Below are 45,708 nucleotides of genomic sequence, written 5' to 3'. Positions count from 1 at the left end.
AACGACTCGATCCACTCCTGCGTCTCCTGAACATCAGCGTCCTGAAGATTATTCGTCAACCCACTCAAAATGTGGTGATTGCTTGAAGGCTGCATGTGTTGTTCTCCTGCCATGAGAGGCGGGGCAGTTCTGACCGTGCGGTTGTCGGTCCCCGGGTGGGGGTCCGGCCACCGCACGTGAAGGACATGTGCGAACCGTGCCCTTCCGCTCATCGCGTGAGGACACGGTTGGCGGCGGAAAATCAGTGCTCGCCCGCCGTCCCGGACTTCTTGGAGTCCAGGGGCGCCGGGACCACTTCACCGGATGCGATAATGCACGGGATCTCGTTGCCCTCGGAGTCCACGAGCTTACCATCCTTGACGGTGTCACCTTCCCGCAGGTGATCCTGGAGGTGCTCGATGGATGCGATGGGCACGAAGCGCGGCGGGGCCTCGACCCGTACGGGCGCCCGGACACGAGTTCCTCGATCCAGCGCTGGACGTCCAGGGCCGGTCCTACGGCCGCGACGGCGGCTTCACGATCGAGGCTGTTGAACTCGGTCAGATCCACGATCCGTCCTCCTCTGGTATTTCGTGATGTGAAATTTAAATTTCATTTAGGAACAGTGAACTGGATCACACGGGGCAAGTCAAGGGGTGGGACCACGTTTCTTCGGAGTAACCGCCGGACCCGCCCGTGGGTGTCACCGAAGCGTCGGGAAGCGGCCCCGAGCCCGGGTGATTTGCATCCCGAGGCCCCCGTGACATAGGTGTAAGCCATGAAACCGTTCGTGCTGCTGGCCACCCGTGGTGACGACGTCCTCGCGGACGAGGAATACCGGGCCGTGGCCCGCTTCGGGGGCCTCGAGGAGGACCAGCTCGAGCGCATCCGTCTGGAGTCCGGTGAGTGGCCCGCCCTGGACCTGGACAGGTACAGCGGGATCATCGTGGGCGGGTCGCCGTTCAACTCCTCGGACCCGCCGGAGGAGAAGTCCAGGGCGCAGCGCGTCGCGGAGACCTGGATCAGCGCGCTGCTGGACGACGTCGTGGCCCGCGACTTCCCGTTCCTCGGCGCGTGCTACGGCGTGGGCACCCTGGGGATCCACCAGGGAGCCAAGGTGGACCGGTCGTGCCACGAGGACGTGGGTCCCATCACCGTGAGCGTGACCGACGAGGGGGCCCGGGATCCCCTGCTCGCGGACTTGCCCCGTGAGTTCAGCGCGTACGTGGGGCACAAGGAGGGCACCCGCGTGCTGCCGCCCAACGCGGTGCTGCTGGCCACCGGGACCGCGTGCCACGTGCAGATGTACCGGATCAAGAACAACCTCTACGCCACCCAGTTCCACCCCGAACTGGACCCCGAGGGGCTCGTGAGTCGCGTGCGCGCGTACAAGGACCTGGGGTACTTCCGGCCGGAGGACACGGACACCGTGATCGACCGGGTGGTCAACGGTCCCGCCGTGGACCAGGCACCCAGGATCCTGCGGGCGTTCGTGGAGCGTTACCGGCGCTGACCGGACCCGGGCCGGAGTGAGACATCCGGGCGCGGACCCCGCACGTCCATGCCCGCGGGCCGGACCACCCGGGACCACCGGGAGGGACCACCGGGCGGATCCGCCCCAGGCCTGGCTCCGATGCTGCGATCGGAAATCGCCGGACCCACGCCGGCTCCACGTCGGATCCACGTCGGATCCACCCGGGATTCACGGCGAGCGCCCTGCACAGGGGGCCCTGAGCGTCACCCGTGACGGCTACCGTGGAGTCATGAGTCACGCCAGCGCCCCGTGGTCCCGTCCGTCGCCCCCCGTCCAGGAGCCGTCCCGGACCCGCACCCTCTTCTACCACCGCCTGGCGCACGTGGATCCCCGGCACCGCTGGTGGATGCCGCTCGTGGAGGGGCTCATCCTGCTGGCCGTGCTCCTGCTCCTGACCATCGGGTTCTTCCTGATCATGGTCTTCGCGGCCCCGGGGCGGATCGAAGGGGACATCCTGGCCATGGATCAGCTGGATCCGGTGGTGTTCTTCATCCTCTTCGGCTCCGTGGTCCTCATGCTCCCGAGCGCCCTGCTGGCCCGGCTGGTACTGGGTCCGCGTCCCCTGGGGCTGATCTTCTCCGTGACCGGGCGGATCCGGTGGAAGTGGCTGCTCACGTGCTTCGTGGCGGCGGTCGCCATCTACGCTCTGATCAACGCGATCGCCGTGGGTCTGGAACTCGCCGCGGGTGGTAGGCCCGTGTCCTTCCAACCGGCGCCCGGTTTCTGGTGGCTCATGGCCTCGGTGATCTTCGTGGTGCCCCTGCAGTGCGCGGCGGAGGAAGTCGTATTCCGGGGTTACCTGGCCCAGACCATCGGCCGGTGGCTCAAGCACCCCGCGTGGGCCATCCTGCTCCCGGTGCCGCTGTTCGTGCTCGGTCACGCGTACGACATCTGGGGTCAGGCCTCGGTGGGGATCATGGCCGTGGCCATGGGCATCATCACGTGGCGCACCGGTGGTCTGGAAGCGGCGATCGCACTGCACGCCGTGAACAACATGACGGTGTCCCTCATGGCCATGGTGGGGCTCACGGACATGAACGACACCTCCGGGGCGCCCACGGACCTGATCGCGGTGGCGCTGATCAACGGTGGTTACGTGGCGCTCGTGTTCTGGCTCGTGCGCCGCAACCGGTCCGTGGCCGTGACCCGCACGATCGTCCTGCCGCCACCCCCGCAACCGGCCCGGCTGCCCGAGCTCGGCCACCGGCCCCCTCGGTTGGCCGCGGACGCCTCGGGCCTGGCGGCCTACGTCCTGGACCCGGCCACGCAGCGCTACCTGGTCCTGCCGCCGCAGTACGGTCCGTACTCCGTGCGGGACGGGCAGGGCCGCTACGTGGGTCTGCTGGACACTCGTACCGCCCACGGCGCGCACGCGGGGCACGACGACGCCCCCGTGGCGCTGCCCGGTGGGCCCTCGGGCGATACCTCGAGCGAGAGCACTCCCCGGGCCAACGGCCCCGACCCGCACGGTACGACGACGCCGGCTCCGCCCGCGGGCCCGCACGGTACGACGACGCCGCCCTCGCCCGGTACGACGCCCCCGCCCGCCGGCCCCGGCGAGCGCGACAACACCCCCACCTACACTGGGCGTCATGACGGATAGCTCGCACGAATCCACCACCCCGGCCGACCCCGCGAACGGAACGTCGGAGCCCGGCCCCGGAACACCCGAGGCCGGCTTCGCGCGTGCACTGGGCGAGTACGTCACGGCCTCGCCCAGCTCGTTCCACGCCGTGGCCACGGCGGCCGCTGCGCTCGACGCCGCGGGGTTCACCGCCCTGGACGAGACCCGGCCGTGGTCGGAGCTGTCCGCGGGCGGCTACTACACCGTGCGCGACGGCGCCCTGATCGCCTGGGTACTCCCGTCCGGTGCCGCACCGGGCGCGGGGTACCGGATCCTGGGGGCCCACACCGATTCTCCGGGGTTCAAGCTCAAGCCCCGACCCACCACCGTGACGCACCGGTGGTACCAGGCCGGCGTGGAGATCTACGGCGGTCCACTGTTGAACTCGTGGTTGGACCGGGACCTGCGCTTCGCCGGTCGGCTCGTGGTGCGTGGCCGTGACGGCGGGACCCGGCAGGTCCTCACCGCGACCGGCCCCGTGGCCCGGATCCCGCAGTTGGCGATCCACCTGGACCGCAGCGCGAACGAGGGTCTCACGCTCGACAAGCAGCGCCACGTGCAGCCCGTGTGGGGCGTGGGGCAGGCCCAGGACGCGGACGTCCTGACCGTGCTCGCGAATGCCGCGAACGAGTCGCGCGGAACGAGCCGGACGACCGTGACGGGTGCACCGAGTGCCGCGGCCGGCGACGGGGCGGTGGCCGAACCGATCACGGCATCGGACATCCTCGGCTACGACATCGTCGTGGCGGACTCCCAGGCCCCAGAACTCATCGGCGCGCAGCGCACCCTGCTCGCGAGCGGCCGCCTGGACAACCTGACCTCCGTGTTCGCGGGCCTGCGCGCCCTGATCGAACACGCCCACGACCTCGAGAGCGCGGAGCACGTGAGCGTGCTCGCCGCGTTCGACCACGAGGAGGTCGGTTCGGCCACCCGCTCGGGCGCCGCCGGCCCGTTCCTCGAGGACGTGCTCGTGCGCATCAGCGCCGCGCGGGACGGGACCACGGACGACTACCGGCGCTCGCTCGCCGCCTCCGTGTGCTTGTCCTCGGACGCGGGGCACCTGGTGCACCCCAACTACCAGGGCCACCACGATCCCGTGAACACCCCCGAACCCGGGGGAGGGCCGCTGCTCAAGATCAACGCGCAGCAGCGCTACACGACCGATGCCACGGGCGCGGCCGAGTGGGCCCGCGTGTGCGAACGCGCCGGGGTGGCCTACCAGGAGTTCGTCTCCAACAACACCGTGCCGTGCGGATCGACCATCGGACCCATCACCGCGACCCGCCTGGGCATCCGCACGCTGGACGTGGGCGTGGGGTTGCTGTCCATGCATTCGGCGCGCGAACTCGTGCACACCGGGGACCTGTACGCCCTGTACGGGGCGGTCGCCGCGTTCTGGCGCCCGTGACCGCACGCCGTTCGTGAGCGGCCCCGCGGGCCCCAGAAAGAGCGACCGCGGGCCGCAAAAGGCGATCGCGCTCCGTCCGGACGGGCCGCGATCGCCGTGGAACGCACGACGCCGCCCCGGTGCCCTTCGCGCGAAAGGTGGCCGGGGCGGCGGCGTCGTCGAGCGCACCAGCGGCGCGGGGACCGTGACCCTTACGGGAGCTGGAGCATGGAGATGTCCGCCATGCGGGCCATCACGCGCACCACCTGGCACGAGTAACCGAACTCGTTGTCGTACCAGACGTAGAGCACCACCGAGTTGTTGTTCACGATGGTCGCGAGTCCGTCCACCACACCGGCGCGGCGGGAGCCCACGAGGTCCGTGGAGACTACGTCCGGGGAGTCCACGTAGTCGATCTGCTTGCGCAGGGGCGAGTTCAGCGAGATGTCCTTGAGGAACTCGTTGATCTGGTCCTTGGACTCCGGGGCGTTCTCCAATTGCAGGTTGAGGATCGCCATGGACACGTCCGGGGTGGGGACGCGGATCGCGTTACCGGTGAGCTTGCCCTTCATCACGGGCAGCGCCTTGGCCACGGCCTTGGCGGCACCGGTCTCGGTGATGACCATGTTCAGGGCGGCGGAACGGCCGCGGCGGTCACCCTTGTGCCAGTTGTCGATCAGGTTCTGGTCGTTGGTGTAGGAGTGCACGGTCTCCACGTGACCCTGGATGATCCCGTACTCGTCGTTGAGGACCTTGATCACGGGTGTGATGGCGTTCGTAGTGCAGGACGCCGCGGAGAGGATGGTGTCCTCCGGGGAGATGTCCTTGTCGTTCACGCCGCACACGATGTTCTTCATGTCGCCCTTACCGGGGGCCGTCAGCAGGACCTTGCCCACACCCTTGGACTGCAGGTGCTGGGAGAGGCCTTCCTCGTCACGCCACACGCCGGTGTTGTCCACGACCAGGGCGTTGTCGATCCCGTACTCGGTGTAGTCGATCTCCGCCGGGGAGTTGGCGTAGATGAATTGGATCGGCACACCGTTGGCGGTGATCACGTTCTTGTCCTCGTTCACGGTGATGGTCCCGTTGAAGGGGCCGTGCACCGAGTCGCGGCGCAGCAGCGAGGCGCGCTTGACGAGGTCGTTGCCGGGCTTGCGGCGCACCACCACGGCGCGCAGGTTCAGCCCGGTGCCGTCGTTGCGGTTGAGCAGGATGCGCGCGAGCAGGCGCCCGATGCGCCCGAAGCCGTAGAGTACGACGTCGCGGGACCCGGGTTCGTTGCGCCCGCGCTGGTCCACGGCGGGAGCAAGGGCCTCGCGCAGGTACGCCTGCAGGTCACCGCTGCCGGCCACGGTGTAGCCCTGGTAGAGCTTGGCCACGTCCACGTTGCACACGCCGAGGTTGAGTTCGCCTAGCGTGTGGACGATCTCGAGGGTCTTGTCGATGGGCATTTCCTCGCCCAGGATGCGGCGCGTGAAGCGGTGGACCTTGATGATCTCCGTGACGGACTTGTGGACCAGGGAACGGCCGAACACCGTGGTGACCACCTTGTTGCCGCGGTGCAGCTGACCCACTAGGGGGACCAGCTGCTCGGCAAGGGCTTCTCGTTCGGACCACGTGGCGCTCATGAGCATCCTTCTTCCTCGGCCCGGACGTCGTCGTGAGGGCCGTGTTGGGGGTCGCGCGGTGGTGCGCTGACTCGAGTGATGGCGCGCGCGGGAGCGGCGCTGCTCGTCGTGGCCCCAAGTTTACGGTGCGCGGGGGTCTTCTCCCGCCCGTGCGGCGTCGTGACAACCCCGGTGACACCCCGCACGCTTTGCTAACGTGGGGTCATGTTGACGGTGATCGGTGAGGCCCTCGTGGACGTGGTGTCCCGCGAGGGTGAAGAACCCCGGGCCCACGTGGGTGGCAGCCCCATGAACGTGGCCGTGGGACTGGCCCGGTTGGGTCACGACGTCCAGTTCCTGGGCCGTTACGGCCGGGACGAGTACGGCCGTCAGGTGGCCGATCACCTCACGGGCAACGGGGTCCGGTTGCCGTTCGACGCGGACGCCCTGCCCACCTCCGTGGCCCAGGCGACCCTGGACGAGACCGGTGCCGCGAGCTACGACTTCCAACTCGACTGGTCCCTGGACGTCTCCCCGGAGCGGATCGACGAGCTCCTGCGGGACACCGATGCCCTGCACGCCGGGTCCATCGGGGCCATGCTGGAACCCGGCGCCACCGTGGTGGGCCAGGCGCTCGAACGCGCCCGCGGTCACGCATTGATCTCCTACGACCCCAATTGCCGCCCGTCCATCATCCCGGACTCCTCGGACGCGCGCGCCCGCGCGGAGAAGATCGTGGCGCTGTCCCACGTGATCAAGGCCTCCGACGAGGACCTGTTGTGGCTCTACCCGCACCGCAGCATCGAGGACTCCGCGCGTGCGTGGCTCAAGGCCGGAGCACGGCTTGTGGTCGTGACCCGCGGGGTCATGGGGCCGTGGGCTGTTAGTCGCGGCACCGGACGCGATGGCGTGGAGGTCCCCGCCGCCCGGGTCACCGTCGCGGACACCGTGGGCGCGGGTGACTCCTTCATGGCGGCCCTGCTCTCGGGACTCGCGGACCGGAACATCCTGGGCCCCACTGCGGCGAGCGCCCTCGACGAGTTGGACAGCGCGCAACTCACGGAGCTGTTGCGCCACGCCGCGGCCGCCGCCGGGGTCACGGTCTCGCGCTCCGGCGCGGATCTGCCCACGCGCGCGGACCTGATCGACCACGCCTGATCCACTGCTTTCCCGTGGCCGTGCGAGGCCCCCAGCTGTGTCATGACCGTAACGAGGAAAGGAACGCTCCCATGTACGACCGTCATCCCTACGCCGATCTGCCCGAACTGCCCACGTTCACAGTGACGTCCACGGACGTGGCCGAGGGCGAGAGCATGAACACGCCCCAGGTCTCCGGGATCATGGGCGCCGGGGGAGGGGACGTCTCCCCGCAGCTGTCGTGGAGCGGTGCCCCGGAGGGCACCCGTTCCTACGTGGTCACGATGTTCGACCCGGACGCCCCCACCCCCAGCGGGTTCTGGCACTGGTGCCTGTCCAACATTCCGGCGGACGTCACCGAACTGGCGACCGGGGCGGCGTCGAACCCGCCCGAGGGCGCCGTGAAGCACCGCAACGACGGCGGCACGGACGAATACCTGGGCGCCGCACCCCCCGGGGGCCACGGCCCGCACCGCTACATCGTCTGCGTCACGGCCGTGGACGTCCCCGAGCTCGAGGTGGACGAGTCCGCGAGCCCCGCAGTGGTCAACTTCAACCTGTTCTCGCACGCCCTGGGACGCGCGTTCCTCACGCCCGTCTACGAAGTGAAGTAGCCCGTGGCGCCGGAACACGCCGCGGACCAGCCACCCGTCCGGCTCATCGCGAGTGACCTGGACGGGACAGTGCTGGGCTGTGACTTCCGGTTCCGGCCGCGCACCGTCGCCGCGATCACCGCCGCGCGGGACGCCGGGATTCATGTGGTCTTCGTGACCGGGCGCCCCATGCGGTGGTTGGACCCCCTGCATGAACAACTCGATGACGTGGGGGTCGTGATCTGCTCCAACGGGGCGGTGATCTACGATCCCGGCGCGGAGCGTGTCCTGGAGGCGAGCCTGTTCGACGTGAGCGAGGCACTGCCCGTCATGGCGGACGTGGCCCGCGAGTTCCCGGATTCCCTGTTCGCCGCGGAGACCCTGGAGCGCGTCTACACGGATCACGGGTGGTCCCGCACGGACCGCATGGAGATCCGGCACATCACCGAAGCACCCGTGAGGGAGTCGCTCGCGCCCGGCACCGAGGTGGTCAAGCTGTTGGCCAAGCTGGACGGCGCCGATCCCAATCGGTACTTCGAGCACGTCCGCGAGATCGTGGCGGGGCGGCTGTCCGTGACGCATTCGGTGGCCGCGGCACCCCTCGTGGAAATGGGGCAGCGCGGGCTCACCAAGGCCCGTACGCTCGAACACTTCGCCGCGGAGCACGGCATCTCCCACCGGGAGGTCATGGCCTTCGGGGACATGCCCAACGATCTCGAGATGCTCACGTGGGCCGAGCGCGGCTACGCCATGGCGGACGGGCACCCGCACGTGGTCGCCACGGTGGGACGCACCGCACCGGCGTTCGCCGAGGACGGCGTGGCGCAGGTGATCGAGGCCTACCTGGAGCACGAGCACACCGCTCCCGTGGCTCGGGAGGGTCGCCATGTCTGAGTCGTCCCGTTCCGATCCGGCCGCTCGCCGGGACCTCGGCGCACGGCGGCACCCCGCCGCGCTCGCCCACCGCGGGTTCTCCCCGGACGGTCACGAGAACACCCTGGCCGCGTTCCGGGCCGCCGCGGAGCTCGGTTTCGTGTGGCTCGAGACGGACGTGCACACGACCCGGGACGGCGTGGTCGTGGCCTTCCACGACCCCACGCTGGAGCGCGTCACGGGCACGAGCGGCAACGTCAACGACCTCACGTGGGAGCAACTGCGGGAGCTGCGCATCGGCGGCACCGAGGAGATCCCCACGCTCAGCGAGCTGCTGCGGGCACTGCCCGAGGCGTGCCTGAACATCGACGTCAAGGACGAGGCGTCCGTCGCCGCCCTGCCCGGGGTCGTGGCACGGGAGCACGCCGCGCACCGGTTGCGCGTCACGTCCTTCTCCGAATCCCGACGACGCCGCGCGCTCGCCGGGATCACGCGGCTCACCGGTGAACGGGTCCGGTCCTCGGCCGGGACCCTGGGCACCGCCGGATTCCTGGCCGTGTCCGCCGTGGCACCCCTGACCGACCGGGTGTCCCGGAAGATCGCGCCTGCACTGTGGCGGGCGCACATCGCGGCGTGGTCGCGGCTCGTGGCACCGTTCGACACCCTCCAGTTGCCCGAACAGCACACGGTGCAGCTGCCCGGGGGACACCGGTTGACCCTGCGGATCGTCACGCCCGCGTTCCTGGACCTGGCCCGCCGCACGGGGCTGTCGGTTCAGGTGTGGACCGTCAACGACCCCGCGGACATGGAGCGTTTGCTGGACATGGGGGTGGACGGGCTGATCACGGATCGGGCCGACCTGCTCAAGGACGTCCTGCAACGCCGGGGTCAATGGCCGCCCGACCCGCAGTGACACCGACCCGGATCGCGCACACTTGTGCGCCGTTCCGGGGTAGGTTGAATGTGATCCCGAACACCGGTGGGGCCGTTCCCGCCGGGTGAACCGACCCGTCGGCCTCGATCACAGGGAGGAAGCATGCGACGCACGTCCGACATGTCCGCCCTGTTCCGCAAGTCCGTGCAGCATCATCTGACACCGCAGTGCGTGCCGGCCGGGCGCCGGATCATGGCCCCCCGCCTGAGCAAGATCCCGTAGCTGGGCACAGCCCGCCCCTACATCGGTGTCGCGCGTCCCGCGACACCCTCCGAGCGTCACGCTCGTCGCCGCCCCGTTGCGCGCCCGGGATCGTTCACCCCTGCGAGGAACCATGAACCCACGACCGTCACCCCGCCCACCCCGCACCGCACCGTCCGTTCCACCCCCACCCGATTGCCCGCCGTCGGCCTCGGTGACCGGGGCCCGCGCGGCGCGGGGTCCCGGTGGTGGGTCCGCGCGGTACGGCGCGTTCTCCCGGCGCGGGTTCATGGGACTGGGCGCCGCGGCGGCGTCGTTCGCCCTGGCCGGGTGCGCAGCGGGCAAGCAACCGGGTGCGGCGGCGATCCGGGCCACGGGCGCACCGCAGCGCGGGGGCATCCTGCGCGTGGGTCTCACGGGCGGCGGCGCGTCCGACAGCGTGGACGCCCACGTGCCGGTGGGCACCGCGGATGCCGGGCGCGTGATCAACCTCTACGACGGGCTCTACGAGTTCGACGCCGACTACGTCCCCGTGCCCGTGCTCGCCGAGTCGGCCACGCCGCGGGACGGCGGGCGCGTGTGGATCGTGCGGCTGCGCAAGGGCGTGGTGTTCCACGACGGGCGCCCACTCACCGCGCGGGACGTCGTGGCCACGTACGACCGGGTCACCGATCCGAAGGACCCCAAGACGGGTGCGTCCGGGCTGGCCCTGTTGAAGCGCACCGTGGCGGTGGACGATCACACGGTCCGCTTCGAACTGTCGGAACCGGACGCCATGTTCGTGGACGCCACCGCGCAGTACTCCATGGGGATCGTGCCGGTGGACTACGACCCCGCCGCACCCGTGGGCACCGGCCCGTTCCGGCTGGGCACGTTCGAACCCGGTCAGCTCACGGTGCTCGAGGCCAACCGGGACTACTGGCGGGAACCACCGTTCGTGGACGAGGTCCACCTGGTGAACTTCAACGACCAGGACGCGCTGGTCAACGCCCTGCTCTCCACCCAGGTGGACGTCGTGGGGCAGTTGCCGTTGTCCCTGATCGACGTGGTCAACACGGACCCGCGGTTGCACACCGTGGTCTCCGAGACCGGTAACTGGCTGCCGTTCACCATGCGCGTGGACACGGCACCGTTCGACGACGCCCGCGTGCGGGAGGCGTTCCGCCTCGTGGTGGACCGCGAGCAGATGGTCGAGCAGGTCTTCTCGGGGCACGGCACGGTGGGCAATGACATGTACGCCCCGTTCGACCCGGGGACGCCGCAGCTCGAGCAGCGCACGCGGGACGTGGCCCGGGCCAAGGAGCTGCTCACGCAAGCGGGTCACCCGGACGGGCTCGAGGTGGAACTCGTGACGGCACCCATCCAGTCCGGCGCGGTGGAGGCCGCCCAGGTCTTCGCCGAGCAGGCCTCCGAGGCCGGGATCACGGTGAACCTGCGCCGCGTGGACACCACCACGTTCTTCGGGGACGGTTACCTGCAGTACCCCTTCTCCCAGGACTTCTGGTACACCCGCAGCTTCCTGCCCCAGACCGCGAACGGGACCCTGCCGGCGTCCCCGTTCAACGAGACGCACTGGGCGGATCCCGAGTTCATCGCGCTGTACGAGAAGGCCCGGGCCACGCTCGACGACGACGCGCGGCACGACCTGGTGGCGCGGGCCCAGAAGCGGTTGTACGACGCCGGCGGGTACATCGTGTGGGGGTTCTTCAACCAGGCGGACGCGTACCAGAACTACGTGGGCGGTGGTTCCGAACACCGCGCGGGGATGCCCGTGAGCGGGTTCCAGCTGCGCACCCTCTGGATCGACCGGGAAGGGAAGTGATCGCGTGGCCACCATGATCCTGAAACGGCTGGGCATCTCGGTCTTCGTGCTCCTGGCCGTGTCCCTGCTGGTCTTCTTCTTCACCCTGTTGCTGCCCGGTGACCCGGCCCAGGCGATCCTGGGCCAGCAGGCCACACCCGAACGGCTCGCGGCGCTGCGCGAACAACTGGACCTCAACGCCCCGTGGTACGAGCGCTACCTCTCGTGGCTGGGCGGTCTGCTCGTGGGGGACCTGGGGACGTCGGCCGCCACGGGCGGTTCCGTCAACGCGTTGCTCGCGAGCAAGGTCTCCGCGTCCGTGGTGCTCATGGCCATCGCGGCCGTGATCGCCATCCCCGTGGGGTTGTTGCTCGGCACGTGGTCCGCGATGCGCCGGGGCCGCGCGGCGGATCAGGGGCTCACGGGGATCTCGCTCGTGCTGGCGGCGCTGCCCGAGTTCGTGATCGGCGTGGCACTGACCACGCTGCTGTCCACGACCGTGTTCCGCTTGCTGCCCTCGGTCACGATGGCCGCGCCGGGCACGCGTGTGTGGGACTACCCGCTGCAACTGATCCTGCCCACCCTGACCCTGATCCTGGTGGTGGTGCCCTACATGATCCGCATGACCCGCACCACCATGGCGGACGTCCTGGATTCCGGGTACGTGGAGATGGCACGGCTCAAGGGGCTGCCCGAACGTCAGGTGATCTTCAAACATGCCCTCCCGCACGCGATCGGGCCCGTGGCCCAGGTGATCGCGATGCAGCTCGCGTGGCTGGCCGGGGGCATCGTGGTCGTGGAGTTCCTCTTCCGCTATCCCGGGCTCGGTCAGGCCATGGTGGACGCCGTGAACACGCGTGACGTCCAGGTGGTCCAGGCGCTGTCCATGATCATCGCGGCGTTCTACGTGATCGTGAACCTGCTCGCGGACGTGGTCGGGATCCTCGCCAACCCGAAACTGCGGACGGAGTCCCGCTCATGAGCGCGCAGAGAACCTCGGAGTCGTTCACGCGCCGCGTGCTGCGGCAACCGGCCGCGAAACTGGGCATCGTGCTCACCGCCCTCGTGCTGCTCCTCGCCGTGCTCGGGCCGCTGGCCGTGCCCGCGTGGACCGGGTACGGCACCAACTCGTTCGCGGGCAAACCGTTCCAGACCGGCGTCTTCGGCACTGACAACCTGGGCCGTGACGTGCTGTCCCGGTTCCTAGCCGGTGGCTGGCGATTGCTGCTGTACTCCGCGCTCGCGACCGTCGTGGGCGTGGGCCTGGGTGCCGTCCTGGGGATGCTCGCCGCGCTGCGCGGCGGGTGGCTGGACTCGGTGATCATGCGCTGCGGGGACGTGTTGCTCGCCATCCCGCAGCTCGTCTTCGCGCTGCTGGCCGTTACCGTCCTGGGCCCGCAGGGCTGGGTCCTGGTGCTCGTGATCGGCGTGACTCACGCTCCCCGGGTGGCCCGCGTGATCCGCGCGGCGACCGCCGGGGTCGTGGCCGAGGACTACGTCCTGGCCTCCCAGATGTACGGCGTCCCCCAGTGGAAGATCCTGGGTCGGGACGTGGTGCCCAACATTATGGGCCCGCTCATGGTGGAGGTGGGACTGCGGTTGACCTACTCGATCGGCGCGGTGGCCTCCCTGTCCTTCCTGGGACTCGGCATGCAACCGCCCACCCCGGACTGGGGCCTCATGATCAACGAGAACCGGATCGCGCTGTCCCTGCAACCGTGGGGTGTGATCCTGCCGGTCATCGCGATCGCCGTGCTCACGGTGGGGACCAACCTGATCGCCGACGCCGTGGCCGGTGCCTCCGCGGGCCGCGTGCGCACCACTGGGAAGGGAACTCGATGAGACGCTCGGAACAGAGGGCCCGCGCCGCGGCTCGCGCCAACGCCTCCGGTGCCAACGCCCCACGCAATGCTCCGAAGGCCACGGGCCGCGGCAGCGACCGCGCCACGGCGGGTCGGCGCGCGGACGACCGTGGCGGCGTCGTCCCCCGCGCCGTGGTGCCCCGCGCGAGCGTGGACACCGCGATCACGGTGTCCCACCTGAGCGTGGGGGTCGCGGGCGGCGAGCTCATCCTGGACGACGTGAGCTTCCGGCTGCACCCTGGGCGGATCCTCGCGCTCGTGGGGGAGTCCGGCTCCGGCAAGACCACCGCGGCGCTCGCGTGCATGAACCACCTGCGCGCCGGGCTGGAACTGCGCCGCGGCACCGTGGAACTGCACGCGGGCGCGTCCCGTTTCCACCCCGAGGCCGTGGACCTGCTGACGCTCACCGAACGCGGGACGCGCGGGCTGCGGGGCGGGACGATCGCGTACGTGCCCCAGGACCCCGCGCTGTCGCTCAACGGGTCGCTGCGCGTGGGGGAGCAGATCGCGGAGGTGCTGCGCGCCCACGAGTTCGGCCGCGATGCCCGTGAGCGTGACGCACGCGTGGCCGAGGTGCTCACCGAGGTGGGTCTGCCGAGCGACCGCGCGTACCAGCGCCGGTTCCCGCACGAGCTCTCCGGCGGGCAGCAGCAGCGGATCGGGATCGCGATGGCGTTCGCGTGCCGCCCCGCGGTCATCATCCTGGACGAGCCCACCACGGGTCTGGACGTCGCCACGCAGGACCTCGTGCTGAAGACCGTGTACGAGCTGACCACCAAGCACGACGTCGCGGGGCTCTACATCACGCACGACCTCGCGGTCGTGGCGCAGGTCGCGGACGACGTCGCGGTCATGCTCCGCGGCACCATCGTGGAGCGCGGCGCCGCCTGGGACGTGCTGCATCACCCGGAACACCCCTACACGCGCACGCTGCTGGACGCGGTGCCGGATATGGCAGGCGCCCGCGAGATGGGCGGCGGTCCCGCGGTCGCCCCCGTCCACTCGGTGCGCGCGCCGTGGGACGACGGCCGCGGCGGGGACGACGACGCCGGGCCGAGCCGGTCGCGCGACGCGAGTACCCCGCGCGGTGGGGAAGCGGCGCGGGGGCGCGGGAGCGGCGTCGTCGTCGAACCCCGGGCGGGCACTGAAGCCGGAGGTTCCGACCCATCCCGGGATGCCTCCGAGGTGCCCGCGGCGTCCGGTCCCGGGACGGCGGGCGGCGACCGCGCGTCCGTCGAACCCGTGGTCGCGGTGCGGGAGCTGTGGATGGCGTACGGGCCGGCGGTGATCCTGGACGGGATCAGCATGGACCTGCCGGCCGGGCGGACCACCATGCTGCTCGGGGAGTCCGGCTCGGGCAAGACCACGCTGTCCCGCAGCGTGGCCGGGCTCAACGACCGCTACACCGGGCAGGTCCTGCTGGACGGGCACGTGCTCGCGCCCGGGACGCGGCAGCGCACCCGGGAGCAGCGGCAGCGGATCCAGTACGTGTTCCAGTCGCCCTTCTCGTCCCTGAATCCTCGGCGCAGTATCGGCGACTCGCTGCAGGTGCCGCTCGAGATGAACGGGGAGCTCTCGCGAGCGCAGCGGCGCGCGGCGGTGGCGGACGCGCTCGACGCCGTGCGGCTGGGACGCAGCTACATCGACCGTCGCCCCGGTGACCTGTCCGGCGGGGAGCGACAGCGGGCGGCCGTGGCGCGGGCGCTCGTGAACGCGCCGTCGTTGTTGGTGTGCGACGAGATCACGTCCGCGCTGGACGTGTCCGTGCAGGCGTCCGTGATCGAACTGCTGCGGGAACTGCAGCGCGAGCGCGGGCTGGCCATGCTGTTCGTGACCCACAACATCGCCCTGGCGCGGCACATCTCGCACCGGCTCGCGGTGCTCGAGCACGGGAAGCTCGTGGAGTACGGGCCCACGGACACCGTGCTGCGCGATCCCCGGCACGAGTACACGCGGTCCCTGCTCGAGCACGTACCCACTCTCGAGAGCGCGGGCTGAGGTGGGACGATGACCGACGGGAGCCGGACCGAGCTGACGACGGCGCACACGAACCTGCGCGGCCCCGCCGTGAGCCGGGTGCGGGAGACCTTCGAGGAGCATCTGTGCCGCGCACACGGAGGGCTGTCCTTCTGCGTGTACCGGGACGGGCGCCCGCTCATCCGGCTGCACGGGGGTTCGTTCGATCGCCGGTCCTCCCCGGGGGATGCGGTCGAGCGGCCGTGGGACGAGCACACCCTGGCCGTGATGTTCTCGGGGACCAAGGGGGTCTCCGCGACCCTCGTGGCCATGGCGGTGGACCGCGGACTGCTGGACGTGAACGAGCCCGTGGCGCGCTACTGGCCCGAGTTCGCGGCCCGCGGCAAGGAGCACGTGAGTGTGGCGCAGGTGCTCGACCACACCGTGGGACTCGTGTACACGGATCCGGAACCTCCCGCCGGGATGCTGGACGCCTCCGCGCACGCGGCGGTGCTCGCCCGACAGGAGCCCCTGTGGGAGCCCGGGAGCAACGTGGCCTACCACGCGGTGACGTTCGGACACATGGTCGAGGAGTTGCTCGTGCGGGTCACGGGCCACCGCGCCGGACAGCTGCTGCGCGAACACGTGGCCCGGCCCCACGGGCTCGAGCTGTACCTGGGACTGCCCGCCGAGCTCGAGGACCGGGTGGCTCCCGTGTTCCGCGCCCCCGGGTACACGATCAGCACGTTCCTGGAGGATCCGCAGCGGCGCGGGATCGTGGAGCGGATGTACGGCAACGCACTGCTCGGGGAGGAACTGCCCGCCAATTCCCGCGCGTTCCACGCGAGCGGACTGGTCTCGGGAGGCGGGATCGCCGGTGCTGATGCGATTGCGCGGTTCTACTCGCTCGTGGCATCGGGCGAACTCGTGCCACCGGCGACCCTCGAGACGTTCACGCGCACGTGGTCCCACGGCCGGGACGCGGTCAACGACCGCCCCGTGGCGTTCGGCCTGGGCTACGAGGTCCAGGACCCCCTGGGCACATACGGTCCAGTGGAGCGGGCCTACGGTCACTCCGGTGCGGGTGGCTGTCTGCACGGGGTGTGGCCGGACGCGCGGATCGGGTTCTCGTTCCACACCAACGAAATGCTCAGCGAGAACGTGGACCGCCGGGCCAAGGATCTGCTGGCCGCGCTCGCGCAGTGCGATCTGGGCTGAACGGGGTGGCGCGGTGCGCGTGCGCCGCGAGCTCCACGAGGTGCCACGCGGCGCCGTCGGTGTCCAGGCCCGCGCGCCACACTGCGCGCAGATTACGGTCCAGCACGCCCCCGAACACGGGCACGCGCACCAGGTTCCCGCACTCGACCTCCTCCGCGACGGCGAGCGCGCTGAGCACCGCCGGGCCCACCCCGGCCCGCACGGCACCGAGGACCGCGGCATTGGAGCTGAGTTCCATGGCCGGGGGTGCGGGGATCAGGGGTGCGAGCGCGGTGAGCAGTGTGCGCCGCGTTCCCGATCCTTCCTCACGCATGACCAGCGGGGTGGCCGCGAGGTCCGCGGCCGTCAAGGGCTCGGTGCGCTGACCCCACGGGTGGTGCGGGGCCACCACGACCTCCAGTCGGTCCCGCGCGACCACCGTCTCCTGCAGCCCCTCCGCGGGATCCGGGCTCTCCACGAAGCCCACGTCCACCACGCCCCGGCGCGTGCGGCGCATGACCTCCGCGGAGTTGCACACGAACAACTGTAGCTCCAGCCCCGGGTGGGAATCCCGCAACCGGGACAACCACGTGGGGGCCAGGTACTCGGCCACGGTCACGGACGCCGCGACCTTCACGTGCTGGGTCCACTCGAGGCGCAGTTTCTCGATCTCGGTCGTGAACCCGTCGTACTCGGCGAGGACCCTGCGGGCGCGCTCGGCCACGGCGCGGCCCTCGGGCGTGGGCCTGGACCCGGTGGGTGAGCGGTCCAGCAGGCGCAGCCGCCACATCCGCTCGGCGCGGGCCACGGCGCGGGAGACATTGGGCTGGGCCATGCCCAGCGCGCGGGCGGCCGCGCCCATGGAGCGGTGGTCCATGACGGACACGATCAGGCGCAGCAGGGAGAGATCGACCTCGGCCATATCAGCAGTATATGACCCGATGCTCAGGTCACGACTACCCGGCGGGTGTTCGTGCGAGCACAGTGAACGTATGGCGACGGGTCACGAAACTTTCCACGGCACCCCTAACGGGGCAGGCGCCCCCGGCGGGGCAGGCACACTCGATGTGACCGGTGCGCTCGCTGGGCGGGGCGCCTCCAGCGGCGCGGCCATCCCGCGAGTAGCGACGACGAAGACCACGTCGGCCTCGGCAACCGCCGCAGCCACGGCATCGGCCACGCACCCTGTGCCAGTGGCGGGTGCGACGACGCCCGCGCCCCAGGCTGCCCCTGGCACCGAACGGCAACCGGGTTCCCGCGGGGCGGTCCTCCCCGGGTTGGCGTTCTGCGCAGCGGGCATGGTCGTATCCCTCGTGCTCGGGTGGTGGATCCCGGGGGTGAGCCCGCTGCTGATCGCGATCGTCGTGGGCGCCCTGATCGCCAACGTGGCCCGGTTGCCCCGGGTTCTGGCCCCGGGGATCGCCGTGGCCGCCAAGCGGATCCTGCGCGTCGGCATCATCCTGCTGGGCCTGACGGTCTCACTCCAGGACATCGCGGGACTCGGATTCGAGATGATCGCGGTCATCGTGGTCGTGGTCAGCGTGGGCATCCTGACCACGGTGTGGATCGGCGGCCTCATGGGGGTCCCGCGCGCACAGCGCCTGCTGATCGCGTGCGGTTTCTCGATCTGCGGTGCCGCGGCCGTGGCCGCGATGGACGGGGTCACGGACTCGGAGGACGAGGACGTGGCGACCGCCGTGGGACTCGTGGTGCTCTACGGCAGTCTGATGATCCCGGTGATCCCACTCCTCAGCGGGGTCCTGGGGTTGACCGAACACCAGGCCGGTCTGTGGGCGGGTGGCTCGATCCACGAGGTCGCCCAGGTCGTGGCCGCGGGCGGGGCCATCGGCTCGGCGGCACTGGCCTCCGCGGTGCTGGTCAAGCTGACCCGCGTGGTCATGCTCGCGCCGATCATGACGATCGTGGGGATCCGGGCGCGCCGTTCGGGCACCGCCGCCCGCAACGGCAAGCGACCCCCGATCGTGCCCCTGTTCGTGGTGGGGTTCGTGCTCGCCGTGCTGGTGGCCTCGAGCGGCGTCGTGCCGGAACCAGCCCTGGGAGCCTTGGGCACCCTGGAGACGTGGTGTCTCAGCATGGCGATGTTCGCGCTGGGACTCGGAGTGAAGGCCAAAGAACTCGTGCGAGTGGGTTTCAAGCCCGTGCTGCTCGGCGCGATCTCCACGGTCGTCGTGGCGACCACCGCCCTCGGGGGCATGCTGGTCGTCACATGAGCCCATGGTGCTGGCTAGCATGGGAAACATGAAGGCTACTGAAGAATCGTTCGTCCGGGCCGAGATCCAGGGCCAGACCGGGCTGTTGACCCTGAACCGTGACAAGGCGCTGAACGCGTTGAACCGCAGCATGTACCACCAGCTGGTCAGCGCACTGCAGATGTGGCGGGATGATCCCGCGATCACGCAGGTCGTGATCCGCTCGCAGCTCGCCAAGGCGTTTTGCGCGGGCGGGGACATTAAGGAGGTCCGCGAGGCGGCGTTGGGCGGCCGCCAGGACGAGATCCGCGACGCCTTCGGCACCGAGTACTCCATGAACGCGATCATCGCGCGCTACCCCAAGCCGTACGTGGCCATCATGAACGGCATCGTGATGGGCGGCGGCATGGGCCTGTCCGTGCACGGTTCGCACCGAGTGGTCACGGAGACCACACAGATGGCCATGCCGGAGACGGCCATCGGCTTCTTCACGGACATCGGCGCGAGCTATTTCCTGCCGCGCGTCACCCGGGGTGCCGGTTCCTCGACCGACGACGACGCCGCTCGCCACGAATCCCTCGCCGTCGCCCGCTACCTCGGGCTAAGCGGTGCGCGCATCAACGGCGCGGATGCGATCGCGCTGGGGCTGGCGGACACCTACATCGATTCCGCGGACGTGGACGCGTTCGTGGACACCGTGCTGGCTGACGGAGTGGACGTCGCGACGTCGTCGTACGTCAAGCAGGCCCCGGAATCCGAACTCGTGGGGCGCTGGGACGAGATCGTGGCGACCTACGGTGCGGACGGCTTCGAGGAGGTCGTGCGCAACGCGGGCTCGGACCTGGACGGGATGAGCCCCACGTCGCTCGCGCGCGTGTTCGAGCTGCTGCAGCGCGGCGCGCAGGACGACGACGTCGTCTCCTGCCTGCGCCGCGAACTGCGTATGGCGGAGGACACTGCGGTGGGCCACGACTTCATCGAGGGCGTGCGCGCCATGGTCGTGGACAAGGACAAGAACCCGCAGTGGGAGCCGGCCACGGTGGCCGAGGTGGACATGGACCGGATCCGGAACGTGGCGGACCAGGAATCGGACCTCCCGATCAGCGTGTGAACCGCGGGTCAGCCCAGCGGTGACGGGCTCTGCGAAGAGTCCGGGGTGAGGGGGTCCGAGCCCACCGAGCCGCGGGCGCGGGCGATGGCCGCCATGAGGTGGTAGACCACGAGTGCCGCGGCGGTACCCAGGGCGATGCCTGCGAAGTCCAGGCCGCCGATCGACCACGCGTAGTCACCGATGCCCACGATCATGGCGATCGCCGCGGTCGTGAGATTGACCGGGTTGGAGAAGTCCACGCGGTTCTGCACCCAGATCCGCACGCCCAGCATGCCGATCATGCCGTACAGCACCGTGGCCGCTCCGCCCAGCACACCCTGGGGGACCGTGGCCACCGCGGCGCCGAAGACGGGCAGCACGCTCAGCAGGATCGCGACGAGCGCGGCCACCCAGTACGCGGCGGTCGAGTAGACGCGCGTGGCGGCCATGACGCCGATGTTCTCCGCGTACGTGGTGGTGCCGGAACCGCCCCCGGCGCCCGCGATCATGGTGGCTAGACCGTCCGAGATGATGGCGCGGCCCATGTAGGGGTCCAGGTCGTCGCCGGTCATTAGGGCCACGGACTTCACGTGACCGATGTTCTCCGCCACGAGCACCAGGATCACCGGGATGAACAACCCGGCCAGGTTGAGGTGGAACTCGGGGGAGTGGAACTGGGGCAGGCCGAACACGCCTTGTTCATCCCATGCGGCCTGGATCGAGGTGAAGTCCACCTCACCGCGGATCACGGCGGTGACGTAGCCAATCGCCACGCCCAGGAGGATGGACAGGCGGCCCAGCAGCCCGCGGAACAACACCGAGATCAGGATGATCGAACCCAGGGTCACGAGGGCCGTGACGGGTGCCGCGGTGAAGTTCTGCTTGGCGGAGGGGGCCAGGTTGAAACCGATGAGGGCCACGATGGTGCCCGTGACGGCCGGTGGCATGAGTTTCTGCAGCCACCCCGTGCCCGCGATCTGCACGATCACGCCGATCAGGAACAGCGCGGCACCGGCCATGATCACGCCGCCGAGCGCGCCACCCGGACCGTACTGGTTCACGGACGCGGTGATCGGGGCGATGAACGCGAACGAAGACCCCAAGTAGCTGGGCACCCGCCCCGCCGTGACCACCAGGAACAGCACCGTGCCGATGCCCGAGAAGAACAGCGTGGTGGCCGGCGGGAAGCCGGTGAGCAGCGGCACCAGGAACGTGGCGCCGAACATCGCGACCACGTGCTGCGCGCCGATCGAGATGGTGCGCGGCCAGGCGAGCCGTTCCCGCGGGGTCACCACGTCACCGGGGGCCACGTGCCTGCCGTCCCCGTGCAGCCGCCAGTTCAGGCCCAGGCGCTCGACGACGCCGCCGCGCCGGTTCTGCTTGCGCGGCTCGTGCTGCTCGTTCTGCGGTGGCGGGGTGTGGTCGGGGGAAACCGGCGAACTCATGGGTGCTCCTTGTCCTGGGCGGGCCGTGGGTGCCGCCCCGAGGATTCTAGTGCGCGGGTGGGGCCCGACTGGTGGTGCGGGGCCCACGCGCGGTGGTGAGGTGCCGCGGGAGGTGGCCGTGCGGCGTTGTCGGCGCCTGGCGAGAAATCTACGGGCGAGTAGGGTGAATGACGGGGGCCACGCCCGTGGCCACCGGGCCCGCGGGAGGCCGACTCGCGCGAGCGTGACTCACACAGTAGTGGGGGAGGACATCATGGCTGAACTGACCAACGTGACCGTGATCGGATCCGGGGTGCTCGGATCGCAGATCGCGTTCCAGGCGGCGTACTTCGGCAAGACCGTGACCGTGTACGACATCAGCGAGGAGATCGTCGGGGCGCTGCCCGGCAAGTGGGAGAAGCTGTCCCTGCTGTACACGCGGGACATGGCGGCCACCCCCGGGCAACTGGAGGCGGCCAAGGCCCGGTTGAGCGGCACCACGGATCTCGAGGCGGCCCTGCAGGACGCGGACATCGTGATCGAGGCCGTGCCCGAGAACCTGGAGCTCAAGAAGAAGGTGTGGTCCCAGATCGGTGCGGCCGCGCCGGAGAAGACCGTCCTGTGCACCAACTCCTCCACGCTGCTGCCCAGTGACATTGCCGAGTCCACAGGACACCCGGAGCGGTTCCTGGCGCTGCACTTCGCCAACGAGGTGTGGCGCAACAACACCGGTGAGGTCATGGGGCACGCGGGCACGGACCCCGCCGCGGCCGAGGCCGTCCTGGAGTTCGCCGAGCAGATCGGGATGGTGCCCATCCACATCAAGAAGGAGCAGGCGGGCTACATCCTCAACACCCTGCTGGTGCCGTTCCTGACGGCGGCATCACACCTGTGGGTCAACGACATCGCACAGGCCGAGGACATCGACAAGACCTGGCGCACCGCCACCGGTTCTCCCCTGGGCCCCTTCCAGATCCTGGACCACGTGGGCATGGAGACCTATTACCAGATCAACATGAATGCGGGGACCGAGGAGTCCCAGCGGGTTGCGGAACGCGTGAAGCGGGAGTTCATCGACCAGGGTCACATGGGGCGCAGCTCCGGGCAGGGGTTCTACACGTACGAGTGATGCCCCGGCAGAGCCCCGGCGTGGGTTCCCGGACCCTCCCGGAGGTCCATGAATAATGAACGGCATGACCCAGGACGCATTCGGTGAACTGCTCGACAAGCTCTACTACGGGGCGCTGGACACCCGTGACCGCGGGGACAAGTTCGAGCGGCTGATGCGGTCCTACCTGCTCACGGACCGGGCGTACTCGTTCTCCAAGGTGTGGCTGTGGAACGAGTACCCGGAGCGGGGCAACCGCTCGGACATCGGCGTGGACCTGGTAGGGGTCCGCGCCGACACGGGCGAGAAGGTGGCGATCCAGTGCAAGTTCAAGGATCCGGACAAGGTGATCCCCAAGGGGGACGTCGACTCCTTCATCTCCGCGTCCGCCACCGCTGAGTTCGGTGAGCGGCTGATGGTCTCCACGTCCCGCAAAGAGCTGGGTGGCAACGCCCGCAAGACCATCGAGAACCTGGACAAGCCGTGGTCCACGGTGGGGCTGGATCAGCTGGCAAATGCCCCCATCGACTGGTCCCAGTTCAACCTGGACCAGCCGGAGCACATGGTGCGCACGGACGAGGGCAAGTCCCCGCGCCCGCACCAGCTGCAGGCCATGGCGGCGGTCAAGGAGGGGTTCGAAAGCCACGACCGCGGCAAGCTCATCATGGCGTGCGGCACGGGCAAGACGTACACCTCCCTGCAGATCATGCAGGAGCAGACGCCGAGGGACGCCACGGTGCTGTTCCTGGTGCCGTCTATCTCCCTGCTCTCGCAGACGCTCACCGAGTGGAAGCGGGATGCCTCCGAGGAGTTCCGCGCGTTCGCGGTGTGCTCGGACGTGAAGGTGGGCAAGAACACCGCGGATGACATCTCCTCCACGGATCTTGCGCTGCCGGCCACCACGAGCGCCGAGCGCCTGATCACGCAGCTCAACCGGTTCCCGGACTACCGGGGCCGCACGGTGGTGTTCTCCACGTACCAGTCCATTGACGTGCTGCACGAGGCGCAGCAGATGGGCTTCCCGGACTTCGACCTGATCGTCTGCGACGAGGCCCACCGCACCACGGGCGCCACGCTGGCCGGCCAGGAGGACTCGGCGTTCGTGCGCGTCCATGACCAGTCCTTCATCTGCGGCGCCAAGCGCCTGTACATGACGGCCACCCCGAGGGTGTTCGACGAGGGCACTAGGAAGAAGGCGGAGGAGAACTCCGTGGTGGTCGCCTCCATGGACGACGAGGCCCTGTTCGGTCCTGAGTTCCACCGCCTGGGCTTCGGCGAGGCTGTGGAGGGCGGTCTGCTCAGCGACTACAAGGTCCTGGTGCTCGCGGTGGACGAGGCCGCGATCACGCGCCAGTTCCAGGAGCTGCTCACGGACGAGGACGGACAGCTCAGCATTGGCGACGTCGCCCGCATGGTCGGTTGCTGGAAGGGCCTGTCCACGCGCGGTTCCGGCCAGGGCGGCCGGGGCGACGCCGTGGCGTCGCACTCGGGTGCCCCGGCTCCCATGCGGCGCGCGGTGGCGTTCGCCTCCAACATTCGCGAGTCGCAGCGGGTCGCGGATGCCCTGGAGCGGGTGAGCGAGCAGCTCACGCAGGACAATCCGCAGGATCTGCTGCTGCGCGCCGAGCACGTGGACGGCACCATGAACGTGGCGCAGCGGGGTGAAAAGCTGCGGTGGCTGGAGGCCGAGCCCGAGCAGGGGGAGTGCCGCATCCTCACCAACGCGCGGTGCCTGTCCGAGGGCGTGGACGTGCCCAGCCTGGACGCGGTGATGTTCCTCAACCCCCGCAACTCGCAGGTGGATGTGGTGCAATCCGTGGGACGGGTGATGCGCCGGGCCAAGGACAAGGACTACGGGTACATCATCCTGCCCGTGGGCATTCCCTCGGGGGTGGCTCCGGAGGCCGCGCTGAAGGACAGCAAGAAGTACAAGGTCATCTGGTCCGTGCTCAACGCGCTGCGCTCGCACGACGACCGCTTCGAGGCGATGGTCAACCACATCGACCTCAACCAGGACCGGGACGATCGCCTGGACGTGATCCCGGTGACCGTGGACGACGACTCCACGGTGGTGGTCCCCACCAACGAGCACGGCGAGCAGACCGTGCTGGACCTCCCGTTCGAGAACGTGCAGGAGTGGCGGGACGCCATCTACGCCAAAATCGTGCAGAAGGTGGGGGACCGCGAGTACTGGGAGAACTGGTCCGCGACCATTGCCGAGGTGGCGGCCAAGCACACCGAGCGGATCACCGCGCTGGTGACCCAGGACCCCGCCCCGGAGGTCGCGGAGCAGTTCGACACGTTCGTGACGGCGCTGCGGGCCAACCTCAACGACGGCATCTCGGTCACGGACGCCATCTCCATGCTGTCCCAGCACCTGATCACCAAGCCGGTGTTCGACGCGCTGTTCGAAGGCTACGACTTCGCGGCCCACAACCCGGTGTCCGTGGTGATGCAGCGGATGGTGGACACGCTGGCCGGGAACAACCTGGAGTCCGAGACGGCCACGCTGCAGTCCTTCTACGACAGTGTGCAGCGCCGCGCCACGGGGATCGACAACCCCGAGGGCAAGCAGCGCATCATCACCGAGCTGTACGAGAACTTCTTCACCAAGGCGTTCCCCAAGCAGGCGGATGCCATGGGGATCGTCTACACCCCGGTGGAGATCGTGGACTTCATCCTGCGCTCGGTGGACGAGCTCTCCAAAAGGCATTTCGGTGTGGGGCTCACGGATCGGGACGTGCACGTGCTGGACCCGTTCACGGGAACCGGCACGTTCATGGTGCGACTCATCGAGTCCGGCATCATCGAACCCCACGACCTCGCCCGTAAGTACGCGGAGGAACTTCATGCCACCGAGATCATGCTGCTGGCCTACTACATTGCGGCCATCAACATCGAGGCCACCTACCACGGTGTGCAGGGCGGGATGTACGTCCCGTTCGAGGGCATCGTGCTGGGGGACACGTTCCAGATGTCCGAGGACCGGGATGTGATCGACAGCGAGGTGTTCACGGGCAACAACTCCCGCGCGCAGAAGCAGCTGGATGCGGACATTCGCGTGATCGTGGGCAACCCGCCCTACTCGGTGGGGCAGACCAGCGCGAACGACAACAACGCCAACCTGGCCTACCCCACGCTCGACACCCGGATCAGGGACACGTACGCGGCACTGGGCAGCGGGCAGAACAAGAACAGCCTCTACGACTCCTACGTGCGCGCCATGCGCTGGGGCTCCGACCGGATCGGGGGCCGGGGCATCCTGGCCTACGTGACCAATGGCGGGTACATCGACGGGAACTCGGCGGAAGGCATCCGCAAATCGCTGGTCACGGACTTCGACCGGCTGTACGTGTTCAACACCCGCGGCAATGCGCGCGGTGCGGGGGACCTGCGCAAGAAAGAAGCGGGAAACGTCTTCGGAGGGGGAAGTAGGACCACGGTGGCCGTCCTGCTTGCGGTGAAGGACCCCGCGCACACCGGGGACTGCGAGCTGCGCTACCGGGACATCGGGGACTACCTGACGCGCGAGGAGAAGCTCGACATCATCCGCACGGCGGGGCTGAGCGACGAGGGCTGGCAGACCCTGGAGCCCAATGCCAAGGGGGAGTGGCTCAACCAGTCTACGGACGAGTTCCAGGAGTACGCACCGCTGGGCGAGCGCCGCTCGACCACGGGTTCAGATCCGCTAATTCAAGTGTTCGGTGCGGGATTGCAATCGAACCGAGATGCTTGGGTATACGACTTCTCCGCCCGAAATTTACTGCAAAATATCCAGGCCATGACGGATGCTTATGAAATGGCTCGGAGGGATTTTGCCAGCCAAAGGAACTTCCCGACAAGCGAATCCGGCGTGGCGCAGTGGTTAAGGTCCTCACCCACCCATGCAGATCCCACGCGACTTTCATGGAGCAGGTCGCTGCGTCAGCTGGCCGCCAAGGATCGCGCACTCGTTCCATCGCGACAGGCAATGCGGGTGAGTATCTACCGCCCATTCACGAAGCAGCACTTGTACTTCGCGCCGGGATACAACCACGAGCGTGGGCAACTGCCCAAGATGTTCCCGACCCCGGAGCACGAGAACTACGGGTTCTACGTGGTGGGGATGGGGTCCGCCGTTCCGTTCTCCGTGCTGGCGCTGAACCAGATACCGGACCTTCACGTCACGGGCGCTGGAAGCGGCGGCCAGTTCTTCCCCCGCTACACCTACGAACCCCTCGGCACCCCCGCCGGGAACGAGAACCCCACGCAACTGGACCTGGGGCTGGGAGAGGGTGAGAGCGGCATCGTCGTGGACGGGTACCGGCGGATCGACAACGTGACGGATGCGACCGTGGCGCGCTACACCAAGGCCTTCGGGGAGGGCGTGAGCAAGGACGAAATCTTTGTGGGCGTGTACGCGCAGTTGCACGATCCGGCCTACCGCCAGAAGTACGCGGCGGACCTCAAACGGCAGCTTCCGCGCATCCCGCTGCCCGGCTCCGCCGAGGACTTCCACGCGTACGCTGCGGCGGGGCGCGAGCTCATGGACCTGCACATCGGCTACGAGACCGTGGATCCGTACCCGCTCACGGAATCCCACAGCACGGGTGACGAGTCCGACCCCGCTTTCTACCGGGTGACGACAATGCGCTGGGGCGGCACGGGCAGGTCCAGGGACCGCTCGGTGATCGTGTACAACGGCAACGTGACGCTCAGCGGCATCCCGGACGCGGCCCACGAGTACATGCTGGGCTCGCGCTCCGGGCTGGAGTGGCTGCTGGACCGGTACCGGGTGAAGACGGACAAGGCGTCGGGGATCGTGAACGACCCCAACGACTGGGCGCTGGAGCACGAGAACCCCCGCTACATCGTGGACCTCATCAAGCGCGTGACCACGGTGAGCGTGCGGACCATGGAGATCGTGAAGGGGCTGCCGGGGACGGTGTGAGGTGGGCTGGTCGGGGTGGTGCGTGTGTATGCCACGGTATACACTCTTACTATCAAGACCGGTTCCGCCCTCTCTGGGGTCCAGGGCCGGTCCTCTTTTTTCGTAGCATGGTGCCATGCGAACAGACGGTGGTGTTCCAGAACGGGAAAGGCCGCCCAAGGTCTTCCAGACCTACTCGGAGCAGGTTCGTTTGTTGCAGTCACGTGGGATGCAGGTGGCGGATCCCGCACGGGCCGAAAGAGTGCTCCGCACGACCGACTACTACCGGCTCAGTGGGTACTGGTACCCCTACCGCCGCCGCCGCCTCGATGGTGAGGGCAGGAGCAACACGTTCCTGGAGGGCACGTCTTTCGACGATGTGATGGCTCTCTACGAGTTCGATGCCCGATTGCGCGCGGCGGTTCTGGCTGCTCTCGGACCCATCGAGCTCGCCATGCGGGCACTGCTGGGTCACGAGCTGGGGCGCATCGACCCGTGCGCTCATCTGGAGCCTCGACTGATGGGGCCGTCTGCGCGAGTGCAAGGCAGCGCCGCCGAGCCCTCCCAACAGTACCGGCGGTGGCTCGAGCGTCACGCCGAAGACGTCAGGTGTTCACGCGAAGACTTCGTGGCGCACCATCGCGAGCACTACGGAAGCAAGCTGCCGATCTGGGCCGCCGTCGAGGTGATGGACTGGGGCAGTCTCTCTGCCCTATACCGGCTTTCCCCGCTCAAGGCCCAGAATGTGTTGGCTGAGGGCGTGGGGCTTTCCTCGGCTCAGCTTGGATCATGGTTGAAGTCCATGAACATGCTGCGCAACTACGCCGCCCACCAGGGCCGGATGTACAACCGTGTCTACACTCTCGTTCCCAAGCTGCCGCGCTCTGCCCACCCGGACTTCCCCGCCGGGGGCAAAGACGAGAACGCGCGGTGTTTTACACAGCTCACTGTGGTGCAGTACCTCGTGCGGGGCCTCAGCGTGGGCAACGCTAGGTTGTTGCCGGCTGTCCTGAGAAGTTTTCCTTCCGTCGCCCGTCTGGACATCACATCCATGGGCGCGCCGGACGGGTGGGAACGTCAACCGCTGTGGTCGTCATGACACCCACGGCCTGGTGCCAGTCACGACGGGATGGCAAGGACCGGCGGCCATCAGCGAGGATGAGCCCATGCCCAGCCATCTGTACCGCCCGGGACCCCGGCTCGAGGATCTCCGCACCACACTGCGACGCATGGGCCTGCCCCTCGTGCAGGTCTGCGTGGTGCTGGCCGCGTCAGCGTCCTGAACTTCATCGTGAGCATCGGCACGGATGCCACCTACCGCACCACTGTTCCTCGAACGCACGCGGGGCGAGGTCCGTCGCTGCCTCGACGCGCGGGGCGAGTACAGGGCCCTGCGCGCAGGCGCGTCACCGTCGCACGGCCTGACGACGTCGCACGGTGACCCCTCGCACCCAGCCGATGGCGCGGCGTCGCCGGGTGCCGCGGCACCCGAAGCGACCCCGGGCACACCCCGGGCGCGGCCCCCGGAGGGGGTGCAGCGCCGTCGTCGCCGTCTGTCATCCCCGGCGCGAACGCCGCGGGGCGCACCCTTGGGGACGTCCCCGGAGGGCCACTAGGCTTAACGCGTGCACCCCGCAGAGCTGAGCCCGTCCACCCAGGACTACCTGAAGACCATCTGGCGGCTGGGCGAGTGGGAGCCGGAGCGGGTGACCACCACGTCGCTGGCCGCGCGAATGGGTCTGGCGGCCTCCACCGTGTCCGAGGCGCTGAAGAAGCTCACCGCACAGGGCCTGGTGACCCGGCCCGCATACGGGGTCGTGGAGCTGACCGCCGAGGGACGTGACGTGGCCGTGCACATGGTGCGCCGCCACCGCATCCTGGAGATGTTCCTGGCCACCGAGCTGGGCTACGCGTGGGACGAGATCCACGACGAGGCCGAGGTTCTCGAGCATGCCGTCACCGACCGATTCATCGACCGTGTGGACGCCAAGCTCGGCCACCCGTCCGAGGACCCGCACGGGGATGCGATCCCCTCGCGGGACGGGGTGATCACTCCCGCCCCGGCCGTTCCGCTCGGGGACGTCACCCACCCGGAGCCCGTGCGGGTCACGCGCGTCTCGGACGAGAGCCCCGAGACCCTGCGGGTGCTCGCGGAGGCGGAGATCCGGCCGGGCGCGGTGCTGCGGATGCTTCCGGGCCCGGCCCGCAGCGCCACGGTGCGCGTGCGCGTAGGCGGCGGGGGCACCACGCCGGGCGGTGACGTCCCGGGGGGCAGCTCGCCCGCCGCTCTGGCGACGCAGGGGCCGCCCGACGTTGTGGGCACGGTAGCGTCCGGTGGGGTCACGGTGGAACTCGGCATCCTCGTGGCGGAGGCCGTCTGGGTGCAGGCCCTCACCCACGCGAGCTGAACGGGACAGGCGCTCCCCGGCCCGGCTGCGGACAGCATCAGGCTCGCGCTGGACCGATCGGCGCCGCGCCGGACAGTGGGCTCCCCTGCTGCGTCCGGCGCCGGCGCGGGCCCACAAGGTGAACAGCAGGTGGCCGGAACATGTCCTACCCTTGAAGGAACACGAATATGTAGGCGGCGGCACACCATGCCCGGGCCGCGGCGGTGCCGGCTGGCACCGGTGATCGAGGAGCACGAGGTCCACAACATGTCCGAGGGTTTTCTGCGTGCGAGCAGACGGCTGGGCCGGTGGACGGGCCGAGGGCTCTGCTACGGCCTGATCTGGCTGGGCCTCACCCTGCTGGCGGCCGCCGGGGTGATCCGGCACTACTGGGGTCAGATCTCCGTGGGGCAGATGCGCATGAACCTGGTGTCCGTGCAGACGGACGGCGGCGGCGGGTCGATCGTGTGGGTCTCGGTGCTGCTGATCGGCGTGCTTCCCGTGCTGCTGACCCTGGCGGTCGCGCTGGGCCGGTGGGTGTGGCGGCGCCCCCGCCTGTCCGGGCACACTGCGCGCGCCCCGCGCGGCGTGGTCCGCTCCGCCTCCGCGATCGCGGTGGCGGCGGTGGTGGTGGGAGGTACCGCGAGCTTCGCGTCCGCGGTGGACCTGCCCCGCTACGTCAAGGCCGCCAAGTTCCCGCACGACATCGGATCGCGCTACGTCCAGCCCACCGTCACCGGGGACGCGGGCAAGCGCAACCTGGTGGTGGTCTACCTCGAGTCGGGGGAGCAGACCCTCGCGGACGACCAGCTGTTCGAGAAGAATGCGTTCAAGCCCCTGGAGGACGTCACCCGCGCGGAGGACGGCTGGCGCAGCGTCACCGACCTCCAGCAGTACGAAGGCGGCGGCTGGACCATGGCCGGGCTCACGTCCACCCAATGCGGCATCCCCCTCAAGAGCTCGGGGGAGGGCATCAGCTCGAGTGACATCGGCGCCGGGATGGAGCAGTACCTGGGCGGCGTCACGTGTCTGGGGGACGTGCTGCAGAACCACGGCTACACCAGCACGTTCCTGGGCGGGGCCAACTCCTCGTTCGCCGGCAAGGACGCCTTCCTGCGATCGCACGGCTACACGGAGGACAAGGGGCTCGCGGACTGGCGGGCCGCCGGCGAGCCGGAGCAGAACTTCCGCGGCGACTGGGGGCTCAGCGACGAGCGGCTCATGGCCCACGCGAAGGACGAGGTGGACCGTCTGCACGCCCGCTCCGAGCGCACGGGCCAGCCGTTCAACCTGTCCATGCTGACCCTGGACACCCACGAACCGGTGCACGTCTACGACTCCTGCGGCGTGGACACCCAGAACCAGGTGACCTCGGTGTTCGCGTGCTCCATGACGCAGGTGGCGGGCTTCATCGAGCACATGAGGGTCCAGGGCTACCTGGAGGACACCTCCGTGGTCGTCATGGGGGACCACCTCAAGCACATGAGCGCCGGGGACGCGTTCCATGAGCAGCTGGACCATCACCCCAACCGCACCATCTTCAACCGCGTGTGGATCCCGGGGGAGTCCTCGGACCAGCCCCTGCGGGCGGGCGCGGACCAGCTGTCCATGTACCCCACCCTCCTGGAGGCGGCGGGGCTATCGGTGCACAACGGCGCTGCGGGCCTCGGCGTGTCCGTGCGCCGCCAGACGCCCCCCGAGGGCTCCGTCCAGGCATTGGCACCGGAGGACTACCGGGACTTGCTGGACTCGCTGTCCTCGGACTTCTACGCCCGGGCCTGGGACGGGCGGAACCCGGTGGGCTAATTCGAGGCGCGGGAACCCCTGGCCTCGGACACCGCCGTGCGCGCCCGGGCGCGGAGCTGGACCGCTCCGTCCCGGGCGCGACGCATTCCCCGGTACGCCGCGTAGCGGGCACGGCCGACGGGCACGTCCCACGTGCCGCCCAGTGCCACGTCCGCGCCCCCGAAGGAGCGCTTGAACGCGCTGAAGCCCGTCCACGGATGATCGGGCTGGCTCAGGGGCGCGATCCCGAAGAGGTCGCCGACCGACTGACCCTGCGCGGCGGCGTCGAGCAGCGCCTGGGCGATCAGCGGCTGGTTGGGTCGCAGCTTGCGCACCGCCGCGTCCATGCCGGAGTGCGCGAAGATCCGCGTGGTGGGGGAGTCGTAGGTGAGCAGGGCGCTGACCACCGTGCCGTCCACGGAGCTCAGGTACGCCGTGCAGCTGCCGGGCGGTCCTAGGGAGCGGGCCGCAGTGCGCAGGTACTCGGAGGTCTGGGCCGTGAACCCCTTGCGCCCCGCGGTGCGGTGCAGCAGCTCGATCACGGTATCCGCGGCGCTGGGGTGCGAACTGGACGAGAGGGTGAGACCCTTGTCCCGGTACCGGCGCCACAGGTTGCGGTTGGTGCCCGTCATGGCCTTGAGGATCGCCTCGGGCGGACGGGTGAGATCCACCCAGCGGGTGTGGGCGGGCTGGATGTCACGCGGAGCGGGGCGGGCGCCGTGCGCCCGGAGCAGGGCCACCAGGGAGGCCGCCGTGGCGTTCTGTCGCTGCACCGCGTCCCCGAAGGGCGTCTGCGCGGGAGCAGGCAGCTGCGGTTCCACCCGCAGCCACCCCACGGACTCGGCGCGGGCGGCCTCCCGCAGGGCCTCGAGAGCGTCCGGGAGCGCTGCCGGATGCTGCAGCACGGGCCCGTAGGGCGCGTACCAGATCCGGCCGGCGCGGGATCGCTCCTCCACCACCAGGGCATCCCATCCGGGCCCGTGGAGCCTGTGGGTGGTACGCCCCAGATCGGTCTGGAAACGCTCCCAGGGCTCGGACTGCAACATGCTGGATGGGCCCAGAGGACTCGTGGAATCCGGGCGGGCGGGGGTGGACCTCATGCGGGGGTGTCATCCTTCGGTGATGTGCCCCCGGGGCGAGGGGTATACCACGGTGCCGCGAGGGTCGCCCCTCATTGAATACTCATACTTATCATCGGTCAACACCTCCTCCCGCACCCGCCCGGTGCGGGAGGCGTTCCAACCTCAGCCGATCACTGAATCCACGAGCGCCTTGGCCTCCTTCTGGACCTGCGCCAAATGCTCCGCGCCCTTGAACGACTCCGCGTAGATCTTGTACACGTCCTCGGTCCCGGACGGCCGGGCCGCGAACCACGCGGATTCCGTGACCACCTTCAGCCCGCCCACAGTGGCGCCGTTACCCGGCGCCTCGGTGAGCTTGGCGATGATGGGTTCCCCGGCGAGGGTCTCCGCGGTGACCTGCTCGGCGGACAGCTTCTTCAGTACGGCCTTCTGCTCGCGATCGGCCGGGGCGTCGATGCGCTCGTACACCGGATCCCCGAACTGCTCGGTGAGTTCGGCGTAGCGCTGCGAAGGCGTCTTGCCCGTGCGTGCGGTGATCTCCGCGGCGAGCAGCGCCAGGATGATGCCGTCCTTGTCAGTGGTCCACGCGGAACCGTCCATCCGAAGGAAGGACGCGCCCGCGGATTCCTCACCGCCGAAGCCGATGGATCCGTCCAGCAGACCGGGCACGAACCACTTGAAGCCCACGGGGACCTCCACCAACCGGCGGCCCAGCGAGTCGGCCACGCGGTCGATGATCGAGGACGACACCAGGGTCTTACCGATCCCGGCTTCCGGGGACCACCCGGCACGGTTGCGGTAGAGGTAGTCGATGGCCACGGCCAGGTAGTGGTTGGGATTCATGAGCCCGGCATCCGGGGTCACGATGCCGTGCCGGTCGCTGTCGGCGTCGTTGCCGGTCGCGATGTCGTACTCGTCCCGGTTGCCGATCAGGGACGCCATGGCCGAGGGGGAGGAGCAATCCATGCGGATCTTCTCGTCCCAGTCCAGCGTCATGAACGCCCACTGCGGGTCCACCTCGGGGTTGACCACGGTCAGGTTCAGCCCGAAGCGCTCGCCGATCTCCTGCCAGTACGCCACGGACGCCGAGCCCATGGGATCCGCGCCGATGTGCAGCCCGGATTCCCTGATGGCTTCGAGGTCGATGATTTCCGGCAGCGCGGAGACGTAGCTGTCCAGGAAGTCGAAGGTCCCGGTGGTCTCCGCGGCGGCGGCCTCCTCCAGGGGCACCCGCTCCACACCATCGAGGCCCGCCGCAATGAGGTCGTTGGCGCGGTTCGCGATCCACTCGGTGGCGTCCGTGTCCGCGGGACCGCCGTGCGGGGGGTTGTACTTGAAGCCGCCGTCCGTGGGCGGGTTGTGGGACGGGGTGATCACGATGCCATCCGCGCGGTCCTCGGGCTCGGAGGCGTTGTACGTGAGGATCGCGTGGGACAGTGCCGGGGTGGGCGTGAAGCCGTCCCGGGAGTCCAGCAGGGTGCGCACGCCGTTGGCCGCGAGCACCTGCAGCGCGGTGTCCTGCGCGGGTCCGGACAGCGCGTGCGTGTCCTTGCCCATGAACAGGGGGCCGGTGATCCCCTGCGCGGTGCGGTACTCCACGATCGCCTGCGTGATCGCGGCGATGTGGTGCTCGTTGAACGAGGTCTTCAGTGAGGACCCGCGGTGCCCGGAGGTGCCGAATACCACGCGCTGATCAGGATCGTCCGCGTCCGGGACGCGGTCGAAGTACGCGGCCAGGAGCTGGTCGATGTCCACGAGGTCACTGGGTTGGGCGACGGTGCCCGCACGGTTAGCCATGGTTCAAACCTAGTCCCGATCGCGGCGCCCGTCAGTCGTTTTCCGCAGGTTTCCGCGCACCGCACGCCGGGGCCCGAACGGCCGGTGGCAGCGCGCTCGCAGCTCGCGCTCAGAGCAGGTGCCGTCAGGCCACCAAGGACGCGCGCGGCGTGGTCGGCGGGTCCAACTGCGCCGCGAGCGCGAGCAGCCACGCCTCGGACGACGCCGCTCCCACCAGGTGCACGCCCATGGGCACCGGCCCGGGGTAGTTGCCTCGCTCGGGTGTAGCCCACGTGGTGGGGATGGTGATCGCGGGCAGCCCCACCACGTTGATCAGGGAGGTCCACGGGGTGTACTGGCATTGCCGCATATAATCCTGCTCGGCACTGGCGGGGTCGGTGATGTCGAAGCCCTCGTGGAACCAGCCGATCGGGCGCGGGGGCATGGCCAGCGCCGGAGTGAGGATCATGTCGTACAGGGCATATTGGCTGATCACATTGGCCTCGATGCCCCGCAGGACCGCCACGGCATCGGCGAGATCCACCGCGGACCGTGTCAGCGCGCGGTCCCGGAACGCCCGGGCCAGGCCCGTGAGCTGTCCTTCCTGCCCGGTTAGCGGCAGCTGCCCCATGACGGTGCTCCATAGCCGGAAGAACGCGTCCGGGTAGGCCGGGTCGTAGGAGATCCGGGCGTCGACGACGTCGTGCCCCGCCCGCTCGAGGCGCCGCACCCCGTCGTCGAGCGCGGCACGCGCCTCGGGTGATACGGAGATGTCGTACGTCTCGTCGAAGGGCGACGCCGTGCTGACACCGATCCGCAGCGGGCGCTCACCCCACGGCATCCGCCCGGCCAGGGCGGCGTCGACCACTGCCGTGAAGGACGGCTCGGGCGCGGCCCGGACGGGGCGGTCGATCCGATCGTGTCCGGGGGTGTGGCACAGCACGTCCATGAGCAGGGCGGCATCCCTGGCGGTGCGCGTGATGGGGCCGTTGACCCCCAGTTGTCCCACGTTGGACAGGGCGTCGTTGCTCGGGACACGCCCACGATTGGGCTTCAGGCCGATGAGTCCGCAGGCCGCCGCGGGGATCCGGATGGAGCCGCCGCCGTCGGAACCCACGGCCCCGGGCAGGATCCCCGCGGCCACGGCGGCCGCCTGACCCCCGGAGGAGCCACCGGGGGAGCAGTCCAGGGCGAACGGGTTGCGGGCCGGCGGGAAGGCGCGGTTCTCCGAATAGCAGTTGAGCAGGAACTCGGGGACCTGGGTCTTGCCGAGGATCACCGCGCCGGAGGCTTCGAGGGTGGCGGCGAGCGGCTCGGACGCGGCGGCGGGCGGCACGGTACCGGTCTCGTCCCGCGTGGTCAGTGAGCCCCACGTGGTGGGCATCCCCGCGACGTCGTGCCCGTCCTTGAGCGCGGTGGGGACGCCCAGGAGAGTGGGCACCTCGGTGGCCTCACTCTTGGAGGACGCGCCTAGAACCGCGGAGAGCTGCTCGTCCGCGACGCGGGCCCGGTCCAGCGCGGCCTCCGGGGCCACGTGGATGAACGCGCCCAGGTGCTCGTTGAGCTCGGTGATCCGCTCGAGCGTCCGCCGGGTCAGCTCCTCGCTCGTCACCTCCCCGCGGCGCAGGGCGGCAACGGTCTCGGTCAACGTGGGGAAGTGTTCCACCGTGTCCTCCATGGCGTTCGGGACGTGTGCGGGGACCCCAGCCTAACCATTGCGCGTCATGAAGTTCTCAGAGCAAGGGCGGTGCTGCCGACAACGGCCGGCCGACACCACCCGGGAAAATACTCCGACGACTCATTCAAGGGAATCGAACCAGTCCAACCCTCTGAGCTCCGTCATGATCGCCTGTTCGATCCCGACGCCAAAGTCGCCGCAGTATGCTCGAATTTCCCCTCACGCATCACACCGAGAAAGTAGATCCCCCATGAAACGGTCGCTCTCCGTCGCGGTTTTAGCCTTCGTCGTGCTCACCGGGTGTTCCGCGAACAATGACGCCTCGGACACCGGCCAATCAAGCGTAGGCGCGCCCAGCCCCCAGGTGTACCAGGATGTGCAGAACTGGTCAGGCGCCGGTGATAACGGGGCACGATTCACCGCTACCGCTGAAGTGAAAGCGCCGTCCGGGGTCGAGGAAGCCCGCCAGTTGATGGGAAAATCGAACACTCCGCTGCATTTCCTGGCCGTCACCGTTGACAACATCAAGGGCGCAGACTCAATCACCACGCTGAAGGCGACTTTCACGACGCCGGCCGGTGACCTGGTCGAATACACCGCACTCGGCGACTACCTGAACGAATCGGAAGCGCCGGAGAGCTCGAGCGTCGATGCCACCAACCGGATCATCGAGGTGCACAACGCTTTCAGTTGGGATGAATACGAAGTAATTGCGGGCCAGAAGAAAACCGTCGTTCTCGCCACGGAGAGCGCGTACCCTCACCAGGTGACTCACGCGACTGTGGGAGAGGGCATAACCCTTACTCCCTCCGACCGATCCGCTGAAACGGACAGGGCCACCGGAGCCCCCGAGGCAAAGGTGCCCGTCGGCAGCAATGATCGGCTGGCTGAGCTCTACGGCACCACGCTGAAGGGCAACGACATCAATTTCCGCATTTTCAGCCCGAATGCCCAGAAAGAACTCAACGCCGTGATGCCTCCCCAGCTCAATGGCGCATGGGGCGCATTGTGTTCACATGCCGCCACCCAGGAACAGCTCATGGAGACTGGCGTCAACGCGAACGGTCACAATTGGCGGCCCTTCCAGTACGCGGTGACTGAGAGCGGTGCGCCCCCACTCAGCGGCGATGCGAAGTCCAAAGAATATGAAGCGGCCTCGCTGGCGGAACTTTCTCACGGGGGATCCTGCGCCGTCATCCAGTCACCGGACACATCTGCTGCCACCAAAACCAGCGTCGCCTCCGTGGGCCACTACCTGGGCAACTCGACTCTGGAAGCCACGGTGTACGTGAGGTAGCCTCCGGGCTCCGGACCGGACGCCCCCTGGGGAACTGTGGGGGGTAGAGCCCGCCTTCGGGCTGACTGCGGCTCAGTCGATGTCGTGCGTTTGACGGATACCCCAACCGTGCGCGCCGGACACGCGAACGGGCGGCCACCGGAACCCCGGTGACCGCCCGCCGTCGTACTCGGTAGAGCTCAGGAAGCGCGGATCAGGCGCCGGCCTCCTCGATGGCCTTGGCGAAGATCCGCAGGCCCTCGCGCAGCAGGTCGAAGTCGATCACGAGCGGCGGCAGCAGACGCACGTTGTTGCCGAAGGTGCCACACGTGAGGATGACGACGCCCTGCTCGAGGCACGCGGCCGCGATCTGCTTGGCGGCGTCCGCGTTGGGTTCCTTGGAGCCGGGCTTCACGAATTCGAGCGCCATCATGGCGCCGCGACCGCGCAGCTCGCCCACGATGGGGGAGGACTCGGCCAGGGAGCCGAGCTCCTCGTTGATGATCTTCTCGATCTCGAGGGCGCGGTCCGCGAGGTTCCAGTCCTCAATGGTCTCGATCGCGCCGAGAGCGGCGGCGCACGCGACGGGGTTACCGCCGTAGGTGCCACCCAGGCCACCACCGTGCACCACGTTCACGAGCTCCGCGCGGCCCACGACGCCGGACAGCGGCATACCGCCGGCGATGCCCTTGGCGAAGGTCACGAGGTCCGGCTCCACACCCTCGTACTCGGAGGAGAACCACTTGCCCGTGCGGGCCACGCCGGCCTGGACCTCGTCCGCGACGAATACCGCGCCGTTGTCCTTGCACCACTGCGACAGGGCGGGCAGGAAGCCCGGGGCCGGGACGATGAACCCGCCCTCACCCTGGATGGGCTCGATCACGATCGCGGCCACGTTCTCCGCACCCACCTGCTTCTCCACGAGGGTCAGGGCGCGCTTGGCGGCTTCCTCACCCGTCATGCCCTCCGGATCGCGGAAGGGGTAGGACATGGGAACGCGGTACACCTCGTTGGCAAACGGCCCGAATCCCTGCTTGTACGGCATGACCTTGGAGGTCATGGCCAAGGTCAGGTTGGTGCGGCCGTGGTAGGCGTGGTCGAAGACCACGATCGCGTTGCGCTTGGTGTGCACGCGCGCGATCTTCACGGCGTTCTCCACGGCCTCCGAACCGGAGTTGAACAGCGCGGCGCGCTTGTCGAAGGCCCCAGGGGTCAGGGACGCGATCTTCTCGGCGACCTCCACGTACCCCTCGTAGGGGGTCACCATGAAGCACGTATGGGTGAACTTACCCACGGCCTCGCGCACCTTCTCCACAACCTTGGGCGCGGTGGCGCCCACGGAGGTCACGGCGATGCCGGAGCCCAGGTCGATGAGCTGGTTGCCGTCCGCGTCCTTGATGATGCCGCCGTCGAGCTCGTCCGCGTAGACGGGCACGGAGGAGGCGACGCCGGCCGCGACCGCCTTCTCCCGCCGCGCCGCGAGTTCCTGCGACTTGGGGCCCGGGAGGGCGGTCTTCAGATCGCGCTTCTGCTCAAGCCGGTATTCGATGTCAGCCATGTTCGGTTGCCCTTTCACTACAGCGGCACGGGGACGCGAAAACTCGATAATCGGATCCGCCCCGGAAAGCCCCGGTGATCCGGGGCTCCAGCCGAGGCGGGTCCATGTGCGGCCGGTGCCGGGAGTTCGGACCCTCGTGGGGCCCTCCTCCCGTCAGGCGGGCGCGGGCGTGCTCAGGCCCAGGGCGAGGGCATGCCCATGTACTGCACGGTGGTGTACTCCTCGATGCCCTCGGCGCCGCCCTCGCGGCCCAGGCCCGATTCCTTGACGCCGCCGAACGGCGCCGCGGCGTTGGAGATCACTCCCACGTTCATGCCCAGTAGGCCGTACTCGATGCGGTCGCCGATGCGCAGGGCACGCGAGATGTCCTCGGTGAACACGTAGGACGCCAGGCCGTACTCGGTGGCGTTGGCCAGGCGGACGGCGTCGTCCTCGTCCTTGAACGTGATCACGGGGGCCACGGGGCCGAAGATCTCCTCCTTGAACACGCGGCACTGCTCGGTCACGCCGGTCAGCAGGGTGGGCTCGAAGAAGTACCCCGGTCCGTCCACGGCCTTGCCGCCCACGACGGCCTCGGCGCCGTTGTCGAGCGCGTCCTGGACGAATTCGGCGACGCTGTCACGCGCCTTCTTCTCGACCAGGGGACCCACGGTGGTGTCCTCCTCGAGACCGTTGCCGGGCTTGAGGGCGTCGAGCTTCTCCGCGAACTTCTTGGAGAACTCGTCCGCGACGGACTCGTGCACCAGGAAGCGGTTGGCTGCGGTGCACGCCTCACCCATGTTGCGCATCTTGGCGGCCATAGCGCCATCCACGGCCTTGTCCAGGTCCGCGTCCTCAAACACGATGAACGGGCCGTTGCCGCCCAGTTCCATGGAGGTACGCAGCACGCGGTCCGCAGCGGTCTTCATGAGCTGCTTGCCCACCGGGGTGGAGCCCGTGAAGGAGATCTTGCGCAGCCGGGGATCCTCCATGATGGGCCCGGAGACGTTGGACGCGGACGCGGAGGACACCACGTTGAGCACACCCGCGGGGATGCCGGCCTCGATCATGAGCTTCGCGAAGAACTGTGAGGTCAGCGGGGTCAGGCGCGCGGGCTTGAGGATCATGGTGCACCCGGCGGCCACCGCGGGGGCCACCTTGCGGGTGGCCATGGCCAGCGGGAAGTTCCACGGGGTGATCAGCAGGCACGGGCCCACGGGCTTGTGGGTCACGATCATCTTGAGGTTGCCCTCGGGGGTGTCCACGTAGCGCCCGTAGTGACGCACGGCTTCCTCGGAGAACCAGCGCAGGAACTCGCCGCCGTAGACGACCTCGCCCTGGGACTCCTTGAACGGCTTGCCCATCTCCAGAGTCATCAGCAGTGCGAGATCGTCCTTGTGCTCCTGGACGAGGTCGAACGTCCTGCGTAGGATCTCGGAACGCTCGCGAGCGCTCGTGCGGGCCCAGGACTCCTGGGCGTTCGCGGCGGCGTCCATGGCCGCACGCGAGTCCTCCTCGGTCGCGGAGGCCAGCGTGGCCAGTACCTCGCCGGTCGCGGGATTTTCGACGTCGAACGTCCCGCCGTCGGAGGCGTCGCGCCACTCGCCGTTGATCAGGAGGCCCTTGGGTGTGGCCTCAAGGACTTCTGAAACCCGGTCTTTGATGCTCATCTGGTTCCTTTCTGGGAACTCCACTCGGTGTGGTCCGGCGCAGTCTCGAACTCGTGGGACATAGCTCCCTTCCTCCATGGTATGCCCGGCCGCAACGGTGCGATCAGCGGCTGCGGGTTCGTGACTCGCTCGCGGCCACGAGCCGCTCCTCGGCGTCCGCGCCGGGGGCGATCCCGCGCGGGATGCGCAGCATGAAGATCAGCCCCAGGACCCACCACAGCGCGAAGATCACGTAGGGGGCGGTGCCCAACCCCGCGGGCATCCCGGGCAGGTACAGCACAGCGAGTCCCAGGCAGAGCACCACGGACAGCACACCGATCACCACACCGCCGTGGTGCTTCCCGCCGATCCGGTAGGGCCGCTCCATCTCCGGTTCGCGGCGTCGCAGGATCACGAACACGATCGACACCAGCAGGTACGCCACCACGATCGAGGGCGAGCCGGAGTCCACGAGCCAGCTGAGCATCTCGGTGCCGAAGAACGGGGCGATGAAGGACAGCGCCCCCACGAACAGCAGGGCATTGGAGGGGGTCCCGTACTTGGGGTGCAGCTTGGCGAACCAGCGGGGCAGCATCCGGGAGTTGCCCAGGGCCCAGAGCAGACGTGAGGCACCCATGAGCAGGGAGTTCCAGGACGTGAGGATCCCGGCCAGGCCACCGGCAAGCAGCACGTTGGCCATGGCGCCCGAGGTGAAGAGGTTGCCGAACGCGTCCGCCACGGCGATGTCCGCGTTCGCGAGGTCATGGGCGGACATCGCCGAGGACGTGGTGAGGATGACCATCACGTACCACGCGGTCGCTATCAGCACGGAGGTGACGATCGTGCCGCCCAGTTTCTTGGGCGGCAGGTGCATCTCCTCGGAGACCTGCGGGATCACGTCGAAGCCCACGAACAGGAACGGGACCACCACGAGCACCAGGGAGAACCCGGAGACACCATTGTGGAAGAAGGGCTCCATGTTCTGTTCCGAGCCGCGCGTGAACGCGCCGAAGACCATCATGAGTCCCACGATCGCCAGGAAGATGATTACGAAGACCTGCACCGTGGACGCCTGCTTCACACCGCGCAGGTTGATCCACGTGATCACCACGGCGCTGAGCGCACCCACGAGCGCCCACGTGAGGTTCACCTCGAATCCGGCGATCGTCCACAGCGGGACGTGGCTGAGTTTCGGGAAGATGTACTCCACCGTGCGAGGTACGGCCACGGCCTCGAACGCCACGATCGTGATGTACCCGACCGTGATCGCCCACGAGCCGATGAACGCCCACCTGGCACCCATGCCCCGCAGCAGGTAGTTGTGCTCACCGCCCGCGGCGGGCATCGCGGCCACGAGTTCGCCGTACACCAGGCCCACCACGGCCATGATCGCCCCGCCGGCCACCATGGCGAGCACCGCGCCCATGGTCCCGGCGTCGTTCAGCCAGCCTCCCGTGAGGACCACCCAGCCGAAGCCGATCATGGCCCCCACACCCAGGGCGATGGCGTCCAGCCGCCCCAGGACCTTCTTGAACCCTGCGCCGTGCTCCGGGAGATGGCGTTCGTGTGTCATGCGTGCCGTCCTGGGATGTCGTGGAGGTCGAGGTCGTTGCGCTCCATTGTCCGCGCGGACGGCGCCCCCGGGGCCCGCGTGCGAGTTCGTGTCGTCGTCTGCGGCGTGTGGCGGCAGGGACACGGCGGGCAGCGATTTCCGGGCACGCCCAGGCCACCCGGCATTTTCCGGTCACCCGGAGGCCACGTGTCGGCCCGCACCGTGGCTTCGGCGTGCCCGGGATCCGCAGCGTGGCTTCGGCGTGCCCCGAAGTGCTCACCCGTGCCGTCGCGGTGGCACTGGATGGGGACGACGGCGCCGCGCCGGGCGGCGTCGTCGGTAGCGGGCAGGGGACGACGGCGCTGGGTCCCCTCGGCAGCGGAAGCGGCGTCGTCGTCGGTGTGGCAGAAGGCCCCTTGGGCGAAGGAACGGCGGCGTCGGCGGCGGGAATTCGCGGGGCGACGGGTCCCCGCGGTGACGGGATCGACGGCTCGGGGCGGGGCCGTGTGTCATGAACTCTCGCCCTCGGTGAACGTTATGTCGTGAGAGTGTGGCGGGGCATACGCTGACAGCATGGCTTACGCAACAATCAACCCTGCAACGGGTGAGACCCTCAAGAAGTTCGACACCGCCACGGATCAGGAGATCAAGGACGCCGTCCAGCGTTCCGCCAAGGAGTACTCCTCCTGGCGCAATGTCCCGGTGGCCGAGCGCGCTCAGCTGATGCACAAGATGGCGGAGCTGTACCGCGAGCGTCAGGACGAGCTCGCCGCGATCCTCACGGAGGAGATGGGCAAGCCGGCCGCGCAGGCCGCGGGCGAGGTCCAGATCGTCGCCGCGATCTACGACTACTACGCGGACAACGCGGAGGAGTTCATGAAGGGCCGCAGCCTGACCCCCTCCACAGGGGGAGAGGCCCGCGTGGTCCTGGACTCCACGGGTGTGCTGCTGGGCATCATGCCGTGGAACTTCCCGTACTACCAGGTGGCCCGTTTCGCGGCCCCCAACGTGATGCTGGGCAACACCATCCTGCTCAAGCACGCCGGTAACGTCCCGCAGTCAGCGCTGGTACAGGAAGAGCTGTTCCACGAGGCGGGCTTCCCCAAGGACGTCTACATCAACGTGTTCGCGTCCAACGACCAGATCGCGGACATCATCATCCCGGACCCCGCCGTCCAGGGTGTGTCCCTCACGGGCTCCGAGCGTGCGGGTGCCTCCGTGGCCGCGACCGCCGGCAAGAACCTCAAGAAGGTCGTGCTGGAGCTGGGCGGTTCGGACCCCTTCATCGTGCTCGACGACAAGAACGTGGAGCGCACCGTCAAGCAGGCCGTGGGTGGGCGCATGCTCAACAACGGCCAGGCGTGCACCAACGCCAAGCGGTTCATCGTGCTCGAGGACGCGTACGAGACCTTCGTGGAGAACTTCGCGCAGGCCGTGCAGGGGATCACCCCGAGCGACCCCACGGACGAGAAGACCTTCCTGGGCCCGCTGTGCACCGTGTCCGCGCGTGACGAGATCATGGAGCAGGTCCAGGACGCCGTGGACAAGGGCGCCACGGTCCTGGCCGGCGGTAAGAAGCTGGACAAGCCCGGTGCCTGGATGGAGGCCACGCTGCTTGCGGACGTGACCCCCGAGATGCGCGCCTACGCCGAGGAGATCTTCGGCCCCGTGGCCGTGGTCTACAAGGTCAAGGACGTGGACGAGGCCATCGAGCTGGCCAACTCCTCCCCGTTCGGTCTGGGCGGTTCCGTGTTCGGGGCCGACGAGGCCGAGGCCCTGGAGGTCGCCAAGCGCGTGGACTCCGGCATGGTGTTCGTCAACGAGGTCACCGGCACCGCTCCGGACCTGCCCTTCGGTGGCGTCAAGCGCTCCGGTGTGGGCCGTGAGCTCGGCCCGTTCGGCATCGAGGAGTTCGCCAACAAGAAGCTGCTGCACACCCCCAAGAAGTAATTCCCGCGCGGCCGGGTCCCACGTCCGGGGCCCGGCCCCGTACGACGACGTCGCCCCCGCACCGAGAAGGTGCGGGGGCGACGTCGTACCGGGAAAAGGCGGAACCTAGTGGCGTAGGTCCTTAACCTTGGTCTCGGGCAGGAAGAACGCGACCACGGTGGAGACCACCAGCAGCAGGCACACGTACAGCGAGAACATGCCCACCGAGTACTGCGTGCTGATCCAGTTCTGCAGGTACGGGGTGGTGCCGCCGAAAGGCGGGTCGGGTCAGTTCCTTCGAACCGTCACCCTCGGCAATTTCCGTTCGGTGTACTGGCCACTCGGCCCATGCGGTGCAACTCACCGAATGTCTGACATAATGTGTTACCGCTTTCGGTCGGCGGGCTCGATCTCGTTTCATGGCGAGACCCGCACTTTATGGTTGCGGCTGGGTGCCGAGCGGCCCTCTCACTCGTCATGGGATGTCGGGAGCCGGGGTCGAGAACACGCCCGTCCCAGGGGTTGCGTGCAGCTACGCCAGATGACGGAATGGCGCCACCGAGACCGCCCTCACCCCCGGCACCACCCGCGCCACGAGCCCAGGAAACAGAGGACCCATGCCGAGCAACGGCCACATCAAGAGCGAGCTCTCCCTCCAGGATCAGGAACTGATCAGTTTGCTGCAGTGGGCGCCGCGCATCACGTGGGGGGAGGCGGCCGAGATCCTGGACGCGCACGCCACCACGCTCGCCAGCCGGTGGGAGAAGCTGGAACGCTCGGGCATCGCGTGGATCACGGCGCAGGTCAACCTCTCGGACACCCGCAACCAGCTCAGCTTCATCGAGATCTCGTGCGATCCGGGGGACTGGGCTCACGTGGTGGACACCTTCACGGCGATGCCCGAGGTGATCTCCGTGGAGGCGTTCGCGCCGTCCCCGGACCTCGGGCTGACCGTGCTCAGCCACGACCTGGAATCGCTGTCCCGTTTCGTGGAGGAGCAGATCTCGCGGGTGCCGGGCGTGGCCAAGGTACAGCTCATGCTCTCGTCTCGCCTGCACCGCGCGGGCGACAAGTGGCGACTGGACCGGCTCACCGACGAGCAGCGCGCCGCGGCCCAGGCGTGGACCGCCGCCGAACAGGCAGCCCTGCCCACCTCGACCACCGCGCTCGGGGAGGACCAGCGTCCCGTGATCGAGGCCCTCATGCGCGACGGTCGTGCGAGCGCCGCGGAGATCGCACGCAGCACGGGGCTGCATCCGGCCACGGCCCGGCGCTACCTGCAAAAGGTCCTGGCCTCAGGGCTCCTGAGCATCCGCTGCGACCTGGTCCAGGGGCTCTCGTCCTCCCCCGTGACCGCGCAGTGGTTCATGCGTTTGAATGCTTCTCGGCACGAGGACGCGGCCGAGGCGCTCGCGAAGGACCCTCGCACCCGCGTGGTCTCCTCCATCACGGGGCGCTCCAACATGATGGTGGTCATGTGGCTCTCGTCCGTGGGAGAGATCATCGAGGCCGAGCAGGCCATCCAGAGTCTCGTCTCGAACGTCGAGATCCAGGAGTCGGTGATCTCCCTGCGCCCGCTCAAGCGCATGGGCTGGGTCCTGGAGAACGAGCGCAACGCCACCAGGACCTTC

The 45,708-nt window shown here is 68.9% G+C and carries 32 protein-coding genes (1 of these 32 cut by a window edge); 22 read left to right on the top strand and 10 right to left on the bottom strand.

What is annotated here, in order from left to right:
* Positions 1-241: 241 nt before the first annotated feature.
* The gene (locus AS25_RS14470) at positions 242-415 is read right to left on the bottom strand and encodes a hypothetical protein (protein WP_186313809.1); all 174 of its coding nucleotides are present in this window, start codon (positions 413-415) and stop codon (positions 242-244) included.
* 342 nt (positions 416-757) lie between these two features.
* On the opposite strand from AS25_RS14470, the gene AS25_RS00550 reads away from it, so the two are divergent.
* The 3 genes from AS25_RS00550 (at position 758) to AS25_RS00540 (ending at position 4,545) form a co-directional block, all read left to right on the top strand.
* Positions 758-1,492, top strand: a complete 735-nt coding sequence (locus AS25_RS00550; RefSeq protein WP_035959302.1) for a glutamine amidotransferase — start codon at positions 758-760, stop codon at positions 1,490-1,492.
* A 250-nt stretch (positions 1,493-1,742) separates the two neighbouring features.
* The gene (locus AS25_RS00545) at positions 1,743-3,116 is read left to right on the top strand and encodes a CPBP family intramembrane glutamic endopeptidase (protein ID WP_084117921.1); all 1,374 of its coding nucleotides are present in this window, start codon (positions 1,743-1,745) and stop codon (positions 3,114-3,116) included.
* A complete protein-coding gene (locus AS25_RS00540; protein WP_084117920.1) occupies positions 3,106-4,545 on the top strand; it encodes a M18 family aminopeptidase in 1,440 nt (479 codons plus the stop codon). Before AS25_RS00545 ends, AS25_RS00540 begins: the two co-directional genes overlap by 11 nt.
* 191 nt (positions 4,546-4,736) lie before the next feature.
* Here the strand turns inward: AS25_RS00540 and AS25_RS00535 are convergent, their stop codons facing one another.
* Complete coding sequence (locus AS25_RS00535; protein WP_035959349.1) at positions 4,737-6,152, bottom strand: glyceraldehyde-3-phosphate dehydrogenase; 1,416 nt, start codon at positions 6,150-6,152, stop codon at positions 4,737-4,739.
* Positions 6,153-6,356: 204 nt separating this feature from the next.
* Here AS25_RS00535 and AS25_RS00530 point away from each other — a divergent pair, with 204 nt between their 5' ends.
* From AS25_RS00530 to AS25_RS00490, 9 genes are all read left to right on the top strand, one after another.
* Positions 6,357-7,289 (top strand): carbohydrate kinase family protein, encoded by a 933-nt coding sequence (locus AS25_RS00530; RefSeq protein WP_035959299.1) that lies wholly within the window; start codon positions 6,357-6,359, stop codon positions 7,287-7,289.
* 71 nt (positions 7,290-7,360) lie between these two features.
* Positions 7,361-7,882 carry a YbhB/YbcL family Raf kinase inhibitor-like protein gene (locus AS25_RS00525; protein WP_035959295.1) on the top strand — a complete coding sequence of 174 codons (522 nt, stop codon included), beginning with the start codon at positions 7,361-7,363 and terminating at the stop codon, positions 7,880-7,882.
* Between the two features lie 3 nt (positions 7,883-7,885).
* Positions 7,886-8,755, top strand: a complete 870-nt coding sequence (locus AS25_RS00520) for an HAD family hydrolase (protein ID WP_052160582.1) — start codon at positions 7,886-7,888, stop codon at positions 8,753-8,755.
* A complete protein-coding gene (locus AS25_RS00515) occupies positions 8,748-9,647 on the top strand; it encodes a glycerophosphodiester phosphodiesterase family protein (RefSeq protein ID WP_035959293.1) in 900 nt (299 codons plus the stop codon). Before AS25_RS00520 ends, AS25_RS00515 begins: the two co-directional genes overlap by 8 nt.
* A 436-nt stretch (positions 9,648-10,083) precedes the next feature.
* Positions 10,084-11,691 carry an ABC transporter substrate-binding protein gene (locus AS25_RS00510; RefSeq protein ID WP_253270424.1) on the top strand — a complete coding sequence of 536 codons (1,608 nt, stop codon included), beginning with the start codon at positions 10,084-10,086 and terminating at the stop codon, positions 11,689-11,691.
* Positions 11,692-11,695: 4 nt separating this feature from the next.
* Positions 11,696-12,652: an ABC transporter permease gene (locus AS25_RS00505; RefSeq protein WP_035959287.1), complete on the top strand. Its 957-nt coding sequence runs from the start codon at positions 11,696-11,698 to the stop codon at positions 12,650-12,652.
* On the top strand, positions 12,649-13,512 hold the full coding sequence (locus tag AS25_RS00500) for an ABC transporter permease (protein ID WP_035959284.1): 864 nt from the start codon (positions 12,649-12,651) through the stop codon (positions 13,510-13,512). The genes AS25_RS00505 and AS25_RS00500 overlap by 4 nt, the downstream gene beginning before the upstream one ends.
* On the top strand, positions 13,509-15,530 hold the full coding sequence (locus AS25_RS00495; protein WP_084117919.1) for an ABC transporter ATP-binding protein: 2,022 nt from the start codon (positions 13,509-13,511) through the stop codon (positions 15,528-15,530). The genes AS25_RS00500 and AS25_RS00495 overlap by 4 nt, the downstream gene beginning before the upstream one ends.
* A gap of 9 nt (positions 15,531-15,539) precedes the next feature.
* Positions 15,540-16,706: a serine hydrolase domain-containing protein gene (locus AS25_RS00490; RefSeq protein ID WP_084117918.1), complete on the top strand. Its 1,167-nt coding sequence runs from the start codon at positions 15,540-15,542 to the stop codon at positions 16,704-16,706.
* Here AS25_RS00490 and AS25_RS00485 read toward each other — a convergent pair.
* The gene (locus AS25_RS00485; RefSeq protein WP_084117917.1) at positions 16,639-17,607 is read right to left on the bottom strand and encodes a LysR family transcriptional regulator; all 969 of its coding nucleotides are present in this window, start codon (positions 17,605-17,607) and stop codon (positions 16,639-16,641) included. The genes AS25_RS00490 and AS25_RS00485 overlap by 68 nt on opposite strands.
* Before the next feature lie 265 nt (positions 17,608-17,872).
* Between AS25_RS00485 and AS25_RS00480 the strand changes: the two genes are divergently transcribed.
* Together AS25_RS00480 and AS25_RS00475 are read left to right on the top strand one after the other, a co-directional pair.
* The gene (locus AS25_RS00480; RefSeq protein ID WP_035959280.1) at positions 17,873-18,916 is read left to right on the top strand and encodes a YeiH family protein; all 1,044 of its coding nucleotides are present in this window, start codon (positions 17,873-17,875) and stop codon (positions 18,914-18,916) included.
* A gap of 28 nt (positions 18,917-18,944) precedes the next feature.
* Positions 18,945-20,006 (top strand): enoyl-CoA hydratase/isomerase family protein, encoded by a 1,062-nt coding sequence (locus AS25_RS00475; RefSeq protein WP_035959334.1) that lies wholly within the window; start codon positions 18,945-18,947, stop codon positions 20,004-20,006.
* Between the two features lie 8 nt (positions 20,007-20,014).
* On the opposite strand, the gene AS25_RS00470 is transcribed toward AS25_RS00475, so the two are convergent.
* Entirely contained in the window at positions 20,015-21,430 is a 1,416-nt protein-coding gene (locus tag AS25_RS00470) for a uracil-xanthine permease family protein (protein ID WP_084117915.1), read from the bottom strand.
* A 253-nt stretch (positions 21,431-21,683) separates the two neighbouring features.
* Here AS25_RS00470 and AS25_RS00465 point away from each other — a divergent pair, with 253 nt between their 5' ends.
* The 5 genes from AS25_RS00465 (at position 21,684) to AS25_RS00445 (ending at position 31,619) form a co-directional block, all read left to right on the top strand.
* The gene (locus tag AS25_RS00465; protein ID WP_035959329.1) at positions 21,684-22,538 is read left to right on the top strand and encodes a 3-hydroxyacyl-CoA dehydrogenase; all 855 of its coding nucleotides are present in this window, start codon (positions 21,684-21,686) and stop codon (positions 22,536-22,538) included.
* Positions 22,539-22,602: 64 nt separating this feature from the next.
* Complete coding sequence (locus AS25_RS00460) at positions 22,603-27,447, top strand: DEAD/DEAH box helicase (protein ID WP_035959325.1); 4,845 nt, start codon at positions 22,603-22,605, stop codon at positions 27,445-27,447.
* A gap of 115 nt (positions 27,448-27,562) precedes the next feature.
* Positions 27,563-28,525 carry an Abi family protein gene (locus AS25_RS00455; RefSeq protein WP_052160581.1) on the top strand — a complete coding sequence of 321 codons (963 nt, stop codon included), beginning with the start codon at positions 27,563-27,565 and terminating at the stop codon, positions 28,523-28,525.
* 526 nt (positions 28,526-29,051) lie between these two features.
* Positions 29,052-29,834 carry a metal-dependent transcriptional regulator gene (locus tag AS25_RS00450; RefSeq protein ID WP_035959276.1) on the top strand — a complete coding sequence of 261 codons (783 nt, stop codon included), beginning with the start codon at positions 29,052-29,054 and terminating at the stop codon, positions 29,832-29,834.
* Between the two features lie 246 nt (positions 29,835-30,080).
* Positions 30,081-31,619, top strand: coding sequence for a sulfatase-like hydrolase/transferase (locus AS25_RS00445; protein WP_035959323.1), 1,539 nt, complete (start codon positions 30,081-30,083; stop codon positions 31,617-31,619).
* Here the strand turns inward: AS25_RS00445 and AS25_RS00440 are convergent.
* From AS25_RS00440 to AS25_RS00430, 3 genes are all read right to left on the bottom strand, one after another.
* Entirely contained in the window at positions 31,616-32,698 is a 1,083-nt protein-coding gene (locus AS25_RS00440; RefSeq protein ID WP_052160580.1) for a lipid II:glycine glycyltransferase FemX, read from the bottom strand. The two genes, AS25_RS00445 and AS25_RS00440, sit on opposite strands and share 4 nt — an antisense overlap.
* Positions 32,699-32,842: 144 nt before the next feature.
* Positions 32,843-34,477 (bottom strand): phosphoglucomutase (alpha-D-glucose-1,6-bisphosphate-dependent), encoded by a 1,635-nt coding sequence (gene pgm / locus AS25_RS00435; protein WP_035959271.1) that lies wholly within the window; start codon positions 34,475-34,477, stop codon positions 32,843-32,845.
* Between the two features lie 124 nt (positions 34,478-34,601).
* Positions 34,602-36,134 (bottom strand): amidase, encoded by a 1,533-nt coding sequence (locus AS25_RS00430; protein WP_253270422.1) that lies wholly within the window; start codon positions 36,132-36,134, stop codon positions 34,602-34,604.
* A 250-nt stretch (positions 36,135-36,384) separates the two neighbouring features.
* Between AS25_RS00430 and AS25_RS00425 the strand changes: the two genes are divergently transcribed.
* Positions 36,385-37,431 (top strand): hypothetical protein, encoded by a 1,047-nt coding sequence (locus tag AS25_RS00425; RefSeq protein WP_143467431.1) that lies wholly within the window; start codon positions 36,385-36,387, stop codon positions 37,429-37,431.
* A 193-nt stretch (positions 37,432-37,624) separates the two neighbouring features.
* Here AS25_RS00425 and gabT read toward each other — a convergent pair whose 3' ends face one another.
* The 3 genes from gabT to AS25_RS00410 all read right to left on the bottom strand — a co-directional run bounded on the left by gabT (position 37,625) and on the right by AS25_RS00410 (position 42,169).
* The gene (gabT, locus tag AS25_RS00420) at positions 37,625-38,968 is read right to left on the bottom strand and encodes a 4-aminobutyrate--2-oxoglutarate transaminase (RefSeq protein WP_035959267.1); all 1,344 of its coding nucleotides are present in this window, start codon (positions 38,966-38,968) and stop codon (positions 37,625-37,627) included.
* Positions 38,969-39,141: 173 nt separating this feature from the next.
* Entirely contained in the window at positions 39,142-40,617 is a 1,476-nt protein-coding gene (locus AS25_RS00415; RefSeq protein WP_035959265.1) for an NAD-dependent succinate-semialdehyde dehydrogenase, read from the bottom strand.
* A gap of 103 nt (positions 40,618-40,720) precedes the next feature.
* Positions 40,721-42,169, bottom strand: coding sequence for an APC family permease (locus AS25_RS00410; RefSeq protein ID WP_052160579.1), 1,449 nt, complete (start codon positions 42,167-42,169; stop codon positions 40,721-40,723).
* 552 nt (positions 42,170-42,721) lie between these two features.
* Between AS25_RS00410 and AS25_RS00405 the strand changes: the two genes are divergently transcribed.
* Complete coding sequence (locus AS25_RS00405) at positions 42,722-44,098, top strand: NAD-dependent succinate-semialdehyde dehydrogenase (protein ID WP_035959260.1); 1,377 nt, start codon at positions 42,722-42,724, stop codon at positions 44,096-44,098.
* Between the two features lie 596 nt (positions 44,099-44,694).
* Positions 44,695-45,708 carry the 5' portion of an Lrp/AsnC family transcriptional regulator gene (locus AS25_RS00400; protein ID WP_035959259.1) on the top strand. 27 nt of this gene lie beyond the right edge of the window, so the window shows 1,014 of its 1,041 coding nt (coding positions 1-1,014); its start codon is at positions 44,695-44,697; its stop codon lies beyond the right edge, outside the window.

The organism is Kocuria marina, assembly GCF_000786655.1.
Taxonomy (GTDB): Bacteria; Actinomycetota; Actinomycetes; order Actinomycetales; family Micrococcaceae; genus Kocuria; species Kocuria marina_A.
This window is presented reverse-complemented; position numbering and strand designations above follow the sequence as displayed.

Excerpts from the sequence above, each read along its gene's own strand:
- AS25_RS00550 (WP_035959302.1), top strand. The coding sequence starts at position 758 with ATGAAACCGTTCGTGCTGCTGGCCACCCGTGGTGACGACGTCCTCGCG.
- AS25_RS00545 (WP_084117921.1), top strand. The coding sequence starts at position 1,743 with ATGAGTCACGCCAGCGCCCCGTGGTCCCGTCCGTCGCCCCCCGTCCAG.
- AS25_RS00540 (WP_084117920.1), top strand. The coding sequence starts at position 3,106 with ATGACGGATAGCTCGCACGAATCCACCACCCCGGCCGACCCCGCGAAC.
- AS25_RS00535 (WP_035959349.1), bottom strand. The coding sequence starts at position 6,152 with ATGAGCGCCACGTGGTCCGAACGAGAAGCCCTTGCCGAGCAGCTGGTC.
- AS25_RS00530 (WP_035959299.1), top strand. The coding sequence starts at position 6,357 with ATGTTGACGGTGATCGGTGAGGCCCTCGTGGACGTGGTGTCCCGCGAG.
- AS25_RS00525 (WP_035959295.1), top strand. The coding sequence starts at position 7,361 with ATGTACGACCGTCATCCCTACGCCGATCTGCCCGAACTGCCCACGTTC.
- AS25_RS00515 (WP_035959293.1), top strand. The coding sequence starts at position 8,748 with ATGTCTGAGTCGTCCCGTTCCGATCCGGCCGCTCGCCGGGACCTCGGC.
- AS25_RS00500 (WP_035959284.1), top strand. The coding sequence starts at position 12,649 with ATGAGCGCGCAGAGAACCTCGGAGTCGTTCACGCGCCGCGTGCTGCGG.
- AS25_RS00495 (WP_084117919.1), top strand. The coding sequence starts at position 13,509 with ATGAGACGCTCGGAACAGAGGGCCCGCGCCGCGGCTCGCGCCAACGCC.
- AS25_RS00490 (WP_084117918.1), top strand. The coding sequence starts at position 15,540 with ATGACCGACGGGAGCCGGACCGAGCTGACGACGGCGCACACGAACCTG.
- AS25_RS00485 (WP_084117917.1), bottom strand. The coding sequence starts at position 17,607 with ATGGCCGAGGTCGATCTCTCCCTGCTGCGCCTGATCGTGTCCGTCATG.
- AS25_RS00475 (WP_035959334.1), top strand. The coding sequence starts at position 18,945 with ATGAAGGCTACTGAAGAATCGTTCGTCCGGGCCGAGATCCAGGGCCAG.
- AS25_RS00470 (WP_084117915.1), bottom strand. The coding sequence starts at position 21,430 with ATGAGTTCGCCGGTTTCCCCCGACCACACCCCGCCACCGCAGAACGAG.
- AS25_RS00465 (WP_035959329.1), top strand. The coding sequence starts at position 21,684 with ATGGCTGAACTGACCAACGTGACCGTGATCGGATCCGGGGTGCTCGGA.
- AS25_RS00460 (WP_035959325.1), top strand. The coding sequence starts at position 22,603 with ATGACCCAGGACGCATTCGGTGAACTGCTCGACAAGCTCTACTACGGG.
- AS25_RS00455 (WP_052160581.1), top strand. The coding sequence starts at position 27,563 with ATGCGAACAGACGGTGGTGTTCCAGAACGGGAAAGGCCGCCCAAGGTC.
- AS25_RS00445 (WP_035959323.1), top strand. The coding sequence starts at position 30,081 with ATGTCCGAGGGTTTTCTGCGTGCGAGCAGACGGCTGGGCCGGTGGACG.
- AS25_RS00440 (WP_052160580.1), bottom strand. The coding sequence starts at position 32,698 with ATGAGGTCCACCCCCGCCCGCCCGGATTCCACGAGTCCTCTGGGCCCA.
- pgm (WP_035959271.1), bottom strand. The coding sequence starts at position 34,477 with ATGGCTAACCGTGCGGGCACCGTCGCCCAACCCAGTGACCTCGTGGAC.
- AS25_RS00430 (WP_253270422.1), bottom strand. The coding sequence starts at position 36,134 with ATGGAGGACACGGTGGAACACTTCCCCACGTTGACCGAGACCGTTGCC.
- AS25_RS00425 (WP_143467431.1), top strand. The coding sequence starts at position 36,385 with ATGAAACGGTCGCTCTCCGTCGCGGTTTTAGCCTTCGTCGTGCTCACC.
- gabT (WP_035959267.1), bottom strand. The coding sequence starts at position 38,968 with ATGGCTGACATCGAATACCGGCTTGAGCAGAAGCGCGATCTGAAGACC.
- AS25_RS00415 (WP_035959265.1), bottom strand. The coding sequence starts at position 40,617 with ATGAGCATCAAAGACCGGGTTTCAGAAGTCCTTGAGGCCACACCCAAG.
- AS25_RS00410 (WP_052160579.1), bottom strand. The coding sequence starts at position 42,169 with ATGACACACGAACGCCATCTCCCGGAGCACGGCGCAGGGTTCAAGAAG.
- AS25_RS00405 (WP_035959260.1), top strand. The coding sequence starts at position 42,722 with ATGGCTTACGCAACAATCAACCCTGCAACGGGTGAGACCCTCAAGAAG.